Annotated in this window: 52 protein-coding genes and 1 pseudogene (1 of these 53 running past the window's edge); 25 read left to right on the plus strand and 28 right to left on the minus strand. The window is 63.2% G+C overall.

Features of this window, described 5'->3' with window-relative positions; all coding sequences use genetic code 11:
* Positions 1-824: 824 nt before the first annotated feature.
* Positions 825-2,414: a peptidase S10 gene (locus OZ411_RS05725; RefSeq protein WP_282527158.1), complete on the minus strand. Its 1,590-nt coding sequence runs from the start codon at positions 2,412-2,414 to the stop codon at positions 825-827.
* A gap of 362 nt (positions 2,415-2,776) precedes the next feature.
* Between OZ411_RS05725 and OZ411_RS05730 the strand changes: the two genes are divergently transcribed.
* From OZ411_RS05730 to OZ411_RS05750, 5 genes are all read left to right on the plus strand, one after another.
* Positions 2,777-3,445 carry a hypothetical protein gene (locus tag OZ411_RS05730; protein ID WP_282527159.1) on the plus strand — a complete coding sequence of 223 codons (669 nt, stop codon included), beginning with the start codon at positions 2,777-2,779 and terminating at the stop codon, positions 3,443-3,445.
* A 277-nt stretch (positions 3,446-3,722) separates the two neighbouring features.
* Complete coding sequence (locus OZ411_RS05735) at positions 3,723-5,858, plus strand: adenylate/guanylate cyclase domain-containing protein (RefSeq protein ID WP_282527262.1); 2,136 nt, start codon at positions 3,723-3,725, stop codon at positions 5,856-5,858.
* 276 nt (positions 5,859-6,134) lie between these two features.
* Entirely contained in the window at positions 6,135-6,914 is a 780-nt protein-coding gene (locus OZ411_RS05740; RefSeq protein ID WP_282527160.1) for an NAD kinase, read from the plus strand.
* Between the two features lie 111 nt (positions 6,915-7,025).
* Positions 7,026-7,571: a response regulator gene (locus OZ411_RS05745; protein WP_130582052.1), complete on the plus strand. Its 546-nt coding sequence runs from the start codon at positions 7,026-7,028 to the stop codon at positions 7,569-7,571.
* A 20-nt stretch (positions 7,572-7,591) separates the two neighbouring features.
* Positions 7,592-8,173, plus strand: coding sequence for an Hpt domain-containing protein (locus OZ411_RS05750; RefSeq protein WP_282527161.1), 582 nt, complete (start codon positions 7,592-7,594; stop codon positions 8,171-8,173).
* A gap of 240 nt (positions 8,174-8,413) precedes the next feature.
* Here the strand turns inward: OZ411_RS05750 and OZ411_RS05755 are convergent, their stop codons facing one another.
* The 10 genes from OZ411_RS05755 to folE form a co-directional block, all read right to left on the minus strand.
* Positions 8,414-9,589 (minus strand): DUF2336 domain-containing protein, encoded by a 1,176-nt coding sequence (locus OZ411_RS05755; RefSeq protein ID WP_130582050.1) that lies wholly within the window; start codon positions 9,587-9,589, stop codon positions 8,414-8,416.
* Between the two features lie 191 nt (positions 9,590-9,780).
* Complete coding sequence (locus OZ411_RS05760) at positions 9,781-10,773, minus strand: transglycosylase SLT domain-containing protein (protein ID WP_282527162.1); 993 nt, start codon at positions 10,771-10,773, stop codon at positions 9,781-9,783.
* A 132-nt stretch (positions 10,774-10,905) separates the two neighbouring features.
* On the minus strand, positions 10,906-11,697 hold the full coding sequence (locus tag OZ411_RS05765; RefSeq protein WP_282527163.1) for a c-type cytochrome: 792 nt from the start codon (positions 11,695-11,697) through the stop codon (positions 10,906-10,908).
* Positions 11,694-13,319 (minus strand): b(o/a)3-type cytochrome-c oxidase subunit 1, encoded by a 1,626-nt coding sequence (locus tag OZ411_RS05770; RefSeq protein ID WP_282527164.1) that lies wholly within the window; start codon positions 13,317-13,319, stop codon positions 11,694-11,696. The genes OZ411_RS05765 and OZ411_RS05770 overlap by 4 nt, the downstream gene beginning before the upstream one ends.
* On the minus strand, positions 13,309-13,887 hold the full coding sequence (locus OZ411_RS05775) for a cytochrome C oxidase subunit II (RefSeq protein WP_282527165.1): 579 nt from the start codon (positions 13,885-13,887) through the stop codon (positions 13,309-13,311). The genes OZ411_RS05770 and OZ411_RS05775 overlap by 11 nt, the downstream gene beginning before the upstream one ends.
* Positions 13,888-13,889: 2 nt before the next feature.
* Entirely contained in the window at positions 13,890-14,063 is a 174-nt protein-coding gene (locus tag OZ411_RS05780; protein WP_208827233.1) for a hypothetical protein, read from the minus strand.
* 26 nt (positions 14,064-14,089) lie between these two features.
* Positions 14,090-15,346 (minus strand): cytochrome c, encoded by a 1,257-nt coding sequence (locus OZ411_RS05785; RefSeq protein WP_130582045.1) that lies wholly within the window; start codon positions 15,344-15,346, stop codon positions 14,090-14,092.
* A 13-nt stretch (positions 15,347-15,359) separates the two neighbouring features.
* Positions 15,360-16,022: a c-type cytochrome gene (locus tag OZ411_RS05790; protein ID WP_282527263.1), complete on the minus strand. Its 663-nt coding sequence runs from the start codon at positions 16,020-16,022 to the stop codon at positions 15,360-15,362.
* A 157-nt stretch (positions 16,023-16,179) separates the two neighbouring features.
* A complete protein-coding gene (hisI, locus tag OZ411_RS05795) occupies positions 16,180-16,602 on the minus strand; it encodes a phosphoribosyl-AMP cyclohydrolase (protein WP_130582044.1) in 423 nt (140 codons plus the stop codon).
* Between the two features lie 28 nt (positions 16,603-16,630).
* Entirely contained in the window at positions 16,631-17,341 is a 711-nt protein-coding gene (gene folE, locus OZ411_RS05800) for a GTP cyclohydrolase I FolE (protein ID WP_130582043.1), read from the minus strand.
* Between the two features lie 341 nt (positions 17,342-17,682).
* Here folE and OZ411_RS05805 point away from each other — a divergent pair, with 341 nt between their 5' ends.
* Positions 17,683-18,129, plus strand: coding sequence for an iron-sulfur cluster assembly scaffold protein (locus tag OZ411_RS05805; protein WP_130582042.1), 447 nt, complete (start codon positions 17,683-17,685; stop codon positions 18,127-18,129).
* Between the two features lie 111 nt (positions 18,130-18,240).
* Here the strand turns inward: OZ411_RS05805 and OZ411_RS05810 are convergent, their stop codons facing one another.
* Entirely contained in the window at positions 18,241-19,173 is a 933-nt protein-coding gene (locus tag OZ411_RS05810) for a hypothetical protein (RefSeq protein ID WP_282527166.1), read from the minus strand.
* Between the two features lie 245 nt (positions 19,174-19,418).
* On the opposite strand from OZ411_RS05810, the gene yidD reads away from it, so the two are divergent.
* Both yidD and OZ411_RS05820 read left to right on the plus strand, forming a co-directional pair.
* Positions 19,419-19,763 (plus strand): membrane protein insertion efficiency factor YidD, encoded by a 345-nt coding sequence (gene yidD / locus OZ411_RS05815; RefSeq protein ID WP_130583139.1) that lies wholly within the window; start codon positions 19,419-19,421, stop codon positions 19,761-19,763.
* A 114-nt stretch (positions 19,764-19,877) separates the two neighbouring features.
* Positions 19,878-20,045, plus strand: coding sequence for a hypothetical protein (locus OZ411_RS05820; protein ID WP_165421467.1), 168 nt, complete (start codon positions 19,878-19,880; stop codon positions 20,043-20,045).
* 151 nt (positions 20,046-20,196) lie between these two features.
* On the opposite strand, the gene OZ411_RS05825 is transcribed toward OZ411_RS05820, so the two are convergent.
* The 3 genes from OZ411_RS05825 to OZ411_RS05835 all read right to left on the minus strand — a co-directional run bounded on the left by OZ411_RS05825 (position 20,197) and on the right by OZ411_RS05835 (position 24,694).
* Positions 20,197-21,963: an NAD(P)/FAD-dependent oxidoreductase gene (locus OZ411_RS05825; protein WP_282527167.1), complete on the minus strand. Its 1,767-nt coding sequence runs from the start codon at positions 21,961-21,963 to the stop codon at positions 20,197-20,199.
* A gap of 137 nt (positions 21,964-22,100) precedes the next feature.
* Positions 22,101-23,318 (minus strand): hypothetical protein, encoded by a 1,218-nt coding sequence (locus OZ411_RS05830; RefSeq protein ID WP_282527264.1) that lies wholly within the window; start codon positions 23,316-23,318, stop codon positions 22,101-22,103.
* Between the two features lie 2 nt (positions 23,319-23,320).
* Positions 23,321-24,694: an amino acid permease gene (locus OZ411_RS05835; RefSeq protein ID WP_282527168.1), complete on the minus strand. Its 1,374-nt coding sequence runs from the start codon at positions 24,692-24,694 to the stop codon at positions 23,321-23,323.
* Positions 24,695-25,048: 354 nt separating this feature from the next.
* Here OZ411_RS05835 and OZ411_RS05840 point away from each other — a divergent pair, with 354 nt between their 5' ends.
* On the plus strand, positions 25,049-26,284 hold the full coding sequence (locus OZ411_RS05840; protein ID WP_282527169.1) for an alpha/beta hydrolase: 1,236 nt from the start codon (positions 25,049-25,051) through the stop codon (positions 26,282-26,284).
* Between the two features lie 3 nt (positions 26,285-26,287).
* Here OZ411_RS05840 and OZ411_RS05845 read toward each other — a convergent pair whose 3' ends face one another.
* The gene (locus OZ411_RS05845; protein ID WP_282527170.1) at positions 26,288-27,457 is read right to left on the minus strand and encodes an MFS transporter; all 1,170 of its coding nucleotides are present in this window, start codon (positions 27,455-27,457) and stop codon (positions 26,288-26,290) included.
* Between the two features lie 266 nt (positions 27,458-27,723).
* Between OZ411_RS05845 and thrS the strand changes: the two genes are divergently transcribed.
* Together thrS and OZ411_RS05855 are read left to right on the plus strand one after the other, a co-directional pair.
* Positions 27,724-29,769: a threonine--tRNA ligase gene (thrS, locus tag OZ411_RS05850; protein WP_282527171.1), complete on the plus strand. Its 2,046-nt coding sequence runs from the start codon at positions 27,724-27,726 to the stop codon at positions 29,767-29,769.
* 149 nt (positions 29,770-29,918) lie between these two features.
* Complete coding sequence (locus OZ411_RS05855; RefSeq protein ID WP_130583431.1) at positions 29,919-30,482, plus strand: nitroreductase; 564 nt, start codon at positions 29,919-29,921, stop codon at positions 30,480-30,482.
* Positions 30,483-30,498: 16 nt separating this feature from the next.
* Here OZ411_RS05855 and OZ411_RS05860 read toward each other — a convergent pair whose 3' ends face one another.
* The 3 genes from OZ411_RS05860 to OZ411_RS05870 form a co-directional block, all read right to left on the minus strand.
* Entirely contained in the window at positions 30,499-31,725 is a 1,227-nt protein-coding gene (locus OZ411_RS05860) for a lipase family protein (protein ID WP_282527172.1), read from the minus strand.
* A gap of 66 nt (positions 31,726-31,791) precedes the next feature.
* Positions 31,792-34,260: an EAL domain-containing protein gene (locus OZ411_RS05865; protein ID WP_282527173.1), complete on the minus strand. Its 2,469-nt coding sequence runs from the start codon at positions 34,258-34,260 to the stop codon at positions 31,792-31,794.
* 289 nt (positions 34,261-34,549) lie between these two features.
* Positions 34,550-35,614, minus strand: coding sequence for a hypothetical protein (locus tag OZ411_RS05870; RefSeq protein ID WP_282527174.1), 1,065 nt, complete (start codon positions 35,612-35,614; stop codon positions 34,550-34,552).
* 211 nt (positions 35,615-35,825) lie between these two features.
* Between OZ411_RS05870 and OZ411_RS05875 the strand changes: the two genes are divergently transcribed.
* Positions 35,826-36,878, plus strand: a complete 1,053-nt coding sequence (locus tag OZ411_RS05875; RefSeq protein ID WP_282527175.1) for a patatin-like phospholipase family protein — start codon at positions 35,826-35,828, stop codon at positions 36,876-36,878.
* Positions 36,879-36,881: 3 nt separating this feature from the next.
* Here the strand turns inward: OZ411_RS05875 and OZ411_RS05880 are convergent, their stop codons facing one another.
* A complete protein-coding gene (locus OZ411_RS05880; protein ID WP_130582172.1) occupies positions 36,882-37,310 on the minus strand; it encodes a CBS domain-containing protein in 429 nt (142 codons plus the stop codon).
* A gap of 199 nt (positions 37,311-37,509) precedes the next feature.
* Positions 37,510-38,307 (minus strand): rhomboid family intramembrane serine protease, encoded by a 798-nt coding sequence (locus OZ411_RS05885; protein WP_282527176.1) that lies wholly within the window; start codon positions 38,305-38,307, stop codon positions 37,510-37,512.
* A 435-nt stretch (positions 38,308-38,742) separates the two neighbouring features.
* On the opposite strand from OZ411_RS05885, the gene OZ411_RS05890 reads away from it, so the two are divergent.
* Entirely contained in the window at positions 38,743-39,672 is a 930-nt protein-coding gene (locus OZ411_RS05890; RefSeq protein ID WP_282527177.1) for a class I SAM-dependent methyltransferase, read from the plus strand.
* Here the strand turns inward: OZ411_RS05890 and OZ411_RS05895 are convergent.
* A complete protein-coding gene (locus OZ411_RS05895) occupies positions 39,630-40,634 on the minus strand; it encodes an acyl-CoA desaturase (protein ID WP_282527178.1) in 1,005 nt (334 codons plus the stop codon). The genes OZ411_RS05890 and OZ411_RS05895 overlap by 43 nt on opposite strands.
* A gap of 763 nt (positions 40,635-41,397) precedes the next feature.
* On the opposite strand from OZ411_RS05895, the gene OZ411_RS05900 reads away from it, so the two are divergent.
* Both OZ411_RS05900 and OZ411_RS05905 read left to right on the plus strand, forming a co-directional pair.
* Positions 41,398-41,952 (plus strand): PAS domain-containing protein, encoded by a 555-nt coding sequence (locus OZ411_RS05900; protein ID WP_130582176.1) that lies wholly within the window; start codon positions 41,398-41,400, stop codon positions 41,950-41,952.
* A 63-nt stretch (positions 41,953-42,015) separates the two neighbouring features.
* Complete coding sequence (locus OZ411_RS05905) at positions 42,016-42,459, plus strand: cupin domain-containing protein (RefSeq protein ID WP_130582177.1); 444 nt, start codon at positions 42,016-42,018, stop codon at positions 42,457-42,459.
* A gap of 188 nt (positions 42,460-42,647) precedes the next feature.
* Here the strand turns inward: OZ411_RS05905 and OZ411_RS05910 are convergent, their stop codons facing one another.
* Positions 42,648-43,037 carry a hypothetical protein gene (locus OZ411_RS05910; protein WP_130582178.1) on the minus strand — a complete coding sequence of 130 codons (390 nt, stop codon included), beginning with the start codon at positions 43,035-43,037 and terminating at the stop codon, positions 42,648-42,650.
* Positions 43,038-43,294: 257 nt separating this feature from the next.
* On the opposite strand from OZ411_RS05910, the gene OZ411_RS05915 reads away from it, so the two are divergent.
* From OZ411_RS05915 to OZ411_RS05925, 3 genes and pseudogenes are all read left to right on the plus strand, one after another.
* A complete protein-coding gene (locus OZ411_RS05915) occupies positions 43,295-44,446 on the plus strand; it encodes a DJ-1/PfpI family protein (RefSeq protein WP_130582179.1) in 1,152 nt (383 codons plus the stop codon).
* Positions 44,447-44,552: 106 nt separating this feature from the next.
* Positions 44,553-46,896 (plus strand): annotated as a pseudogene (locus OZ411_RS05920) (Orn/Lys/Arg decarboxylase N-terminal domain-containing protein).
* 6 nt (positions 46,897-46,902) lie between these two features.
* Positions 46,903-47,460 carry a GNAT family N-acetyltransferase gene (locus OZ411_RS05925; RefSeq protein WP_282527179.1) on the plus strand — a complete coding sequence of 186 codons (558 nt, stop codon included), beginning with the start codon at positions 46,903-46,905 and terminating at the stop codon, positions 47,458-47,460.
* 45 nt (positions 47,461-47,505) lie between these two features.
* Here the strand turns inward: OZ411_RS05925 and OZ411_RS05930 are convergent, their stop codons facing one another.
* Positions 47,506-47,910, minus strand: a complete 405-nt coding sequence (locus OZ411_RS05930; protein WP_245476651.1) for a hypothetical protein — start codon at positions 47,908-47,910, stop codon at positions 47,506-47,508.
* Positions 47,911-47,921: 11 nt separating this feature from the next.
* Entirely contained in the window at positions 47,922-48,143 is a 222-nt protein-coding gene (locus OZ411_RS05935; RefSeq protein WP_130582182.1) for a hypothetical protein, read from the minus strand.
* A gap of 340 nt (positions 48,144-48,483) precedes the next feature.
* Here OZ411_RS05935 and OZ411_RS05940 point away from each other — a divergent pair, with 340 nt between their 5' ends.
* Positions 48,484-49,038: a DedA family protein gene (locus OZ411_RS05940; RefSeq protein WP_282527180.1), complete on the plus strand. Its 555-nt coding sequence runs from the start codon at positions 48,484-48,486 to the stop codon at positions 49,036-49,038.
* 815 nt (positions 49,039-49,853) lie between these two features.
* Here the strand turns inward: OZ411_RS05940 and OZ411_RS05945 are convergent.
* Together OZ411_RS05945 and OZ411_RS05950 are read right to left on the minus strand one after the other, a co-directional pair.
* Positions 49,854-50,135 carry a hypothetical protein gene (locus OZ411_RS05945; RefSeq protein WP_282527181.1) on the minus strand — a complete coding sequence of 94 codons (282 nt, stop codon included), beginning with the start codon at positions 50,133-50,135 and terminating at the stop codon, positions 49,854-49,856.
* 54 nt (positions 50,136-50,189) lie between these two features.
* Positions 50,190-50,588, minus strand: coding sequence for a hypothetical protein (locus tag OZ411_RS05950; protein WP_130584113.1), 399 nt, complete (start codon positions 50,586-50,588; stop codon positions 50,190-50,192).
* A 318-nt stretch (positions 50,589-50,906) separates the two neighbouring features.
* On the opposite strand from OZ411_RS05950, the gene OZ411_RS05955 reads away from it, so the two are divergent.
* The 6 genes from OZ411_RS05955 to OZ411_RS05980 all read left to right on the plus strand — a co-directional run bounded on the left by OZ411_RS05955 (position 50,907) and on the right by OZ411_RS05980 (position 57,071).
* Positions 50,907-51,860 (plus strand): tripartite tricarboxylate transporter substrate-binding protein, encoded by a 954-nt coding sequence (locus OZ411_RS05955; RefSeq protein WP_282527265.1) that lies wholly within the window; start codon positions 50,907-50,909, stop codon positions 51,858-51,860.
* Positions 51,861-52,003: 143 nt separating this feature from the next.
* Positions 52,004-53,299, plus strand: coding sequence for a protein kinase (locus tag OZ411_RS05960; protein ID WP_282527182.1), 1,296 nt, complete (start codon positions 52,004-52,006; stop codon positions 53,297-53,299).
* Entirely contained in the window at positions 53,296-54,429 is a 1,134-nt protein-coding gene (locus OZ411_RS05965) for a UvrD-helicase domain-containing protein (protein WP_282527183.1), read from the plus strand. Before OZ411_RS05960 ends, OZ411_RS05965 begins: the two co-directional genes overlap by 4 nt.
* A gap of 7 nt (positions 54,430-54,436) precedes the next feature.
* Positions 54,437-55,924, plus strand: coding sequence for a hypothetical protein (locus tag OZ411_RS05970; RefSeq protein WP_282527184.1), 1,488 nt, complete (start codon positions 54,437-54,439; stop codon positions 55,922-55,924).
* A gap of 209 nt (positions 55,925-56,133) precedes the next feature.
* Entirely contained in the window at positions 56,134-56,586 is a 453-nt protein-coding gene (locus OZ411_RS05975; RefSeq protein ID WP_130583524.1) for a hypothetical protein, read from the plus strand.
* A 161-nt stretch (positions 56,587-56,747) separates the two neighbouring features.
* Positions 56,748-57,071, plus strand: coding sequence for a hypothetical protein (locus OZ411_RS05980; RefSeq protein WP_282527185.1), 324 nt, complete (start codon positions 56,748-56,750; stop codon positions 57,069-57,071).
* Between the two features lie 215 nt (positions 57,072-57,286).
* On the opposite strand, the gene OZ411_RS05985 is transcribed toward OZ411_RS05980, so the two are convergent.
* Positions 57,287-57,671: the 3' portion of a hypothetical protein gene (locus tag OZ411_RS05985; protein ID WP_282527186.1), read on the minus strand. The gene runs 20 nt beyond the window's last position; the window shows 385 of its 405 coding nt (coding positions 21-405); its start codon lies off the right edge, out of view; it ends in the stop codon at positions 57,287-57,289.

Consider the following 57,671-nt stretch of genomic DNA (forward strand, 5'->3'; position numbering starts at 1 on the left):
CTGATGTTGCGTTCGTCTGTCGCAACAGCCGCGTCCACCGCATCTCACCGCAACGTTCGTGACGATCGCGAGCCGCCCCTCTCTTGGGTGAGACGTGCGGAGTTAAATCACTGATTTGCCCGACGGCGAAAGCGGAATGTTTTTTCCGCGAGGGATGGACAGACTTTTGCTGATTTGCCCGTCGGGTTGATTTGTCGCACCCAAAGCAACCACATCGTCTTTGCGAGCGCAGCGAAGCAATCCATAGCGCCGCGAGCGGAGGCATGGATTGCTTCGCGGAGCCCGTCATCGGGCGCGCGTTCGCGCGACCCGTTGGCTCGCAATGACGGGGTTGTCAGAGCTCGCGACTTCGTCGGGCCTCGGAATGACAGCGGGTGGTCAGCAACCCGCCAAAAATAAACGCCACCGAGCGCAATGAATATTGCTTGGTGGCGTTGATAGATACTGGGCCCTGAAATCCCCAGCACTGAATTGGTCAGCGCCGCATGTCATCAGGTTCAATCACGACTCTAGAAAACGTGAATTTTGCATCAGCTAAATGATACACGTCATACGACAGAAGCGCTGCCCGATCGCGCGAAACGGCAACCTCAAGTAAGCTGCAAAATGTTGTCACGTCCCTTGCGCGATGAAAGCACCAACCCTCATCCCGAGGAGCCGCGCAAGCGGCATCACGATGGCCGCGGGCGCGAGCGGGGCCTCATGGTTCTCAAGGCGATGCGAAGCATCGTCCGGAGACGCGCGAAGACGCGCTCCTCACCATGAGGGTCTTACAGGACGCGCGCTGTTTGAATGCGCAGGCAAAGAAGGTCAATCACTCTCGCCTACTTCATCACCGCTTCGACCTCGCCTCTGAATGCCTGGCGCGAGGTGTCGCGGGAATAGAACATGTGGCCGCCGGGATAGACGACGAGCTTGACACGGTCAGGGCTCGCAAAGGCCGGCAATTGGTCGAGCGCCATCGCCGAGCCGAAGTAAGGGGTCGCGAGATCGAACAGGCCGTGGCCGATCAGGAGCTTCAGCTTCGGATCGAGCGCGAGAATCTGCCGGAGCTGTGAGACCGACTCGGCCGGGTTTGTCCCGCGGCCGAAATCCCAGGAGCCGGCGACGCGGCCGTTGAGCAGATGATAGGATCCGTCCGGCCGCCAGTTCAGCCTGCCCCTGGTGAGGTCGACAACAGCACTCGTCAGCGGCGCAATCAGCGGATCGCCGGACGGATCGCCGAAGCGTGAAACGCTCGAATCCGGATTGGGATCGAAGCCTTCGACTGATGCGTCGTAGCGGCCGGTCACCTTGCCATTGCGGCGATCGAACTCCCTGCGGAATTCGGAGACATCGAAACGCCCCGCGAGGCGGCGGCTCACCGCCGGATCGATGTCGGTCAGGGCCGCCACCCTGTTGGCGAGCCGTGTCGTAGCCTCGCTGTCGGCTTGCCCCTTGACAAGGTCGACCAGGAAATCGCCGCGCGCATATTGTTCGACATCGGCGACGTCGCTGCGCGTCACCGGCCCCTTTCTCTGGCGCGCGACCGCCGCCATGGTCGGAAGGCTCGCGACATATTGCAGCAGGCTCGTGCCCTGGAATTCGCGGAAATCGAGCAGCGGCGAAAGCAGGATCAATCCCTTTACGCCGACGCCCTGCTCGGTCTGCAGATTATGCACGATCTTCGGCCCGCGGATGCCGCCATAGCTTTCGCCCACGACATATTTCGGCGACAGCAGCCGCTCATGCTTCTCGAGCCAGCGGCGGATCACCAGCGCGACCGCATTGACATCGCCGTCGACCGAGAAGAAGCGCTTGCGCACGTCGTCTCCGGTCGCGACAAAACGGCTATAGCCGGTGTCGACGGGATCGATGAAGACGAGGTCGGTGAAGTCGAGCCAGGTTTCCGCATTCGGCACCAGCTCGGGCGACGCCGACGACACCGCCCCCTCGCCGCCCAGCGCAGTCCGCCACGGTCCGGCGCTGCCGAGCTGCAGCCAGGCCGACGATGCGCCCGGCCCGCCGTTGAACAGGAAGGTGACCGGGCGATTCGCCCGATCGGTGCCGTCGAGCTGATAGGAGGTATAGGCGATATCGGCCTGCGGCTCGCCCTTTTGGTCGAACAGGCGGATCGAGCCGGCGGTAGCCGTGAACTCCAAGGTACGTCCGGGCAGCGCCAGCGTCTGCTTGGTCGTGGTATCAGGCGGCAAGCGGTGCTGCTCGGACGCCGAGGGTGGATTGGCTGCCGCACTGCGGTCTCCGCCGCCCTTCCGACCGGCCGGCGCCTCTGTCGTCGGCGAAGCCGACGGTGCTGACGGTTTGGGGGCGTCGCCCGCGTCCTGCGCCCACGCGCCGCTCACGACCGAAAATGCGAGCAGCGCGACCATCATCCGCGTGCGCGCAGTGCGCTCTGTTCTGACCCGGCTTGTCATGTCCCACTTCCCTGTAGCCCGGGCGGAGCGCAGCGCAACCCGGGACGTCTGCGTCAGCATTAAGAGCGGCCCCGGGTTACGCTTCGCTTCACCCGGGCTACGACGTGAAATTGCGGCCGCTTCCATCGTGCGTGCAGCTACACAACCCGAGGAATTGTGTGGAAATCACAATCGCGCCAGCCGGTTTGCATCGCGATGAATGCGACACGCCTGCGACAATACGCGCCGATCAGGTTGTCCGCGGCGACAATTGAGTGATATCCGTCACATCCACAAGGTTGCCAACCCAACTATTCGCTTCCGGAGAACCAAACCGGCGCCAGCGCGACTAACCAAATTCTACCGTTTGAGAGGTTCCCGAAATGAAACGAGCGATAGCTATTTGTGTCGGCCTGTTGGCGCTGGCTTCGCCGGCCGCGGCCGAGTCACCGGTGGCCGTCGTCGAGGACGTGCAAGGGAAGGTCACCGGCGCCGAGTTCATGGATTATGTGGCCCCGAAGACCGTGATCAAGATCGGCGAGAGTAGTTCGATCGTGCTGAGCTACATGACATCCTGCCGGCGCGAGACGATCTCGGGGATCGGCACGGTGATCGTCGGGACCGAGGAGAGCGTCGTGCATCTCGCCGACGTCAAGGCCGAGAAGACCGATTGCGATTCCAACCAGACGCACGCCACGACGCAGGCGACCAGCGCGGTCGCCGCCACCGTGTTGCGCAGCGTCGATGCCAGCAAGGCCGCATTGCCGCAGCCTCAACTCACCCTCTACGGCGCTTCGCCATTCGTGGAGGCAAGCGGACGCGGCACGCTGATCGTGCGGCGCCTGGACATCCCCGGCGAGCGTCAGCAGGTTGATCTCGGCGGCACCCAGCTCAAGGGCAGATTCTTCGATTTCGCCCGGGAGAGCGGTGTATTGGTCCCCGGCGGCCTCTACGTCGCCACCTTCAAGTCGTCGCAGATCGTGTTCCGCGTCGACCCGCAAGCCAAGCCCGGCCCCACGCCAATCGTCGGCCGCCTGCTGCGGATGAATTAGGGTGTGATGATTTCACGTGGGAACGATCGCCGGCACTTCTCCCTCTCCCCGTTCTTGCGGGGAGAGGGTCGGGGTGAGGGGCTGTCTCCACGCGCACGGTGACAGACGTGTTCGCGGAGGCTCCCCCTCACCCGAAATTCAAGCTGCGCTTGAATTTCGACCTCTCCCCGCAAGCGGGGCGAGGTGGAGTCGAGCCCGCCTCTCGATTTGAGAAAAGATCATCACCTCCTTGTCGGGATCAGCGACCTTGAGCATCGGGCGCACCGCGCGCGAGGTGATGACAATCGCCGCGATCGCGCTGGTCTGTGCCGCCATTTCTATCTCGCCCGCACTCAAGCCGATCCAGGGCCTGTCGCTCGACATCCTGACCGCGCTGCGCTGGAGGATCTTCCAGAGCGCGCCCGACCCTACGGCTTCGCCGGCGGTGGTCGTCGCGATCGACGAGGAAAGCTATCGCGCGGCGCCGTTCAAGGGATCGCCCACGCTGACCTGGACCGGCGAGATTGGCCGCGTGCTCGGCGCCATCATCGATGGCGGTGCCAAGGTCGTCGGCTTCGACCTGGTGATCCCGACCTCGATCGAGCTGTCGCAAATTCCGTTCAGCGACGGCGTGCTGGGCGAGAAGGTGCGCGGCTTCGATCGCGACTTCCTGCGCGCGCTCGCCTCCGCCTCGACGTCCGGCAAGGTCGTGCTCGGCGAAATCCTGCGCGGTGATCAGCCGATCCTCCCCTCTCCCGGCCAGCGCGTCGCCGTTCGCCAGCAGCAGAATATCCGCCCGCTCAACGTCCATACCGACAACGACGACACGGTGCGGCGGGTGCCGCTGACCTTTGTCGTCGGCGACGCAAGGATTTCCGGCATGGCGCTCGAACTGGCATCGCGGGCGCTTGGCGCGACGCCCGACAGCGACGCCAGTGGCAACGTGACGCTCGCCGGTTACCGGATTCCGAGCCCGGTGCCGAACACGATGACGCTGAACTTTGCCGGCGGCGCGGACGACATCCCGACCTTCTCCTTCGCCGACCTGCGCGCCTGCGCGGCCAAGGGTGAGAAGGATTATTTCCGGCGCTGGTTCGACGGCAAGGTCGTCCTGATCGGCACCGTGCTCGACATCGAAGACCGCCAGGCGACATCCAAACGATTTGCCACCGGAGGCGACGGGAAACACCCTGTGCCGCGCTGCGCGCCCGACGCCAGTCCGCCGGCCGCGCCGAGCATCGCGCGCAGCACGATCGCGGGCGTCTATATCCACGCCACTGCCGTCAACAACCTGATCACCCGCAACGCGGCGAGCGAGCCCGGCCGGCTACTGACGTTCCTGATCGCCTTTGTGTTTGCCGCGCTGGCCGCGACGGCGGCACGCCTATTCAGGCCATTCACCGCCGTCCTCTCCTTCGCAGCCGTGAGCGCGCTCGGGCTTGTCGCCGCCACCTTCGCCTTTACCCACGCGTTGGCGCTCCCGCTGGTCGAGCCGTTCGCCGCAGGCACGGCTGCGCTCGCGGCGATGGTCGGCCTTCGCTTCGCCGTCACCGATCGCGACCGCAGGCTGCTGCAGAAGAGCTTTGCGCTCTATCTCGCCCCTGATGTCATCAACCGCATGCTGTCGTCGAAGAAATTGCCGGAGCTCGGCGGCGAGGCGCGCGAGGTCACGGTGTTCTTCTCCGACCTCGCGGGCTTTTCCGCGATCGCGGAAAACATGCCGCCGGACCGGCTGATGTCGCTGATGAACGAATATCTTTCCGACATGACCGACGTCATCGAGGCCAATGGCGGTTACGTCGACAAATATATCGGCGATTCCATCGTCGCGGTGTTCGGCGCGCCCGCCGACGATCCTGACCATGCTGCGAACGCGGCACGCGCGGCGCTCGACTGTTGCGCACGCCTCGCCGAACTCAACGCCACCTCGCCGGTCTTCCGCGACCATCCGCTCGCGCAGCGCATCGGTATCAATTCCGGCGAGGCACTGGTCGGCAATTTCGGATCGCGGCGGCGCTTCAATTATTCTGTCATGAGCGATGCGGTGAACCTTGCCTCGCGGCTCGAAGGCGCCAACAAGTTCTACGGCACCACCATCATCGCCTCGGATGCGACGGTGGCGCTCGCAGGCAGCGGTTTTGCCTGGCGCGAGCTCGACGAAGTCCGCGTCAAGGGACGCAATCAAGCGCTGAAGATCTATGAACTGGTGGCGCGGTCAGATGCGCTGTCGAAAGCACAGCAGTCGCTGATCAAGACTTATGGCGAAGGACTCGCGCATTGGCGCGCCGGCGAATTCCACCTCGCCACGGAGGCTTTCAACCGCGCGGCCGCAACCGACAAGCCGGCCGCCCTGTTTCGCGAGCGCGCCGAGCAGATGGCCGCGCAGCCGCCGGGCGGGGACTGGGAGCCGATCCGCACGCTGCAGGAGAAGTGAAGTACCGTAGCCCGGGTGAAGCGCAGCGCAACCCCGGGGCCGCTCGTTAACGTGGATACAGATGTCCCGGGTTTACGCTTCGCTCCACCCGGGCTAAGCGGGCGCTCACCTCTCCAGCTTGCAGGGGGTCGGGCGGACCGACCATTACGGAATTGTGTCGGGCAGCCGCCGGACCTAGCCCTAAATGCCGGTCTTCTGATCTCGACAAGCGCGGCCAAGCTGTATAGACGGGCGCGGCGCGGAACCGCGCGCCATCAGAGCCGAGCTTGTCGTGCAATGACCCGTCCCGAGCGATACGAGAAGATCGCCTTCGTCGCCAGCAGTGGCACCGAGGCGCAGGCGGCGCTGGCACAACTGACCGCGCTCTACGGCAATTGCGATGCGGCGGACGCCGACGTCGTGGTCGCGCTCGGCGGCGACGGCTTGATGCTGCAGACGCTGCACGCCAACATGCGCTCGGGGAAACCGATCTATGGCATGCATCGCGGCACCGTCGGCTTCCTGATGAACGAATACTCGACCCACAATCTGCGCGAACGGCTGGCTGCGTCGCGGGAATCCCTGATCAGCCCGCTTTTGATGCGCGCCACCGACATCCACGGCGCGGTGCATCTGCATCACGCCATCAACGAGGTCGCGCTGTTCCGCCAGACCTACCAGGCCGCGCGCCTGCGCATCCTGATCGACGAGCACGAGCGGATGCCCGAACTGATCGCCGACGGCATCCTGGTCGCCACCCCGGCCGGCTCGACCGCCTATAACCTCTCGGTGCAGGGACCGATCGTCCCGATCAACGCCGCCCTGCTCGCGCTGACCCCGATCAGCGCCTTCCGCCCGCGGCGCTGGCGCGGCGCGCTGTTGCCGAATTCGGCATTCGTCGTGATCGAGGTGCTCGAGGAGGCCAAGCGCCCGGTGGCGGCGGTCGCCGACCATGACGAAGTGCGCGACGTCGGCCGCGTCGAGGTGCTGACCGACAAGACCATCTCGATACGCATGCTGTTCGATCCCGGCCACAGCCTGGAAGAGCGCATCCTGCGCGAGCAGTTCGGGTATTGATGCTGTCGTCCCGGCCTTGACCGGGACGACGAATATCCCCCGCGCAACCTTTCCTTAACCGCCACAGCGATATGGTTAACGGCGGGTAATGCCGTTTGGGCCGGGCGGGACATGTATCGCATCGATTTCAACAAGCTGCGGTTTCTGATCTGCGACGACAATCCGCACATGCGCCGCATCCTGCGGACGCTCTTGCATTCGTTCGGCGCGCGCGAAGTCTACGAGGCGGAAGACGGCGCCACCGCGCTCGAAATGTATACCCACTACGTTCCCGACATCGTCATCACCGACTGGTCGATGCCGATCTTCGACGGGCTCGAGCTCGCGCAGATGATCCGGCAGCCGGAATCCAACGCCAATCCCTATGCGCCGATCATCATGCTGACCGCGCATTCGGAGAAGCGCCGCGTGACGGTGGCGCGCGATGCCGGCGTCACCGAATTCCTGGCCAAGCCGATCTCGGCCAAGGGACTCTACCAGCGCATCCTCAATGTCGTTGCCAACCCCCGCCCCTTCATCAAGACCAAGACCTATTTCGGCCCGGACCGCCGCCGCAACACCAGCGCTACCTATATCGGGCCCGAGCGCCGCGTCGGCGGCGAGATGGAAGTGATGCAACAGCCGTCGCTGCTCGATAAGGCGCGTTCCAGCATCTAGCGGGAATCAAGGAGGTCGTCATGGCGAAAGAGAAACCGGGTACGCTGGAGATCAAGACCTTCGCCACGCACCATGTGATCACGCCACCCAACCCGCTGCGCAAGGTGCTGCGCCGCATCCCTCCCGACATCGATCACGACGATCCCGTCGCGCGCGCCGAGCAGGCGCTCGCGGATCTCTCCGGCGAATTCAAGCAGTGGATGACGATCGAGGCCGACCGGCTGTCGGCCGCGCACGCCATTGTGCTGCGCCACGGCTTCTCGCACGAAACGCGCGAAGAGCTGTTTCGCGCCGCCCATGACATCAAGGGCGACGCCGCGACCTTCGGCTTCCCCTCTGCCGGCGCCGCCGCCGAAAGCCTGTGCCGCATCATCGAGCACGCCCCCGATCTCGACGAGGTGCCGCCGGAGCTGATCACCCACCACATCAACGCGATCCAGGCGATCGTGCGCGAGCGCACCAAGCTCGACACCGCCGTGATGGCAAGCGCGCTAAGCAGGCAGCTCCGCGGTATCGCGGATGAATTCCTGCTCAAGGTCAACCGCGACCGCCCTGAACATCTCGAAGCCATCCTCGCGCCGAGCATCGCACCGGCGGAGTGATGACGGCGTACGGTGGGCAAAGCTCAGCGTGCCCACCATCGCGAGCGGAGTGTTGATGGTGGGCACGCTCCGCTTTGCCCACCCTACGCAGCTCGTCGCTATCCCCCGTCATTCCGGGATGCGCCGCCAGGCGCAGGCCCGGAATCCATTGGGCCGCATGCGCAGGCGGCGAAATGGATTCCGGGTTCGATGCTGTCGCATCGCCCGGAATGACGACGTGTGTTGCGGCGGCGGTTTTTCTTACGCAGCGATCAAATCGTGCTCGAGCGGTGCGAGCGCTTCTTCCGCGACCAGTTCTTCGCAGAAGACGCGCGCTTCCTCGCGCGCGGATTCGGTGGCGAAGCGGCGGAGCAGGATCAACAGCGGCTCGGCGGCCTGCCGATCGGTCTCGCAATGGGTCAGCACGCGCTCGACCATGCGGCGACGCAGCCTGACCGCGCCGTCGATGCTGTCGACATAGCCGGCCTCATGACTTGCCTCGAGCGCGGCACGGAAGGCGGCGAAGGTGGATTCCGGCAGGCCCGCGCGGATCAGCAGCGCGTCGAGACTGGCGGCGCCGCGGTCATGCAACAGCGCGGCGATGCGCGCCTGCGGCAGGCCGGAGAGTTCGGCGAGCGCTGCGTGGAACAGCTCGAGATTGCCCGAGAGCAGCGCGCGCAGGATCAATCCGGCGGTGAGTTGTCCGGTGGTGCGCAGATGCGCGACGAGCCCGCGCATCTCCTCGCCGCGAGAACGCGCCGCGATGTGGACGGTCGAACGCTCGCACGCTTCGCTGGCAATGCGCCCTGCCCGGTCGGCGGAGAGCCAGTTGCGGGCGACCACGAATTGCGCCAGCGTCTCCGACAGCTTTGCCACCAGCGCCATGCGGGTCGCGGCCGGCAGGCCTTCCAGCACCAGCATCGCCTCCCGGATCGCGGCGAGATGGCCGTGCCGCTCGACGATGCGGTCCCAGGAGAACGGTGCGAGTTCCGCATTCGCGTTCTCGATCAATTCGAGCGCTGCGGCGGCGCAGCCGACTTCGGCGATCGCCGCACCTACGGATGCGGGCAGATTGATCCGCCGCGCGATCGCGCATTGCATCTCGTTATTGCCTGTCGCGACAATGTCGACGAGGTCGGCATCGATCAGGAGCGGCGAATGTTCCAGCACCGGCAGCGCGATTCCGGGTTGGTCGACCGCGAGCGCCTGCACGATGGCCGCCGGCGCCTCGGCGCTGCGCGCGAACACCTCGGCCATCGCCTGCCGCACCAGCGGTGACGGATCGTCGAGCAGCATCAACAACGCGCCCTCGGCGGCGATGCGGTCGTCCTCGGAAAGGTCTGAAATCAACCAGGCCCGCGCCAGTGCCCGGGTGGCCTCGGCCCGCTCCCCTGCCGGAGCGGTCCTGATCCAATTAATGAACTGCCGAACGATCATGGTCCTTCCGGCTTACGCAACGAAACGGCACGGTGATGCAGTGCCAACGTAACAAAAGATAAACCATGACGCTTAACAAAGGGTTCACCATAACTCTTTGGGTTTATTGACGTTTCGTTAATGGAGAAAGGCTGCGCTTGCCCCAGCCACAGACCTCATCCTGAGGAGCGGCAGACGTGCGCGGCGTCGGATCAGCCCGAGAACGTGCCGTTGCGGTCGCTGAAGAGGTCGAGACGGCCGGGAGGCCGGACTTCGGGAGCCTGGCTCGAGAGCGAGGCGGTCGCGACCTGTGAGGGGCGGCCCCATAATTCCTGCACGGTGGGCGAAATCGGCTCGGCGCGGTCGCCGGCCTGGAACAGCGAGCGGAACATTGGATCGCCCGGAGTGGACGCCGTTTGCGTGGCGGACACTGGCGACACTGCGCGCGCATCCGGGAAGCTAGAGAGATAGGCGGCGTTGTCGATCGCGAGCGGCGTGGTGGGCGCGGCGCTCGCGATCTCGCCGCCGGCAGCAGTGAAAGCCGTGCGGGTTTCGCTGGAATTGGCGGCGCCGGCATAGCGCGCGCTCAGCACCGAATAGACTTCCGACACACTGCGGGCGCGTCCAGAACCGTCGTAGAAGATCGAACTGTTGGCGGCGGCCGCCTTCGGAAACATCTGCGCGGCACTGGCATTCGGATTGCCCTCCGCGCTCGAGATCAGTTTCGCTGCGCCGCCGACGCCCATGAAATGCGCCATGTAGAGCTCGGCATCGCTCGGACGACGGCCGATGCTGCCCGTGAGCTTGAAGCTGTTGGATTGCGTCAGCACGCCGGCCATCGCGGACGCGGCGTCCGGATCGTCGCGCAATCGCATGATCGCCGCCCGCGCCTGGGGGTCGCTGACCGAATAGCTGCCGTCGGAATTCTTCGTGATGGCGTCGGCATATTTCCCGTAGCCGAGCTGATCCCCCGCCTCCTTCACCGTGCCGAGCCAGGTCTGGTCGATGAATTGAAACAGCCCGCGCGCGGATGAGGTCGACGCGGAAGCCCGCGGGTTGAAGTTGGATTCCATCTTGGCGGTCGTGAGCAGGTATTGAAAGCTCGTGCCGGTGGTGGACGCGGCCTGCTTGATCGAGCCCGCGATCTTCGCGCGCGTCGGGTCGACACCTGCCGCAGCCCCGGCGTTGAATATATCGACCGCCATCGATTGATGCCCCGCTCCTCGCGAAACGCTCGCGTGGGCTTCATGAACGCCGGTAATCGGCGCAGCTCCCTCCGATACCCTGCGGCAATCATGGTTAATGGGAGGTTAAAGCGCCGGCGGCCGTAGCGGAGCTTACGGCTGCGCCTCGTAGTAGCGCGCGACCTGATCGATCTCTTCTGCGGTCATCTGGCGGGCGATATTGCGCATCTGCTCGCTGATGTCGTTGCGGCGCGTGCCCGATGCGAAGGCCTGCAACTGCGCCTTGATATAGACGGCGGACTGGCCGCCGAGCCAGGGGCTGCCGGCCTTGATGTCGATCTCGCCATGGCAGGAGCCGCAGGGCGGGATGTTGCGCATCGGCGCGCCCGTCACCACGATCGCAGGCGCCGGCAGGTTCGGATTGACCTGGCTGGAGGGCACGCGCGGCAGATAGGCGTAATAGAGGGCGACATCGCGCATGTCCTGGTCGGTCATATTGGCCGCGAACGGGCTCATGACGACGTTGACCCGCGCCCCGGTCTTGAAGTCGTTCAACTCCTTGTACGTCACCGCGGCGTACTGCCCGGCGAGGTTCGGCGAATTGGCGTCGCTCACGCCTTGCGGCCCGTGGCAGATCGCGCAGCGCTGCGCGAGCGTCGCGCCACGGCCGATTGAAACCTGGTCCTGCCGTGTCAGCATTTCCGGAGTGACCACGACATTCGACGTCTTGAACGCAGGCGGGACCGCCGCGGCTGGCCTCGGCAGGTTGGGCACGCCGGCTGCGCTGCAGATCGCGTCCCAGATGCCGGCAAGCTTCAGATTGGGCTGCAGCAGCGGCAGCCAGATCAATCCCACGATCGCGGACAGCACCGCGATGGCGGCGGTGACGCCGACGCTGATGCTGAACCAGGGATTGCGCGGCGAATAGAGCTCGTCCTCGCTCATCTGCTAGCTCCGACATAAACGGCAGGCACGCTGGTATTCTTCACGGCCATCAGTTGGCCGATCGGGTAGCCGTAATTGACGATCGTCAGCCCGATCATCAGCGCCAGCCACAATCCAAAGCTGTTGAGCGCAACCGGAATGCGCGCAGGCATGTGCAAGGGGATCGCGAAGCTATAGGAACCCGCCTCGCCTCTCGGCGCGAACTGGCCGCGGATCAGCACGATCAGGAACAGGATGCCTGACGTCAGCAGGATCAATCCGCCGAACGCCGAGATCACCACCGAGAAAGCCTGCGGCGCGATCGCGGGATTGGCATAGTCATAGAACGCCATGCGGCGGGGCATGCCGAGGATGCCGACATAGTGCCAGGGGAACGTGGTGACGATCATGCCGATGAACCACAGCCAGAGCTGGGTGCGCATCAACCCATGACTATCGAGCGTGCGGCCGGTCAAATGCGGCCACAGGTCATAGGCGATCGCGAAATACATGATGACGATGGCGCCGCCGAATATCAGATGAAAGTGGCCGGTGATCCATTGCGTGTTGTGGATGCTGGTATTGAGCTGATAGCTCATGTTGATGAGCCCGCCGGCGCCGCCGAAGCCAAGCATGACCAGCGACAGCGCGGTCGCGAGCATGATCGGATTCTTCCACGGCAGCGCGCCAATCCAGCCGAACGCGCCCCTGCCCCCGCGCAGCCGGCTCGCGATCTCGGCCGAGGCGCAGATCGTGAACACCGTGAGCAGCGTCGGCAGTGCGACGAGACCGGTGAACACCGATTGCATGAACTTGAAGCCGGCGCCGACCTGCGGATCGGCAAACAAATGATGCACTCCGATCGGCATCGCGACCACGACGAACATGATGAAGGCGACCCGCCCCATCGCGTCGCTGTAGAGCCGGCCGCCGATCGCGCGCGGGAAGATGGTGTAATAGGCGATGTAGGTCGGGATCAGCCAGAAATAGACGATGGCGTGCAATGTCCAGGAGAAGAATACGCGGGCCAATCCAGCGTCGATGGTGGTGGTGAGCCCAAGCGCGGTCGGAATGATCTGGAAAATGAGCTCGAGCGCGGCGCCAACTGCGGTCCAGCCCCAGAGAAGGGAGCCCGCGACATTGGCGAACATCGCGAGCGGCACCGGCTTGTCCCTGTTGTCGCGCTTCCAGACCGCGAGATTGATCGACATCAGCGCGACCCAGATCCATGAACCGACCACGACCAGGACCACGCCGATGTAATAGAAGGCATTGCCGATCATCGGCGGATAGAAGGTATAGAGCACCGACGCCAGTCCGAGCGAGACCGGGATCATCGCGACCACGCTGCCGATAGCGACCAGCGCGATACCGGCCCAGGCCCAGCGCCGCCCGACCAACGGCCGCTCCAGCGCTGCTTCGCTGATCGCGTAGCCAAAGCCCATCGCAACCAGGGTCGGGAAGACATAGCCCATCACCGTGCCGTGCGCGGTAACCGAGCGATAATAGAATTCCGGATTGAAGTGCCAGACGTTCAGCGGGCTGCGCTCGAACATCTGCCAGGCGCCGAGCACCAGCGCCGCGCCGAACACGATGAAGGCGAGCCAGAAATGCGCCAGGATCAGCCGCTTGTTAATCAACACAGGTGAGCCTCCGTTTGCTCGCCGCCATGTTGCGGAACGTAGTCTGGTCGACCACCTTGACCTTGCCCCACATGCCCTGATGACCGATGCCGCAGAATTCCTGGCAGGGCATCATGTGTTCGCCCGGCGCCTTGAAGCTGATCGGCAGATCCGAGACATAGCCCGGCACCAGCATGGTGTTGATGTTGGTGCCCTCGATCAGGAAGCCGTGCACGACGTCGGCGCTGGTGGCGCGGATGGTGATCGGCGTTTCCGCCGGCACCACGAGGCATTGCGGGGTGAAGGAATATTGCTGCCCGATCGCGCGCACCGTGACGGAGCCGTCGGCCTCCAGGGCGCTGCCGAGATTGCTTTCGACGAATTCGCCGGAAAGGTGCAAGGTCGTGGGATCGGCGGTCTCGACGCGGCCCTGCGGCATCGTTGTATGGTAGATGCCGAAGAAGGCGGCCAATCCGACGAGCACGCCGATGATCACGATCGACAGCGTTGCCCAGCGCCGCTCGATGCGCGCGGCAACCGCCTCGCCGAGACCATGCGCACCGTGACTAAGATCGGTCTCACTCGTCACGATCAGGCGCTCCGCGGCAGGAAGACGAAGAGATAGAAGGCGAACCATAAAGCGACGACGATTGCGGTCGCGATGCCCGCCACCGCAATGGCCCCGCCGGGACCTGCGCGCACGATCGCGTCGACCGCCTCGTCATCGGAATGCTGCGCCGGCCCTTGCGAAGATGAATCCGTCATGGCGCGCCCCTTCTCCAGATCATGCTCTACTTCAGCGTGGCCGTGCGCAATTCGTTGGCCTGGCGCGCCGACACCGGCGCGCCGCGATTGCCCCAGGATGTCCTGATGTAAGTGACGACGGCGGCGACCTCATCGTCGGAGAGGCGCTGCGCGAAGGGCGGCATGCCATAGGGCATCGGGTTGCCCGCGGTGCCCGGCGGATAGCCGCCATTGAGCACCATGCGGATGGCATTCACCGCCGAGGCCATCTGGATCGACTGATTGCCGGCGAGCGGCGGATAATGCGGCGGCATGCCGAGCCCGGTCGCGCCATGGCAGCTTGCGCAGTCGCGGTCATAGATCTGCTTGCCGAGCGAGAGCAGAAGGCTGCTCTCGGCCGACGGTATCGCCGGCGGCGGCTTGTCCGGCGAGCTGCCCTGCGCGAGGCCCTTCAGGTAGACCGCCATCGCGCGGATGTCCTCGTCGTTGAGGTATTGCAGGCTGTTGTAGACGACTTCCGCCATCGGCCCGTAGACCGCGCCGCGGGCGGAGACGCCGGTGCGCAGATAATCGACGATCTCCTGGATGCTCCAGTCGCCCAGCCCCGCTTCCTTGTTCGAGGTGAGCGACGGCGCGTACCAGTACTGCATCGGAATCAGGCCGCCCTCGAACGCCTGCGATTCCGAGCTGCCGCCGAGCGCGTTGATCGCGGTGTGGCACATGCCGCAATGTCCGAGGCCTTCGACCAGATAGGCGCCCCTGTTCCATTCCGCCGACTTCGTCGGGTCGGGCTTGAACTCGCCCTCGTTGAAGAACAGCGTGCGCCAGCCGATGATCAGCGAGCGGTTGTTGAAGGGAAAGGTCAATTCATGCGGCTTGTTGACCTGCTTCACCGGCGGGACCGAACGCAAAAAGGCGTAGATCGCATCGGAGTCCTCGCGCGTCACCTTGGTGTAGGAGCCGAACGGCATCGCGGGATAGACGAGGCCGCCGTCGGGGAAGCGGCCATCATGCATCATCCGGTAGAACTGGTCCGAGGTCCAGGTGCCGATGCCGGTCTGCGGATCGGGCGTGATGTTGGAGGTGTAGAGCGTGCCGAACGGCGTCTTCATCGGCAGGCCGCCGGCAAAGGTCTTGCCTTCGCGCGCGGTGTGGCAGGCGATGCAGTCGCCGGCGCGGGCGAGATATTCGCCCCGCTTGAGCAGCTCGGCATTGGCTGGCGGGTTCTGCTGCGCACTTGCCGGCGTTACGCCGGCGAAGCACAGCGCCAGAAGGAGAATCAGCTTGGTTGAGAGGCGTTGCATCGGCGAGCTCCCTTCAACGCGGCTCGCTGCCGCATGCAAGCGGCATCGGCAGGCTGCCTTGCGGCGCGAACGACGGATCTGCCGGCGCCGGACGCGATGAGAGATAAGCGGCGACCGCCTTGACGTCGTCCTCGGTGAGAAGGCTTGCGACAATCTGCATGCAGTCCGGGGCCGCCGCGGTGCGGGTGCCGTAGCGCCAGCCGCCGAGCTGGGCGCTGATATAGCTTGCGCGCAGGCCGAGCAGGCCGGGAATCGCGGGCTCCATGCCGCCAAAGCTCGGGCCGTGGCAGCTTGCGCAGGGCGGGATGCCGCGCTGCGCATCGCCGTTCTTCACGATCGATTCGCCGCGCGCGAGTATAGCGTCGCTGACGGTCGGGATCGCCGGCTCCGGGAATGGCGGCCGCAACGAGGCGAAATAGTCGGCCATCTTCTTCAGGTAGTCGTCGGGCAGGAATTCCAGGAGATAGTTCATCGGCGGATATTTGCGCCGGCCATCCCTGAAGGCGACGAGCTGATTATAAAGATAGCCTGCCGGCTTGCCGGCAAGACGCGGGAAATAGACGTCGCTTGTACCCTCGCCTTGCCCACCGTGACAGGACGCGCAGGCCAGCACGCGCGCCGCCATGGTGTCGGGCGCGCGCTCCGGCGTCTGCGCCCGCGCGGGAAGAAGAGGCAGCGCGAAAAAGACAAAACACAATCGGATTAGAGAAAAACGACGCGCCACCGTTTCGACTCCACCTCGACCACGGGTGGGAATTTTTGCACATCATGTTGACGGTGGCAACGCAGCTCACGCGCGCTGCGCCGCGTCATCTGCACAACGGAAATTGAGTCTATTTGCGATAGACTTTGTCGGGATCGAACAGGCGATCGGCATCAACGAATGACAGTGCTGTGTCACCGTCGTCATGCGTGACCGCGCGATAGAAGCAGGAGCGGCGGCCGGTATGGCAGGCCGCGCCGGTCTGCTCGACGCGGATCCAGATCGCGTCCTGGTCACAATCCGTTCGCATCTCGATCACACGCTGTGTCTGGCCGGAGCTTTCGCCCTTGCGCCAGAGCGCATTGCGCGAGCGGCTGAAATACCAGGCCTCGCCGGTCGCGATCGTCTTGCGCAGCGCTTCGTCGTTCATATGCGCGACCATCAGCACGTCGCCATTGGCGGCGTCCGTCGCGACGCAGGTCACGAGCCCGGACGCGTCGAATTTGGGCTGGAATGCCAGCCCTTCCTCGCGGTCGTGATCATGTGCTGACACGGGATAAGCCTCGCAATGTTGTGCGAGGTTACCGGGTCGGTCCTCGCACCAGGGACAGGAAACGCTGCTGCTCCGCCGGATTGTCGCGGAACATGCCGGTGAAGCGGCTGGTGAAGGTCGACGCGCCATGCTTGGCGACCCCGCGCACCGACATGCAGGTATGCTCGGCCTCGATCAGGACGGCAACGCCGCGGGGCTTGAGAATCTCGTCGATCGCAGCCGCGATCTGGGCGGTCAGATGCTCCTGGGTCTGCAGCCGGCGGGCAAAGATGTCGGTAAGCCGGGCAAGCTTGGACAGGCCCACCACCCGCTCGACCGGGGTATATGCAATATGTGCCTTGCCGTAGAACGGCATCATGTGGTGCTCGCACTGCGAGGTGAACTCGATGTCGCGAACCAGCACGAAATCGTCGTAGCCGGCGGTCTCGCCAAAGGTGCGGTCGAGCACCTCGGCCGGGCACTGGTGATAGCCCTGGTAAAGCTCGTCAAAGGCCTCGACGACGCGTCGCGGCGTGTCCAGGAGGCCCTCGCGATCCGGATCCTCGCCGATATAGCTCAGCAGCGTCAGAACCGCCTGCTCGGCTTCAGCCCGCGACGGGCGCGGCTGGTCGGCGCGGACGGCGGCGGCAAGGAATTCGGACGGATCGAGCTCGGCCGGCCGGGTTTCGACCACCCGAGTTTCAACCTTTTTGGGCTCGTTGCTCTTGGCAGGGCGGATCGATTTGATTGCAGCGTCCATTCGACGTCTCTCCGTTCGACCGGTCCCCTTTTCGGACCGGGTGTGTCACCGGGCAGACGAGGCGGCCTGATGCCGCCGGACGCCTGGAGTCCCCTGAGCATGATGCCATTTCGTCGAAATGTCATCCTGCTCCATATCTTGTTTGAGCATGATCTCTTCGGAAAACCGGTATCCACTTTTCCGGATCATGCTGTAACACCGGCAGCATAGCATTGGCTTCTGAACTGGCCCGCGCCGGTGGCATGGCCGGACTGTATTTCGGCCGATACCGCCCATATATAGGGCCATGAAACCTTGCCGCCAAGGGCGCCCCTGCCCCTCTGCCCACGAGCTTTATTCGCATGCTGAATGACATCTACAACAAGCGGATCATCGAACTGGCCGGGAATATTCCGCGTCTCGGACGCCTTCCCGACCCCGATGCCAGCGCCACCGCGCATTCGAAACTCTGCGGCTCGACCGTGAAGGTCGACCTCAAGATGGACGGCCCCGTCGTCACCGACTTCGCCCATGACGTCAAAGCCTGCGCGCTGGGGCAGGCCTCCTCCTCGATCATGGCAAGTCACGTGGTGGGCTCGACCGCCGATGAACTGCGCGACTTGCGCGAGACCGTGCGCAAGATGCTCAAGGAAAACGGCAAGCCCCCGGAAGACGGCAAATGGGCCGAGATCGCCCTGCTCGAGCCGGTGCGCGACTACAAGGCCCGCCACGCCTCCACCATGCTGACGTTTGATGCCGTGGTTGATGCGATCGGCCAGATCGAGGCGAAGGCCAAGCAGCCGGCGTAGGCCGCGCCCGTCCCCTCCCGTCATTGCGAGCGGAGCGAAGCAATCCGCGCCTCCACAAGTGGCGCTATGGATTGCTTCGCTCCGCTCGCAATGACGGGGAAAATGACAGCGTCACTTCGCCGGCTGGACCGGGGGCGGCGTGGCGGTGCTGCCGGCGGGAACCAGGGCTTCCGCGGTCTTGGTCGATGTCGACCTCGCGGGGTGTGCCGTCGTCTCGCCGTCAGCCATGCTCGTGGCGAAACGGTCCTGCGTCGCTTTCGACTTCGCCTCCGCGACCGGGACGGTGGCCGCATTGTCCTGCGGCGGCAACACGTCGGCGACCTGCTCGGTGGTGGTGAGATTGGTCAGCCGCAACTCGTCGCGCGACAGTTCGTGCAGTTCTTCCCAGGGGGGAACGCTCAGCGCCAGCGACAACAGGTCGCCTGCGCCGCCCATGTCGAAAGTGTACTTCGCGAGCCGGCCGATATCGCGCTCCACGATCATCATGTCCTGCGCGGTGTAGTTCGCGGCGCGCGCATCGTCGGCGCGGTCGCCCATCCAGATCTGGTGAACGCGGACATGCGCGTCTTCCGGCACGTAACGGGTCTTGCCGGACAACAGCAGGAACACGCACATCGACTCGCAATAGGCTTCCGGCCTGACGCTGGCGCGCTGGCCCTGCGACGTCTGGTTGATGACGGTCATACCGACAGTGGTCAATGCGCCCAGGCCGCGGAAGCGGCGGCCGAGCGTGATGGCGTCGTTGACTGATCCGCCGCTGGAATCGAGCACGATGGTGGCGCCGCCGAGCTGGCGGCCGCGGGCGAACTCATCGAAGTCGCGCGGGCTGTCGGCGGTGATGATGCCGACGGCGGATACCCAGCCCCTGCAATTGGGCTCGCAGGCCACCCAACTGAACCGCATCGGTGTCTTGCGTTGTTCCAGGCTGGCGCCGGCGCGGGCCGAATTGCCCAGCGTCGTGACCGAGCCAGGTAGTGTGATGCAAAAGGCGGCGGCGCCGAGGAGTGCCAGACCGCGAAGACGAAGCGACGTCACGAGCCTCAATTTGGTTCCTTCCCCCAAGCCCCATGGATGAGCGGTGGCAACGGCCCCATCGCAACGTGACAAGATGGTGTCATCGAAGCATTATCAAAACGGTAACCGTACTGACCTGTGCCGTCCATAGGACCTTCGCTGCAGCGCCGCCTGTGCGGTGCGATAGTTGCGAACTGTGGCGTAAATATCTGCGAGAACTGAGTTCCTTGCTTGGGAACCCCCGCAACACGACGTAAGTTTGCGGTATGACGCCCATGGAACATCGAACGTCACACCAATTTCAATGCACGGACTGTGCCAGCGCAGCCCGGCGGCTGCCGCGCAATCTCGGTCGCGCGCTGATCTGGATCTACCGGCATACGCTGTCGCCGCTGGTCGGCTACAACTGCCGGCATCTGCCGACCTGCTCGGTCTATGGCGACGAGGCGATCGAGCGCTTCGGGCTGTGGGCCGGTGGCTGGATGACGTTGGCGCGGCTATTGCGCTGCCATCCCTTCGGCACGTCGGGCATCGACAACGTGCCGGAACAGGCGCCGCCCGGCGCGCGCTGGTATCTGCCGTGGCGCTACGGCCGCTGGCGCGGTGTCAACTCACCGTAGAGGGATCGCCGTCGCCGCCGCGGTGCTTTCACGCCACGCATGCATCGCTGGCGTGCGGGAACTGTGGCGGCAGTGCGGCATTGACTCTTTGCGTCCGCGGGGAGGACACCAATAATGCGCTGGAAAATCAGCCGCCACGGTCATGACCCGCGCCAGATAGATTTGCTGGCGATCATCGCCCTGCTCATTTTGATCGTTTCCGCGTACCTCTATTTCACCCACAAGCCGAACACGCCTGACAACAGCGCCTTCATCGTGCCGAGCCAGAGCGTGCACTGGTGATGCGGTGTGGGTGAATTGGAGCATGATCCGGAAAAGTGGAAACCGGTTTTCCCTCGCGACAAACGCGAAGCGTTTGCGCGGAGATCATGCTCAAACAAAGAGATGAGATCGTGATTCGATTCCGTCTAATCGGATCATGATTTAGCGCGGCTCACGCAGCCTCGAGCGCCTTGGCAGCTTCGCCGTCGTACACGGGCGTCGCTATCCCGGCCTGTCGGGCTTTGATCTGCAGGGCCAGGATGCGAGAGTAAAATCGCGCGACTCCAACTCCACCGCTGTGAAACCACAACCCTTTCTGTTGCGTGGGCTTCCACATGTTCCGCAGCTCCCCCTGCCACGGGCCGGGATCGCGGCGCGTGCCTGAGCCAAAACCCCACAGCGGGCCGACCCTTTTTGCAGTCTCCGGCGTCAGGATGGGTTCGAACGAGCCGCGCTCGTAGCCGGTTGCGTAGAAGATGATATCAGCGGGAAGTTCGCTCCCGTCGCTGAGAACCACGCTTTCTTCGCGAAGCGCGGTGATGCCGACACCACTTCTCAGCTTTATGCTGCCGTTCGCGACCAGCTCTGATGCACCGACATCGATATAGTAGCCACCGGGATCGCGCAGGACCTGAGGAAACACGCCGCTCTCGTCCTCACCGAAGGTCAATCGAAAGCCGGCGCTCTCCAGTCGCCGGTAGAAGGCCGCGTCTTTCTCCTTCACGTGCTTCACCAGCTTCTGGTGCATGCCCACCACAATGCGCAAGGGGGTTGCGGCGAGCAACAAGTCCGCCAGATCGGTCGCTATACCCTGCGCCTTCGGCTCGCTGCCGTAGAGCCTGGCAAATCCTTCGAGCAACGTCTCCAACCTCATCACGATGGTCGGACTGCGCTGAATCATCGTGACATCAGCGCCATCAGCGAAGAGATCCGCAGCAATATCGTGCGCCGTGGTGCCTGATCCCACCACAACGCACCGGCAGTTCCTGTGATGAGGGTTGCTACGATACAAGCTTGCATGTTGTTGCGGTCCCTTGAACCGCTCCTTGCCGGGTACGTCCGGGATCTTCGGAGTCCCGAATAATCCGGTAGCGAGCACAAGCTGCTCCGGGTTGAGCTCGATCGCGCGGTCGCGGCGTTTGACCTGGAGGCGCCATTTCCCTCGCGCATCATCGTATTCGGCCCCTACGCATTCTGCCCCGGTCATCACGTCGAGTTGCATCACCGACTGATAGGCATCCAACCAGTCGGCGAAGTTCTCCTTCGAGGGATGCAGCGGCCAGTCCTCGGGGTAAGAGAATCCCGGCATCTGATCAAAATATGAGGGAGTGTGCAGCGACAACGCATCGTGGCGATTTCGCCAGGTATCGGACGGTCGTTCGCGGCGATCGATGATCAGCGTCGGGACACCGAGCTTTCGGAGCTGCACGCCCAATCCAAGCCCGCAATGTCCGGCTCCAACAATCACACAGTATGGCTGCGTCGTCGAAGCGGAAATATCGCCGAATCGCTTTTCCTGATGCGCATCTCCGCTATGGCTCATATGGTCAGAGCCCGGCGCTTCTTCGAGGCCTTTCAGCTCCGCCATCGACGTGAGCAATGTCCAGACCTTGCCCTCTCTCAAGCGAATGACTGCTTTGCAGCGAGCGACCTTCGTCTCGAACTCGACGATTCCTTCGACGATGCCATCTTCGAGACGCGCGGGTCTTGTTTGCCGCCATGCCGTGGGTGCCGCACGCGCAAGGCACGTATCCAACATCTGTCGGATTTCGCCATGACCTTCGACAGTGCGCACGTTCCAGGTGAATGCCAGCAGGTCACGCCAGAATGCGTCCGGATGGAACAGGATCAGCAGCGCATCAATGTCTTTCGCCGCTGCAGCGACGTTAAAGAAGCCCAGCCATTTGTTGAATCGGTCGTCGACATCGGCAGCGATCATATCAATCCCTCGGAACTTGAGTGACAGATCACGAACCTGACGAGGCGCGGCTACGAATGGATTACAGGACGCGCGGTCGATCCAGCCAGTGCGTTACGATCGCAACATTCACTTGATGTTGAAGCACGACCGGAGTTCTAGCGCCCAAACCAGAAGAAACCGCCGGGCTGCGAACTGAAGAATGGTGCCGGCTGCCGCGGTGCCCTGGGACGCGGCGGTGCCGGTTTGGGAGCTGGCGCATCCTGGGCCACCGCATCGGCGGTGCCGAAGCCGTCACCCGGCAATTGCACGGCAAGCAGCAGGTTGGTTTCATGCGTGCGCCAGCGATAGCCGATGCCGAAATCGATCGGCTGCGCGCGGTGGAACAGCTCGGCATAGGACTCCTGGTAGCGGCCCGGGAATTCGGCGATCGGGCCGGCATAGCGGCCGAACGGGAAGAAGCGCCAGCGACTCTGGTTGAAATAGACCAGCGGAATCCCGGAATCGTCCTGGATGATGGTGGCGCTGTTCTTGAGGATGAAGTCACGCACAACAGTGAAATTGCCGGCGTGCATGAGATAGGACGCGCTCTTGATCAGGCTGTTGCCGGGCGCAAGCGTCTCGCAGAATTTCAGGAAGCCGCTCGCCTTGACGCCGGAATTGGAGAGATCGGTCGAGAAGTAATAGAGCGTGCGCTCGACGCCATCATTGCCGGCGAAGGTGATGCGTGCGCCGCGCACCGCGCCCTTCCCTGCCCCTTCCGTGACGACGATGCCGTTCTCGTCGAGCACAACCGGCGCGACGGTGCGGATGGTCTTGCCCGAGCGCGCCAGGAATACATAGAGGATCGGCAAGGTGCCGCTGATCTCGCCCGCATGCAGGTCGACCTTCATCTTCTTGGTGATGAAGAAGGAGAAGCTCAGGACCGAAGACAGCGAGCGCTCGACATTGTAGAGCGCAGCACCGATGTCGCTGCGCGGCAGCCTTGTCAGATCGGGTACCGAGCCGGTCGGCTCGAGCGCGCTGAGCACATAGGTCGTCGCCTGGGAATAGAAGGCGTCGGCGTAGATGAAGTCGGGCCCGGAGAACATGTAGAACATGGTCGGCCGCGGCGCCGCGAGATTGGCCTCCGCCCAGGCGCGGATCTTCGACAACTGGCGCTGCTCGAGCTGCGCAAAGGCCTGGTCGAAGAATCGGGCGTGCTGTTGCCAGGCCGGGTCCCGGGTCAGCGGGACCAGTGGAGAATCTGCTGACGGCATCATCCCGGCAAGGAAGCGCGCGGTATCGTCCGCGGTCACGGTGTCGGCGGCACACGCCGGCAGCGCCGCGAGCATGATGGCGAAAGCGAGCGCGACAACTTTCAATGGCAGGAACATCCTCATTCGCGACCCGATGCTCCGGCGGCCGCCGGGCGCGCCGCCCCTTTGCGGAAAACGGCGTAGATCAAAAGGCCGGAAAGCATGATCAACGTACCGAGCGCCGACTGCAGCGGACGGTCGGTCAACAGATAGTACATCATGAAACCGGTCACGAGCAGGAAAACCGCAGGGGTGACCGGGTATCCCCAGGCGCGGTAAGGCCGCGGCAGGTCGGGACGGGTGATGCGCAGCTTGATCACGGCGAGCACCGTGAAGAACGAGCAGAACAGGAGCGCGAACTGGATGAAGTCGAGCACCGCCTCGAAGCTGCGCGTGAACAGCATCAACGTCGCCACCGCAAGCTGGAACAGGATCGCATAGGCCGGCGCGCCGCTGGTCGAGTGGCGCGCGAAGATCCGCAGTGCGGGGATGTCCTCGCCCATGGTCATCATCACGCGCGGGCCGATCCACATCATCGCGCTGATCGAGGAGATCAGCCCGACACAGATCATCGCGCCGACGATGCGGCCGCCGAGCTCGCCGAAGATATAGCTGCCGGAGATCCGGGCGACGTCGATCTGGCCGGCAAGCCGGTCGATCGGCGCGGTGTGCAGGAACACCGCGTTCAGGGCGACATAGAGCACGAGCACGATCAGCGTTCCGGACAGCATCGCACGCGGCAAATTGCGCTCCGGCAGGTGCATCTCGCCGATGATGTAGGTCGCCGCGTTCCAGCCGGAGAACGAATACATCACGAACACCAGGCTGATCGCGAACGGCGCGCTGACGATATGGGAAAGGTCGGCCGAAGTCGGCGCGAACGAGATCGGCTGCGGCGTCGCGATCAAGTATCCGGCGACCAGAAACGCGACGATCAGCACCACCTTCAGGATGGTCGAGACCAATTGGAAGGTCGAGGAGTGCCTGACTCCGGTAAGCTGGATGATCGACACCAGCCATACCACGCCGAGCGCCAGCACAAGCGGCGGCGCGTCGGGCAAGACCGACTTGCCGTATTCGCCGAACGCCATGGCGGCGAGCGCGACCGGCGCGGCGAAGCCCACGGTCGCCGACACCCAGCCGGCGACGAATCCGAACGCCGGGTGATAGGCGCGGCTCAGGAAATTGTACTCGCCGCTCGAGCGCGGAAACATCGCGCCGAGCTCGCCGTAGGAAAATACACCGCACAGCGCGACGATGCCGCCAACGGTCCACAGCAAGAGGATCGAGAAGCCTGACGGAATGTCCTTGACCTGGAAGCCGAGGCTGGTGAAAACGCCGACGCCCACCATGTCGGCGACCACGATGGCCGTGGCCACGAGGAGCGAAACGGTCGAACCGCTGCCGGGGAGCGAACCGGACCATGCCGCGCTGCCCGTGTGTGATGCCGCCATATCGGACCGTACCTTCAGCGCCACGCGCTTCGACGATTCCCATCGTGCAGGCGGAAAACGGCCAATTCAAGCAACGTTAACAAGCATCTAACTCTAGCCAAGATTTGGGTATCATAATACCCAATTGTTGCCTTCAAAGGGCCGGCCTTTGTGTAAACACGAGAGGCGACCCACAATCGCGACACGATTGGATGGTCTTCTTGCTACTTCCGGATGGGGAAATTTTCCGGAAGCTTAACGTCACCTAAACACCGGTGCGCTCAGATTCGGCGTTTGCCGGGAGTTCGGGGTAGCGGGTGGATGATCGGGGCAGCGAACCCAACATTCCAGAAGTGTGATCGCGCGGACCGGGCAATGTCCCCGACCGCGCGGTCGCGCTGGCCGAGGTCACCTTGGCGCTGGATCGCGACCGCCTCGCTGCTTCTACCGCTCGCGACCGTGCTGGCTCAATGCGGCAGAGCGCCGAGCGCCTCGGCGCTCGCGGCGAACACGCAAGCAATTGCGAGCGACACGTTTGTGGATCGCTTCCCAGCACCATCGTTCAAGGAACGCTTCCCGACCGAACAGGAGAGGTTCGTGCAGCGCCAGGCCGCCGCGCCGACGCCGGCATCCGAGCCGCAGCGTCCCGCGCCGGTCCGGACGGCCTCGCTGACACCCACGCTCAATCTGCCGAAGCCGAGCGAGCGCGAGGAACTGACCACGCTGGTCAGCATGAGATCCTCCGCCTTCCCCTATTTCGGCAACAACCCGCGCTCGGATGCGCCCTTCCTCAATGTCACGAACGGCAGCCGCAAGGGCCATCGCAGCTATTCGGGCCGCGTCTATTGGCAGGACGAGACCTACAATGACAGCCGCGTCCTGATGCACGTGCCTGAGAATTTCGACGTCGGTAAGCCGGGCGTGATCGTGGTGTTCTTCCACGGCAATGGCGCAACCCTCGAGCGCGACGTGCGCGACCGCCAATTGGTGCCGCAGCAGATCTCGGACTCCGGCGTCAACGCGGTGCTGCTGGCGCCGCAGATGGCGGTCGATGCCGCCGATTCCAGCGCCGGAAAATTCTGGCAGCCGGGCGGCTTCAAGCGTTTCCTCGACGAATCCACCTCCCACCTCGCCCGCCTCTACGGCGATCCTAAATCGGCAGCAGCCTTCGCCAACATGCCGGTCGTGATCGTCGGCTATAGCGGCGGCTTCCTGCCGACCGCCTGGAGCCTCGATGTTGGTGGCGCAACCGGCCGCGTGCGCGGCGTGGTGCTGCTGGATGCGGTCTATGGCGAACTCGACAAGTTCGCCTCCTGGATCGAGAATAACCGCAGCGGTTTCTTCGTGAGTTCGTACACCCGCTACACCAAGCGGCATGATCAGGAACTGATGACGATGCTCAGGAACAAGGGCATCCGCGTCCGCGAGAGCATGGACGGGCCGTTGCAGCCCGGTAGCGTCGCGTTCGTGCAGACCCCCGACGGCGTCACCCATCGCGATTACGTCACGCTGGCCTGGACCCAGCACCCGGTGAAAGAAGTGCTGGTGAAGATGGCGGGAACCGCACCGCTCGCGCGGATCGCAAGCGCTCCTCCATCGGCAGGCCGTTAGAGCTTACGCCGCCGCCGCCCGGCGGGGCTTTGTCAGCACGATGGTCGCAACCGCGAGCGCGAGGAAAGCCGCGCAGACGTAGCCTGCGCCGTGGAACCAGCCGTGCGCAAACAGCACGCTGCCGATCGCGGAACCAATCGCCTGCCCGATATAGAGCACGGAGGTGTTGAGTGATACCGACGCCGATGCAAGCGCCGGCGCCGCCGCAACCAGCCGCACCTGCTGCATCGAATTGGCGGAGGCAAAGCCGAGCCCCCAGATCGCAACCGAGCCGGCCATCAGTGCATAGACGCCCGCGCTCAGCGCCCATCCGGTCACGCCGGTCAGCATCAGCAAGGTGAACAGCACCGATGTCCGATACGGCCCCCAGGAGTCGACGATGCGGGTCGCGATCACGACGCCGATGAAGCCGCAGACACCGTAAAGGCCGAAGACAAGCCCGACGGCATTGCTCCCGGCTCCGGTCAATCCCGTAAGCAGCGGCCCCATGAAGGTGAAGACCACGAATTGGCCCGCCATCTGCAGCGTCGTGATCGCCAGGAGCACGAGCACCATCCGGTTGCGGCCGAGTTCGATCCAGGTCTTCAGATCGACGGGCGCCCCGAGCAATCCGCGCGGCAATCGCAACAACAGCAGCGCGCAGCTCACGCAGCCGACCAGCGCGATGCCGCCATAGGCGACGCGAAAGCCGTAATGGCTTGCGATGAAGGTGATCAGCGGCAATCCGACCGCAGCCGCGAGCGACCAGCCGAGGAAGATATAGGCGATGGCCGAGCCGCGCCGCTCGACCGGCACGATCAGCGCGCCGGTGCCGGCCGCCTGCGGTGTATAGAGCGCGCCGATCGCCAGCATGACGAGGCGAATGACCAGAAGGCTCACGTAATCAGGCGCCAGGGCAGAGGCGAGATTGGTGACCGTGAGCACCGCGAGCGTGACACCGAGCAAGGTGCGGCGATCGATGCGGCTGGTGAGCCATGCCGTGAGCGGCGAGCCGATGCACAAGACCATCGCACCGAAGGTAATCAGGAGCGCCGCGGCGTGGATCGAGACGTCCAGCGCGCCGGATAGTTCCGGAAGCATCCCCGCCGGCGCCAGCACGGAGCAGCCGGTGACGATATTTCCCAGCATCAGGGAGGTGGGCGCAAAGCGACGTGTGGCGGGCATCATTTTCATGCAAATGCATGTAAACCAGCCGGGCGAGGAAGGAAAGGGCCAGCGGGTGTTTCGATCAGATTGAATCGGCTGCGGGTTGGCTTCACCTCCCCCGCAAGCGGGGAAGGAGCGCAGCTTCATCGCGGTTGCATTTCAATCTGATCGGATCAGGCCGATTCCTCGCCGATTTCTTGATATTGCCGGATTGCGCCGGCCGAATCCCCTGCTATATCGCTGCTTTCCGCTTACCTGCGCTCGTTCGCAGGAGTGAGCCACAGGAGAATGACATGTCCGACGACCACAAGTCCGAGTCCGGATTCCAGTACAGCCTCAGCAACCTCAAACCCGCGCAGCCGGTGGACAAAGTCACCCTCACCTTCCCTGACGGGGCGAAACGCGAATTCCCCAGGAACATCACCGGGCTCGATATCGCCCAGGGCATCTCGCCCTCGCTGGCCAAGCGCACGGTGGCGATGGCGCTGGATGGCGTTCTGTATGACCTCAACGATCCCATCACCGAGGATGCCAAGATCGAGCTGGTCTCGCGCGACGACGCGCGTGCGCTGGAACTGATCCGGCATGATTGCGCCCATGTCCTGGCGGAAGCGGTGCAGTCGCTGTGGCCGGGCACGCAGGTCACGATCGGCCCCGTAATCGAGAACGGCTTCTACTACGATTTCTTCCGCAACGAGCCGTTCACCCCGGAAGATTTTGCCGGCATCGAGAAGAAGATGCGCGAGATCATCGCGCGCGACAAACCCTTCACCAAGGAAGTGTGGTCGCGCGAGAAGACCAAGGAGGTGTTCCGCGACAAGGGCGAGGCGTTCAAGGTCGAACTGGTCGACGCCATTCCCGGTGACGAGCCGATCAAGATCTACTTCCAGGGCGACTGGTTCGATCTCTGCCGCGGCCCACACATGACCTCGACCGGGAAGATCGGCAACGCGTTCAGATTGATGAAGGTCGCCGGCGCCTATTGGCGCGGCGATTCCAACAATCCGATGCTGACCCGCATCTACGGCACGGCATTCGCGACGCAGGACGATCTCGACGCCTACCTCAAGCAGATCGAAGAAGCCGAAAAGCGCGACCATCGCAAGCTCGGCCGCGAGCTCGACCTGTTCCACTTCCAGGAGGAAGGCCCGGGCGTGGTGTTCTGGCACCCGAAGGGCTGGACCATCTTCCAGCAGTTGATCGCCTATATGCGCCGCCGCCTCGCCGGCGACTACCAGGAGGTCAATGCGCCGCAGATCCTCGACAAGGCGTTGTGGGAGACCTCCGGCCATTGGGATTGGTACCGCGAGAACATGTTCGCGGCGCAGTCCGCCGGCGACGAGGCCGAGGACAAGCGCTGGTTCGCGCTGAAGCCGATGAACTGTCCGGGGCATGTGCAGATCTTCAAGCATGGTCTGAAGAGCTATCGCGACCTGCCGCTGCGGCTGGCCGAATTCGGCGTCGTGCACCGCTACGAACCGTCAGGCGCGATGCACGGGCTGATGCGCGTGCGCGGCTTCACGCAGGACGATGCGCATGTGTTCTGCACCGAGGAGCAGCTCGCGGACGAGTGCCTGAAGATCAACGACCTGATCCTCTCGACCTACGGCGATTTCGGCTTCGATGGCGAACTCACCGTCAAGCTCTCGACGAGGCCGGAAAAGCGCGTCGGCACCGACGCGATGTGGGACCATGCCGAACGCGTGATGGCGACCGTGCTGTCGGAGATCAAGGCCAAGGGCAGCAACCGCATCAAGACCGAGATCAATCCGGGCGAAGGTGCGTTCTACGGCCCGAAGTTCGAATATGTGCTGCGCGACGCCATTGGCCGCGACTGGCAGTGCGGCACGACGCAGGTCGACTTCAACCTGCCGGAGCGGTTCGGCGCGTTCTATATCGACCATGACGGATCGAAGAAGGCGCCGGTGATGGTGCACCGCGCGATCTGCGGTTCGATGGAGCGCTTCATCGGCATCCTGATCGAGCACTATGCCGGCAATTTCCCGCTCTGGCTGGCGCCGGTGCAGGTGGTCGTCACCACCATCACCTCCGAGGCCGACGAATATGCCAAGCAGGTGGTGGCCGCGGCGCGCCGCGCTGGCCTGCGGGTGGAGATCGACCTGCGCAACGAGAAGATCAACTACAAGGTCCGCGAGCATTCGCTGGCGAAGATCCCGGCGCTGCTCGTGGTCGGCAAGAAGGAAGCGGAGACCCATTCGGTTTCGGTCCGCCGGCTCGGCAGCGAGCGCCAGACGGTGATGCCGACGGATGAGGCGCTCGCCGCGCTGGTGGACGAGGCGACGCCGCCGGACATCAAGCGGGCGAAGTCGCTGTCCTGATGCTTTAATCCGTCTAAACTTGCTTCCGGTCGCGGGCATTCGACCCTATCTCGTGGGAAGAATGTCCGTGACCGGTTTGAGCGTGATCCTTTTCGGAAAACCGGTCTCTCACTTTTCCGGATCATGCTCCAGTTTAAGGGAAAGCCGTAGTGCCCGATGCCATTGAACTCCTGAAGACCCGCCGCTCGGTGAAGCCGCGCGAGATGACGGGGCCCGGCCCCTCGCCGGCCGAGCTCGAGACCATTTTGACGGTCGGCGCGCGCGTGCCGGACCACGGCAAGCTCGCGCCCTGGCGCTTCATCGTGTTCGAAGGCGAGGCGCGCAACCGCGCCGGCGACGTGATCGCGAGCGTGTTCGCCAAGAAGAACCCAGGCGCGCCGGCAGCCGATATCGAGGTCGAGAAGCGGCGGCTCACCGATGCGCCGCTGGTGATCGGCATCGTCAGCTTCACCAAGCCGCATCCGAAGGTGCCGCCGTGGGAGCAGGAGCTTTCCGCCGGCGCCAGCGCGATGAACATCCTCACCGCCGCGACCGCGCTCGGCTATGGCGCCTGCTGGCTGACCGGCTGGTTCGTCTTCGACCGCGACGTGCTCGATGGTTTTGGCTTGAAGCCCGACGAGAAGCTCGCAGGCCTGATCCATATCGGCAAGCCGACCAAGCCGAGCGAAGACCGCCCGCGGCCGGCGCTGTCGGATATCGTGACGCGGTTCTAGCGCTCCGCGCCACGCGTCAGAACGACTTGCGGGTGCAGCCCTTTGGCGGCGGCTCGCCTTGGAAGCGTGCCGCGGTCCATGCCATGAGCGGCGCCTCAAGCTTTGAGCCCGGCTGCACCATGCCGTGGTCCAGCCTCACGAAGGTCCAATATTCGAACCGTTGGCCGGCGGCGCAGCGCTCCTCGACATAGCCTGCGGTCGCCGCCGGCGGCACCACGTCATCCTCCGCTCCTTGCGCGATCACCACCGGCGCCGCGATCGGGTGGTCGGCGCTGTTCTGCGCGAGCCTTGCCGAAAGCGCCGGGTTGCTGCGTGTGGCCAATGTCGGCCCCTCGAACGTCGCGGTGAGAGCCGCCGCCCGCATTGGCTCCTCCGCTGGGAGGAACCCGCACAGGCCCGCGATCTCGCGCGCGGCCGCAAACGCCTCGGGACGAACCGCCTGCTCGAAGGCAATATCGGGATAGAAGCGGCTATAGGACAGCGCGACATACGGCCCGAGCCGCTTGTCGACCCCCTGGTTCATGGCAAGGATGTTCCGCAAGTCTGCGGCCGGCGCGATTGCCGCGACGCCTGCGATCTCGATCTCCGGCGCGTAGCGTGGAGCGATGATGCCGGTCCACAACGCCGAATGCCCGCCCTGCGAATGGCCCCAGACAACGGTGCGCGCATCGAGCGTCAGCTCGGGCATCTGCCGTGCGGCACGTACCGAGTCGAGCGCGGCGCGCCCCTCGCCTTCGCCGATGAGATAGGGATGCGGACCGCCCCTCTCGGCGAATGAGTAGTCGGTGGCGACGATCACCCACGCTGCCCGCACGATCCGATCGAGCGCGGGAATCCCCAAGGTCGGGGCCGATATCAGCGACGGCATGCATTTCTGCTGCAGGCCGGTCGTGCCGTGCTCCCAGGCGATCACAGGACGCGGACCCGCGGGCGGGTCGATCGGCGCGAACACGGTCGCGACGGCGGTTGCGCGCGTGGCGTCGTTCACCGTGGTCGTATAGAGGATGCGCCAGCCCCGCATGCCGGCCGGCAGCGTTACGTCCTGAAGGGGCTCGCTGCGCAGCAGCACGCCCGGCGTATCAGGCACCTGCGCCGGCGGATCATAGAACGCATCGGGCGCCCGCACCGTGACGCCGGCAAACATCTCTTGAGCGGAGCCTTCGAGCGGCGTGCCGACAACGCGCGCAAGCAGAAACGACAGCACAGCGAGCCAGATTGCACGACGTCCTGGAGCGATGGTCATGGCCCGCGCCCAATATCGCCGTGAGCCGACAAATTTGCGGCGGAGACGGCCGCGCCGCAAGCGGCGTCAGGCCGCCCTCGATGCGCGCCCGGCAAAGCCTGCCAACAGCGTTGCGATTTCGTCCGCCGGCCGCGCTGCGCTGAACAGGAAGCCCTGCACTTCGTTGCAGCCTTCGGCGCGCAGCCAGTCGAGCTGATCAACCGTCTCCACGCCCTCGGCGGTGGTGGTGATGTTCAGGCTGCGGCCGAGGCCGGAGATTGCGCGCACGATCGCCACGCAATCGGTGCGGCGCGCCAGATCCTTGACGAAGGAACGGTCGATCTTGATCTTGTCGAACGGAAAGCTGCGCAGATAGCTCAGGCTGGAATAGCCGGTGCCGAAATCGTCCATGGAGATGCTGACGCCGAGCTCGCGGAGCTGGTGCAGGATCGCGAGATTGGCTTCGGTCTCGGCCAGGAACACGGACTCCGTGATCTCGAGCTCGAGCCGTCGCGGCGACAGACCGGAATGCGCCAGCGCCGAGATCACCGCCTGCACCAGATTGCGGCTGCGGAACTGCACCGGCGACAGGTTGACGGCGACCTTGATGTCGCCGGGCCATTTCATCGCTTCCGAGCAGGCCTCGCGCAGCACCCATTCGCCAAGCTGGACGATCAGGCCGATGTCTTCGGCGACCGGCACGAACTCGGCCGGCGAGATCATGCCCTTCTCCGGATGGCGCCAGCGTAGCAGCGATTCGAACCCGCTGATCTTGTCGGAGGCGATGTCGACCAGCGGCTGGTAGTGCAGCTCGAATTCGCCATTGGCGAAGGCCTGGCGCAGGTCGCGCTCGAGATCCCGGCGCTTCTGCGCCTGGCGGTCCATCTCGTGCTCGAAGAAACGATGCACGCCGCCGCCGTCCGACTTGGCGCGATAGAGCGCCATGTCCGCGTTGCGCATCAATTCTTCCGAGCTGGTGCCGTCGCCCGGCGACAGCGCGATGCCGACGCTCGCGCCGACCACCACCTCGATGCCGTCGATGTCGTAGCGCACGCTCAGCGTCCCGATCAGGCGTTCGGCGAAGTCGCTAGCCTCGTTCGGCGTGACATCAGAGAGCACGATCGCGAATTCATCGCCGCCGAGCCGCGCGGCCAGATTGTCGCCGGTGATGTCGGCCGTGAGCCGCTCCGCAACCTGCTTCAGGAGCCGGTCGCCCATCGCGTGGCCGAAGGAGTCGTTGACGTTCTTGAACAGGTCGAGGTCGACGCACAGCACCGCGACGCGCTTGCCCCCCGGCTTGCTCCGCTGCAGCGCCTCGCGCAAGCGGTCCTGGAAGAAATCGCGGTTCGCCAGATTGGTCAGGCCGTCATGGTGGGCCATGTAGGCAATGCGGGCCTCGGCCTTACGCCGCTCGGTGATATCGACCAGGGCCACGAGGTAGCCGTCGCGGCCGTCGAACGAAACGCGGCGGCCGAAAGTCAGCACATGGATCTCGCTGCCGTCCGCCTTGATGTGCCGCCAGTCGCGGCTGGAATGGTAGACGTCGCCGATCTCCTGCAGCGCCTTGCTGTGGGAGGCCCATTCGTCCTCCGGCCAGATCTCGCGCAACTTCATGCTCAGGAATTTCTCGCGCGGATAGCCATAATGCTGGACCGCCGCGTCGTTGACGCCGAGGAATTCCATCGTGGCGGCGTCGAACACCCACATCGGCATCGGGTTGTTGTCGAACAGCAGGCGGAAGGAGACCTCGCGCCGCTTCAGCGCCGTGACATCGGACAAGGTCAGCGACAGCATGTCGCCGAACGCCGTGACGGCGAGCCGCAGGCAGCGGTCCTCGCTCTCGATCTCGAACTGGGTCCCGCTGGTCGTGCGGACAGTCTCGCGCAGGCGCTCAGTCACATCGGCCGCGCCGAGCAGGTTTCCGCCTGTGCTGAGCCTCTGCCACAACAGCTCGTGCTCGGGCCGCTTCAAAAGCTTCGCCGCACCCTGGTTGAGATAGATGATCTGGAAATCGAACGGTTCGCCGCGCGGATCGCGAATGGCGGCGAGCGACAGCACGCCTTCATCGGTCGCCGCGAAAATCGTATCGAGCAGATTGTACTGAGCGCCGCGCTCGTTGACGTAGGCGCCGATCAGTGTGCCGCCCCAGCGGGAGGAGGTCGGCAGCGCCAGCACGTCATAGGTGCGGACCAGGCCGTCGCGCACGCAATGCGCCGTGGCAAGATAGGGCCGGTCATTGAGAGCCGCGTTGGCGGCGGCTTCGCCGAGCGCGGTCGCGCAATCCGGCGGAAGCTCGTTCAGCGTCATGTCCCAGCGGTCGTCATTCAGCCATTGCTGGATGTAGCGGCCGGGTTGCGAAACGGCGAGCGCGCCGCCCCTTTCCTTGAGCAGGACGATGTGGTCGGCGAGCCTGCCGAGGCTGCCGAGCATCACGTCCTCATAGTGGGGCAACCTGTCGCCCGGACGCAATGCGGCTTGCCACTTGCGCTTGAGCACCGGGACGTCGCCGAACATTTCTGTGTTGAATTTTCCCGACGACTTCTTCGCCGCACTCATGACGCGCCCCGAACCACCAGATCATGGTCCGACGAAGATCGGATCACGACCTCACTTCACATTCGAGCATGATCGCAGCGCAAACGCTCCGCGTTTGTCGCGAGGGAAAACCGGCTTCCCCTGTCCGATTTCATGCTCCAGTCCCCGCCCGCATCCAAATCAGGCTCGCTTAAAGCAATGTAAAGATTGCACGGGCGACGGGACGCCGGCGCCATTATGACAGTTCAAAGTCAGATCTTGGTTAGTGCGCGTTAGAGACTATGACAGTCACTGAAAATTTTATTCATATCTAGCGCGCGATGACTTCGACCTCGCCGTCGACGCCGTTGACGACGTTGAAGGGCCGTTCGAACACCTTGCCCTCGTTCTTGGCGATGGCGCGGTATTCGCCTTCGGAGAGCACGACGCGGGGGAATGCACCGATCGATTCCTTGATGACGTCCCCGCCGGGCGTGATCACCGACCATGCGGTATTCGCCAGCGCCTCGCCGCCTTTCTCACTGACGAGCTTCAGCGTGATCACGGCCGCGCGATGGCTGACGGTGACATCGGTGAGCTTGCCGGCCTGGACGCGGATGTCGGAGCGCACCACCGAGTTGGCGTCGCCGTAATTGGAGATGATGTAATAGGTCCCCTCCGGCAATAGCGCGACGTCGCCGGCGGCGACGTTGGGGATCAGGGCATTGCGGTCCGATCCGTCGAACTGGCTGCCCTTGTAGATCGCAAACGAAATCTGGTTCGGCGGAATCTTGCTGGAGCCGACCCGGCCTTCGATCCGCAGGCCGCCCGCCGGCAGGACGAAGGACTGGCGATCGGTCTCCGACTTCAGGCTCACGGCGCGTACGGCGCTGACCAGGCCGAGCGCGACATGGACGACGTAATTGCCCGGCGGCAACACGATGTTGGGCGTGGCGCCGCGGTCCTCACGGACCAGCTTGAAGGTACCGTTGTCGTCCGGCTTGTCGGCAAAGACCCGCCATACCAGGCCATTGTTGATGACCGGCAGATCCTTGCCATAGCGGGCGGTCAGCGCGAGCACCGCCTGGTTCGCAGTCTGCGCCCCCGGCGGCGGCCCGGCCGGCGGGGCCGTGGCGGTCGAGGGCTGCATGATCGTCGGCTGGGTCAGTGGGGCCGGCAGGCTCGGTGCCGATCCCGAACCGGAAGGCGGCGCCAGGTTGATCGCGGGCCCGGCATCGGGAACCGCGGCCGGCGGTACCGGGGGCGGCCGCTCACCAAACCATTGCGCCGAAACGGCGCTCGGAACCGCCAAAACCAGGGCTATGGCAAGCCAAATCACCGGGAGAAGCAGCACGCCCCGCCCGCATCGTCCGATGCGATCGCCCCAAACAGTCATGGAACGATGCTTTTCAACGAAAACACGGCAAATTCAAGCCTCCATCGCCCTACGGGTTGCGGTTATGGAACCCAGACCCCCACGTGGCGGTCGCGCTCAAGTCACAATCCCTCCCTACGCGCTATGCTGCTAGGGCATAAACCATGCATGCGAACGATTCTGGCGGCGCCTCGTCGCGGAGCCTAATCTCGCGGCGGCAGGAGAAGTCAGAGTGTTGGATAGCTGGATGGGCCGGAGCCAGAAGAGCGCCGATGGCTTCGACAAGCTAGGCCTTGGCGCCCAGCGGCGGCCCGTGATCGGGCTGGCACTGGGTGGCGGCGCCGCACGCGGTTTTGCCCATATCGGGATCGTCAAGACGCTGATCGCCCACGGCATCGTTCCGAATGTCGTGGTCGGCACGTCGATCGGCGCCGTGGTCGGCGGCGCCTACGCGGCCGGCCATCTCGATACGCTGGAGGCGTGGGCGCGCAGCCTGCAGCCCCGCAACATCTTCGGCTATCTCGATATCCGCCTGAACGGCTCGGGCCTGATCGGCGGTAGCAAGCTTGCCGCCGAACTGGAATCCGCGATCGGCCAGACCCAGATCGAGGATCTATTGGTGAAGTTTGCGAGCGTCGCGACCGAGGTGCGCACGGGCCATGAGATCTGGCTGACCCACGGCCGCGTCGTCGATGCGATGCGCGCCTCCTACGCGCTGCCCGGCATCTTCGCACCCGTGCTGGTCGGCGACCGCTGGCTGGTCGACGGTGCGCTGGTCAATCCGGTGCCGGTATCGGCGGCGCGCGCGTTCGGCGCGGAGATCGTGATCGCCGCCAATCTTTCAAGCGACGTGTTTAACCATTCCACGACGATCTATTCGCACGGCCAGCCGACCGAGGTCACCGTCGTGCCCGAAGTCGTTCCGGATCCCGTCCCGCCGAAGCGCCGCTTTGGCAAGTTTTTCTCGGCCGAGCGCACCATGAAGCGCGAATTCTTCGGCAGCAGCACGCGGCCGGGCATCTCGACCGTGATGGTGGACGCCTTCAACATCATGCAGGACCGCATCACGCGCGCGCGGCTCGCCGGCGATCCGCCGGACCTCTTGATCTCGCCGCGGGTCGGCAAGATCGGCTGGTTCGATTTCCATCGCGCCGATGAGCTGATCGCGCATGGCGTGCGTGCCGCCGAGCGTGCGATCGAGTCGATCCAGGAAGCAATCGACATCCTGGTGCCGCCGGCGACGACGACCGCCTCCGGCGCAGTCCCCGACGAGACCAAGGAATAGATTTCAGGCCGTCTTGATGTAGTCGCGCAGCGCTTCCTGCTCGGCTTCGTATTCCTGGACCCGGCGCTTGACGATGTCGCCGATCGAGATCAAGCCGACCACGCGGCCGTCCTCGAGCACGGGCAGATGGCGGAATTTTCCGAGCGTCATCATTTCCATGATGCCGGCAACGGTGTCGGACGGGCGGCAACTGACGACCTTCTGCGTCATCACCGCGCTGACGGGCTCATCGAGCGCGCCGGCGCCGCGCTCGCCAAGCACGCGAACAATGTCGCGCTCCGACAAGATGCCTTCGATGCCGCCTTCCTTCATGACCAGCACGGCGCCGATCTTGCGCTCACCGAGCGTCTTGATCGCATCGGTCAAGGTAACGTCCGGCGGGACGCTCGTGATCTGATGACCCTTGGAATCGAGAATGGAACGTACCGTCATTGCCGCCTCCTGAATCCCTGCCGCGCCCCGACCAGGAGGCGCGACATCGTTCGCGAGTCTTCAATCAACAGTTCCGCGCAGTTTTCGTTTCCGGCGCGGTGGGCAACAAGCGCGGCCATCATGCAGCGCAAGAGGCGGCAGCTTGCGTCACAGCTTTCAACCAATGATGGATGAAATCGCCCTAAGCCGCAAGCGGGGATCAGACCCGGTCGGGTCCGTCGGGCGACAACGCATCTGCAGCATGACGGCGTTCCCACGGCACCGGATCGAACAGCGAGAACAGCACGAGCCCTGCCAGAAACCCGCCGATATGCGCCTGCCAGGCAACGCTGGCGCCGTCGGCTCCGATCGCGATCGAGCCGATCCCGAAGATGAGATTGACGCCGAACCAGACCGCGAGAAAGGCGAGCACGCGAGCATCGCGCAGCGCGCGCGACAGGGACAGCGCCGGCACCTTTGCCGCCGCCTCCGCGTCGCCGCGGCTGAAGGAGAGGAAGCTGCCCTTCACGAAGGCAAAGCGGATCGCGGCCGCCATGGTGCCCGAGACGGACGCGGATGCACCGATCATCGGCGCGATCGCATGCTCATGCGTCAGGAGATGCGCGAGCGCGCCGACGGCCGCCGTGACCGCCATGAACAGATAGAAGCGCAACGCGCCGAACCGCCGCGCCAGCGCGCTGCCGAACGGCAACAGCCAGAGCACGTTGAAAATGATATGGGTGAGATTGGCGTGCAGCAGCGAATAGGTGACGAAGGTCCAGACCTTGGCGCCCTCGCCGCCGGGGAAGGTGATGTTGAGCAGCGTGGAATCGTAGCGCTTCGGAATGAAACCGAAGACGTCGATGGTCCAGTTTTCCCACTCCGGCGGCAGCAGCACGCGCAAGTGGATGACCGCGATCAGCGCGATGTAGGCGGTCAGCGCCGCGGGCAAGGTGAGGATCGGCTCGTGCGGACGATCCGGCGGCGCATCATGCGGAGGTTCAAACTGCGATTCCAAGGGACGGGCAACCTTAGCGCGGCGCGGATAGGCGATCAGCCCAGATAGGCGGCTTTGGCCGCATTGTGCAAGTGCACAAGCGGCAAGGAAAAAGAATAAGGGCGCGCCCTGAGAATGCTAGCCTATCCCTGAAATCATTTGACGATTCTGGAAAACCGGCCGTCTTGGCCCCGTTGAAATCCATTGAACGGACCGCATCTGGAAAGCCGAAACGGCTGAAATTCATAAAGACTATTGCGACGGGCGCCCCTTCGACATCGGCTGGGCAAAAAATTGTGTCCGAGGGGCCAAGGAGCCGATCGCTGCCTTCGCACAATGACCGTTTGGCTTCACCAGCGCTCATACCGCGCGCGATGGCCAAGCGGTTGCGGTTGGGGTATGAGCCGACCATAGTCTGGGGTACTCTCGTGAATGCCCTGATTTCCTGGAGTTGTGATGGCCAGCACTCGCGTAACCGACACCATTCTCGAAACGCCCGCGGCGGCAATCCCCAATCTGGGGGCGTCGAAAGCCGAGATTCAGGCCCACTACGACCGCGAGCCGCGACTTTACGAGCGGTTCCTCGGGCCCAATCTTGCGTATTCGGCTGGCATTTGGAACGAGCCCGGAAATCGCGACACGCTCGAGGCGGCGCAACTGCGCAAGCTCGATTGGCACATCGATATGTCTGGCACGGACAGCGCGCAGCGTGTGCTTGACGTCGGGTTCGGCTGGGGCAGCCTCGTCAAGCGGCTGATGGTGCGCAGACCAGACATCGACTATGTCGGCCTGACGCTTGCCGACAACCAGGCCCAGTACGTGCGGAGCTACGCCCCGCGGAACTTCGTGACCGAGATTTCGGCCTGGCAGGACTATCAGTCGAATCGCCCGTTCGACGCGATCGTGAGCCTCGAGGCGATGGAACACTTCACCGGCAAGACCGCGGATCGTCAGCAGCGTATCGAGGCCTACCGTCTGTTCTTCGAGTTCTGCGCTCGCACGCTCAGGGTCGGTGGCCGGGCTTCGATCCAGGTCAACGGTTGGGGCAACATCGAGCTCGGCAGCGAGGCCCGCCACATCAGCCAAAGCGGAATCGACGGTTTTTGGCTCGAAGGCAACTTGCCTCACGCCAGTGAGATGCTGCTCGCCAGCGAACGCTGGTTTGACCTCGTGCATCTCGAAGGAAAACCGCGCGATTACATCTACACGCTGCGAGCCTGGTTAAGGAATCTGCGGAACCAGGAGGCCGATCTGGTTGCGCTGGTAGGGCGCGAGATGGTGAGTGACTACATGCATAATCTCAAAACGTGCCTGGACGCCTATCTCGCCGGCGCCCTTACGCTCTATCGCTTGGTGCTCGAGCGCAAGGGATCGGTCGTCCGCTGAGCGGCCCGTGATGCAACAAGGTGCGGGGCAGGCACCCGCACCTTTGACGCCCAGCCCATGGCCTCGAAACCGCGCAGCACCCAATAGCCGGGGTCGATCTCGCCCCGGAAGAGCGCGAAGCTTGCCGACCACGGAAAGGCGTGATGATTGTTGTGCAGCCCCTCGCCGTTCATGGTGAGAGTGTTGACCAGCGCGCTGTTGCGGCTGTCCTCGCGTGTTTCAAAGCGCCGTCGGCCAAAGCGATGCGCGATCGAGTTCACCGCCCAGGTGCAATTGAGCTGCCAGAGCGTGCGCAGCGGACCGCCCGCGAAGAAGCCGGCCCAGAATCCATCCGCCGTCCCGTACCAAGCGAGACCGACGAAGCCGGGTATGATCCAACTGGCGGCGACCCACAGCCAATACCAACGATCAACCCAGCGAACGACCGGATCGCGGCGCAGATCGCGCACGTAGTCGACGTAGACGCAATAGACGTCGGACATCACCCATCCAACATGGCCCTGGAAGAAGCCTCGGATGGCGCCGACAATCCCGGCTCCGCGCGGGCGCGGCGAATGCGGATCGCCGGGCCGGTCGCTGTATCGGTGATGCTTGCGATGGATCGAGACCCACCCCAAGATCTGGCCCTGCATGGTCATCGCGCCAAGAATCCCGAGCGCTGCGGCGAGCGGCGCACGCGCGACAAAGGCGCGATGGCAGAACAAGCGATGGTAGCCGAGCGTGATGCCGAGGCCGGTGACGAAGGTCACGGACAGCAACAGCAAAGGCTCGAACCAGGTAATGCCGTGGACGGAGAACCACCATACGCCGGCGACGCTGCCCATCACCACCAAGACAAGACTGAAGATCGAGAGGACCTGCAGCAGCTCGATGCGCAGAACGGGACCCCTGGCCGTGCGGCCAATGACAATCGTCGGCGGCCACCGGCGCTCAGCGGCAGGATATATCTCCGGTGTGTCCATCGTGTGAGTGTTCGCATGAAGCGCGCTCGGTGTCACCCCGCTTTCCGCCGGCCGGTGTCGCGCTGTGCTCGCGACGACCTGTCGCAGGTTCCGGGTTTGCGCTACAGCTTCTTAGAATAACTTCAACTTGACGCTTGGCACTTCAAGCCGCGAATCACTCAACTCGGTGGGCCCTGGTCCGGAAGTGAGGATCAAACGCGGACAGTGCCTGCATCGGATTCGGAACAGGCCCTTCGTTGCCAGGGTTGTGTGGAGACACTCACGTTCCCCAACAGTGTCTTGCACCTGCTCCCCTGAGGCGCCGCACCGACGGCGCCTCCAAGGTGGAATACGGACCCAGGGTCGAGGCCAAGCCAGGGAAAAATCAAGCAGATAACGCCTCCTAAAGGCATTGAGGGCGGGCCCTGAGAAGGCCCGCCCTCTGCTGCTGTCGGGTCTTGTCGCGCCCAAGGGGAACGGGAGCACATCCCCACCCCTCCCCGCGCGATGACCTGATTGTTCGACGCCACCTGTGTACGGACCCGCCGGCCCCTGGAGAACGGCCGGCAAGAACGGGAATGAGCGGACAGTAGAGGGGCATGCGGGCCGCGCCAAGCTCATAGTTAATTTAACGTTAACACCGCAAAGCCGCCGGAAAGCCTGCGAAAACATGGCCGCGGCATGGACGCTGCAAAAGTTCCCCTGCACTACTGAGAATGAATGCGCTTGCGCAAAACCGGGACAGATGTGTCCCGGCGCGGCAAGCGCGAGGCAAGGTTCTTGAATGAAGCATCCGGGAAGCCGCGAATTCTTCGCTTACTGGGACAAGACGCGTGGCAACGCGCGCGCGCCCGATCGCTGCGACCTCGATCCCGAGGCCGTTCGCGAGCGGCTCGGCGACATTTTCGTGCTGTCCTACGGGCATGAAGCGGGCTTTCCCTTTCGCGTCGCCGGCACGCGCGTCTGCGCCCTGCTCGGCCGCGACCTCAAGGACAAGAGCTTTGCGGCGCTGTTCACCGGTGAGAGCCGCCGCCAGATCGAAGACATCGTCGCCTTTGTCGCCGAGGAGATGCTGCCCGCCGTCGCCGGCGTCACGGCTTCGAGCCAGGCGGGCACGCCGGCGCATCTCGAATTGCTGCTGCTCCCCTTCAACAACCGCGCGCATGTGCCGGTGAGCCTCACCGGCCTGCTCGCACCGTTCGAGAGCGTCGCGACCGCGCTCTCCGATTTCAAACTAACCTCGTGGCGCTATCTGCATCCGCCGGAAAGATTTGTGCCGCGTGCGCTGCGAAAGCTCGCGATCGCGCGCGGATTCATGGTCTATGAGGGACTGCGGTAACCGCTGACGCCGCTGCGCGATCCGGCTATCATCCCTTTGGTTCAACGAAACCGGAGGAACGCCATGGACGCTGCGACGCCGCAGGCGCATCAGACCGCCGATACGCATTCCCATCTCGTGCGCCCGCAGGAAATGGAGTGGCAAAAGACCCGCTTCCCCGGCTGCGAGGCCAAGACGCTGCTGTTCGACCGCAACACCGGATTGATGACAGCCTTGATGCGCTTTGCGCCTGGTACGGTGCTGCCCGACCACGAGCACGTCAATATCGAGCAGACCTATGTCCTCGAAGGTTCGCTCGTCGACAAGGAAGGCCCGGCGCAGGGCATTGCCGCGAACGCAGGCGAGTTCATCTGGCGCGAAGCCGGCAGCCGCCACGTCGCCTGGTGCCCCGAAGGCGGATTGATCCTCGCGATCTTCCAGGTGCCGAACCAGTTCTTCGAGGCCGACGGCCGCGTCGTCGACGCGGCTGGTGCGGACTGGGACGAGGCGTGGGGACACACGAAATAACGGCCCGCCGACTTCTTTGCGCCCCCGCGGGAGGCAGGCGTGCAAGCCAGCTAGAGCATGATCCGGAAAAGCGGATACCGGTTTTCCCTCGCGACAAACGCGAAGCGTTTGCGCGGAGATCATGCTCAAACAAAAGGCGGATCATGCTGCGCTGATCCGCCTCTCGCGTTATCTCGAGCTCAACCTCATCAGGGTTGCACAAGATGCCAGGCGCCGTTGAGGAAGCCGTCGCCGGTGATATCGCCGGGCTTCTGGTCCTTGGCGAAAGTGTAAAGCGGCTTGCCCTTGTAGGCCCACTGCTTGGAGCCATCGTCACGGGTGATGATGGTGTAGCCCTCGCCCGCCTTGTCGCTCGCCTCAGCCTTCAGGACCGGCCAGTTCGTTGCGCACGGGCCATTGCAGGCAGACTTGCCATCGGCGTCCTTGTCAAAGGTATAGAGGCTCATGCCCTTCGCGTCCGTCAGCACAGTTCCCTTCGTCGTGGAGCCGGTCTTGGTCGGCGGTGCGGCGAGCGCCGTGGAGACCGTCGCCAGGGAAATGGCGGTGGCGAGTGCGAAACCAATCGATGCGATCTTCATGATAGCTCCTGTAAGGAAATAGCTTGCATGAGTAGGACATGCTGCGGCGCGTTCTATTCCGCCGGAGAGCACGAAGAATTTTTTCGCAATGTTTGCCTGACGCGGGGAATAATTCGGCAAGTGGCTTTCGACCGAAGCTCACCGATCCAGCCCTGTCCCCGTGTCGGTTTTTGCCGGATCTGCGTCATTTCGCGCCGCGGCGTGAGAAGATAGGTTGCGCAGCGAGTGCGAGGTGAATTCGTAGAGCGACGCAGGCAATGAACTGGCGGCTTCTCGCGTGGGGCGGTCTTGCCGCTGCCGCGCTTTTCTTGATCATTGGTGGCGGCTGGCTTCTGACGCTGCCCTCGCGAGCTGCGCTTGGAAACATGCCGCCGATCGCAAGCCAGGAGGCTGACGCCACCATCGCGGCGTTGAAGCCGCCGAAGCGGCAGCGGCCGCTGATCGCGATTGTCGGCATCAACGATCAGACCGAGACCACCGACTATCTGATGCCCTATGGCATCCTCAAACGCGCCGATGTCGCCGACGTGGTGACGCTTGCGACGGGACCCGGACCGGTGACGCTGTTTCCGGTGCTGAAAGTCGAGCCGGATGCCACCATCGCGGCGTTCGATGCGCAACATCCCGATGGCGCCGACTATGTCATCGTCCCCGCCATGAGCCGTGACGACGATCCGGTCGTCGTGCAATGGATCAGGCAGCAGGCGCAAAAAGGCGCCGTCGTCATCGGCGTCTGCGTCGGCACCATGGTGGTCGCCAGCACCGGATTGCTCGACGGCAAGCGGGCGACCACGCATTGGTACTCGCTGAAAGACCTGCGCGAGAAGCATCCGGCGATCCACTACATCAGGGATCGCAGGATCGTGGTCGACCAGGGCGTTGCGACCACAACGGGGATCACGGCTTCGATGCCGATGTCGCTCACGCTGATCGAAGCGATCGCCGGCCGCGAGAAGGCGCAAGCCGTCGCCCGCGACATCGGCCTGCCCCATTGGGATGCCCGCCACGACAGCGGCGCGTTCCAGTTCACGCGGCCGTTCGCGCTCACGGCGATCGGGAACACGCTTGCCTTCTGGAACAAAGAGCAGCTCGGCATCGCGCTGGCGCCCGGCATCGACGAAGTGTCGCTCGCGCTTGCAGCCGACGCCTGGTCGCGGACCTATCGTTCGCGCACCGTGACCTTTGCCGCGACGGCGGAGGCACAGCCGAGCCGCAACGGCCTGCGCATCCTGCCCGATCAGGTCGCGACGCAGTGGCCCGCCGAGCGATTGCTGCAACCGGTCGGGTCACTGCCGCCGGCACAGGCGCTGGACCAGACGCTGCAGCGGATCGAGGCACGCTACGGCGGGCGAACGGCCGATTTCGTCGCCATGCAGCTCGAATATCCGAGGCAAGGCCCACCGAATTGAAGCGGCATCGGCCCGCCCGGCCATCATTTTTCCCTCACTGGGTCCACCGTCATCTGCCTGTCACGAAATGTGCCGACTTCTCGCTCGGACCATTCCGAGGACACCGATGGACTATTTCCGACGCTTCACCTTCCTGTTCGCGGCGCCCGTATTCGATCCGGAGGATCTCGAGGGCATCCGCTTCAACCAGATCATCGACGAGATCCAGCGCTCCGGCTTCGAGGTCGTGCGCGCCCGCAAGCTCGAGGATGCCGAGATCGCGGTGCAGACCGACGCGGCGATCGGCTGCATGGTGGTCGACTGGGGCAAGAAGGGGCTGGAGGGCAAGACCGCGTCGCTGATCAATTTGATGCGGCGGCGCGGGCTCGACTTCCCGATCATCCTCTTGATCCGCCGCAAGCGGTTCGAGGACCTGCCGGTCGAGGTGCTCGACTTCATCGACGGCTATGTGTTCCTGTCGGAGGAAACGCCGCCGTTCATCGCCAAGAATTTGATCAGCCGGCTGAAGCAATATGCCGAGACGCTGAAGACGCCGTTCTTCGGCGCGCTGGTCGACTATGCCGAGGAAGGCAACCAGCTCTGGACCTGCCCCGGCCACAATGGCGGCGTGTTCTACAGCCGCAGCCCGATCGGACGCGTGTTCGTCGAGCATCTCGGCGAAGCCGTGTTCCGCGACGACCTCGACAATTCCGTGCTCGACCTCGGCGACCTGCTGACTCACGAGGGGCCGGCGCTGCGGGCGCAGAAGGAAGCCGCCAGGATCTTCGGCGCGGAGAAGACCCGGCACCTCCACGTCCAACAAGGTCGCGCTCGGCTCGCTGGTCACAGACGGCGACCTCGTGCTGTTCGACCGCAACAACCACAAGGCCGCCCACCACGGCGCGCTGCTGCTCGGCGGCGGCATCCCGGTCTATGTGCCGACCGTTCGCAACGCCTGGGGCCTGATCGGGCCGATGCGCTGGGACGCGCTGGACGAGGCCGCATTGCGCGAGCGCATCCGCAACCATCCGCTGGTCAAGGACAAGGATGCCTGGAAGAGGCCCCGCCCCTTCCGCGTCGCCGTGGTCGAGCAATGCACCTATGACGGCACCATCCACAGCGCGGAGATGATCCTCAAGCGCATCGGCCATCTCTGCGACTACATCCTGTTCGACGAAGCCTGGGCCGGCTTCATGAAGTTCCATCCGATCTATGCTGGCCGCTTCGCAATGGGCCTCGCCGACCTCGGCCCGGAGGCGCCCGGCATCATTGCGACGCAATCGACACACAAGCAGCTCGCGAGCTTCTCGCAGGCCTCCCAGATCCACGTCCGCGACCGCCACATCAAGGGCCAGAAGCGCCGGGTCGAGCATCGGCGTTTCAATGAAAGCTTCATGCAGCACGCCTCGACCTCGCCATTCTATCCGCTGTTCGCCTCGCTCGATGTCGGCGCGCAAATGATGAAGGGCCGCTCCGGCGAGGTGTTGTGGGACGACACGATCCGGCTCGGCATCGAGCTGCGCAAGAAGATCCGCGCCACCCGCCGCGAGTTCGAGGAGAACGAAGCCCGCCCCGAGCGGCGCTGGTTCTTCGAGCCGTTCGTGCCGGACCGCGTGATGATTCCGGATGTCGCGCGTGAAGGCGGGGCGCACAATGTCGCCTGGGAAACCATCTCCACCGACCAGCTCGCGACCAACCCGGCGTTCTGGCAGCTCCAGCCCGGCGATAGCTGGCATGGCTTCCCCGAGATGACGGCGGACTTTGCCATGACCGATCCGAACAAGCTGACGCTGCTCACGCCCGGATTCGATCACGCCACCGGCGCCTATGCCGACCACGGCATTCCCGCGCCGGTGGTGGCGCAATATCTGCGGGAGAACCGGATCGTCGCCGAGAAGAACGACCTCAACTCCCTGCTCTTCCTGCTCACGCCCGGCGTGGAGGCGAGCAAGGCGGGGACGCTGATCTCGGGGCTCGTCGCCTTCAAGAAATTGCATGACGACAATGCGCTGCTCGAGGACGTCATCCCCGAATTCTTCCGCCGCAGGCCCGCCCGCTATGCCGGCGTGCGCCTGCGCGACCTCTGCGGCGACATGCACCGCTTCTTCCGCGCAGCCGATGTGAGCGCGCTGCAGCGCAAGCAGTTCCTGCCCGAGCACCTGCCCGAGATTGCGATGTCGCCACGCGAAGCATCACGCTACCTCGTGCGCAACGACGTCGACTATCTCCCGATCGGCGAGGTCTCGGGCCGCATTGCCGCAACGCCGTTCGTGGTCTACCCGCCCGGCATCGCCACCATCGTGCCGGGTGAACGGTTGTCGGAACAGACCCGGCCGATGATCGACTACTTGAAGATGTTCGAGGCATCCTTCAACGCGTTCCCGGGCTTCGAGGTCGAGATCCAGGGCGTCTACAAGGAGATCGACGAGGCGGGGCGCGTGCGCCTGTTCACCTACGTGATTTCCGAGTGACGGCCGATGAACGAAGAGCGGATCATCGTCAGGCCGTCGCGCGAGGCCGATGTCGAGGCCATGCTGTCGATCTACCGCCGCCACATCCGGCGCGGCGTCGACGACAGCGTCGAGGACAGCGGGGTGCCGGAGCCGGACGATTTCCGCGACCGGCGCAAGAATTTCCGCAACCATCGCCTGCCTCATTTTGTTGCGACCCGTGACGGCGAGGTGGTCGGCTATGCGTATGTGGTGCTGTTCCGGAAGCGGCCGGCCTATCGCTATGCGGTAAAGCATTCGATCTATGTCCGTCACGACCAGGTCGGCCGCGGCATCGGGCGCCTCCTGCTCGGCGAACTGATCGACGCGTGCGCGGCGGCCGGCTTTCGCCAGATGATCGGCTATATCGACAGCGACAACGCGGCCTCGCTGGCGCTGCACGAGCGTTTCGGCTTTGCCCGCGTCGGGCTCTTGCCCGGCGTCGCCTATCGCTTCGGCCGCTGGGCCGACACCGCGATGGTGCAACGCTCGCTCGGCCCCGGCACCACCGCGCCGCCGCCACCAGCCCCATTGTCGCGACGGTAAGAGCCGCGACGGTAAGAGCCGCGACGCTAAGCAGCGACAGCCCGGCTATGTCGGCCGCCAGCGGACCGGGAAGCTTCGCGCCACAGCAAGCGCCGAGCGCTCGTTGGCCTCGAGCGCGATTTTTTGCGCCAGCATGACGTCGCCGGCCACCAGCGTGTCCCGGGGCACAAAACACCAACCCGCATGCAGCCGGCCGAGCTCGTCCAATTCATAGATGTTCATGCCGGTGCCGTGGCGGATCCGGTAGCGTCTGCCAGAGTGGCAGCCGACCACGTCGAAATAGCCGCTCGTCTCATACTGCACGAGCTGCTCGGGCGTCAGCCATTCCTTCAGCAGCGCCAGACCGCGCGACTGGCTGTCATCCAGTACGCAATATTCGACGAACCGCCGCCAGGCCGCGCGCGAGAGCCGCGCGGCCTCGGCGAACGCCCGCGACAGCCTGCCGGACATGATGGACCGGCCTAGCCGCCGACAAGTCGCGGATAGAACAGCGTCTCTTCGGCGTTCGGATCGAAGGAACGGACCACGGTCGGCTGCCCCGACACGTCCCGCACCGCAGCGGTGTAACCGCTCTTCATCAATGCGTCGAAGCGCAATTGCGCTTCGCGCAAGGCCTTCTCGTCGGCGGGATTGAAATTGTGCCGGCTGTCGCCAGTGTGATCCATCACGATTTGCGTCGCCATCCCCGCACTCCCTTGCTGGATGAAACTGCAAAACTAATGAGAGATTAGGGCGAAAGTTCCGGCTGCGCCAGCGCAAAGTCGTGAAGGCTGGCCTGCATCTTTCGCTTTCGCACGTCGGCATGATAGCCTCAATTTTAGCCACCGTCGAACCTGATGTTGCGCACCGCCTTATAGTGGTGACGGATTTGTGGCTTGATGAACGGCGACACTTCGGGATGCGCCGCCTTGATCGGCTCTCCAGCGCCTCGACGCAGCGCTCGGTGTCGGGCGTGCGCAATTCGCCGGAAAATCCCGGGCTGAGTGGTGGTATCGGCGAAGGCGGATCGGAAGCGGCGGTACGATGTCCCTCGAAGAATCCGCCCGGCATGTCGTCGAGTTCGTCAGGGATCACCGCGCGTGGGCGGCGCCGATCGTGTTTGCGCTTGCCTTCGCGGAATCGCTCGCCTTCCTCTCGCTCGTGGTGCCGGCCTGGGCTGTGCTGGTCGGCATCGGGATGATGATGAGGTCCGGCGGCATCGCCTTCCTGCCGATGCTCGCCGCCGGCGCGCTGGGTGCTGCATTCGGCGACTGGCTGTCCTACTGGATCGGCAGCAAGTTCGATCATGCGATCGCCAGGATGTGGCCGTTCTCGCGGCATCCCAATCTCCTGGTGCACGGCGAGGCCTTCCTCAAGAAATGGGGCGTGCTCGCGATCTTCATCGGCCGCTTCTCCGGCCCCTTGCGCGCCTCGGTGCCGATCGTCGCCGGAATGCTGCGGATGCCGCAGCAGCCGTTCCAGATCGCGAATTTCGTCTCGGCGTTTGTCTGGGTCGCGGTGCTGCTGCAGCTCGGCGACATCGGCGGGATCGCGTGGGCGTGGCTGTGGGAGCATGTGCTGCAGCGGGTTTGGCGGTGAGCGGCGCGCGAGCAAGCGCTTGCGCTTGAGACCGTAGGGTGGGCAAAGGCGCACTTGCGCCGTGCCCACCATCCGGTCCCGTGCTCGCGATGATGGGCACGCTTCCGCCTTCGCTCGTTGAGCTACGGCGGACAAGTCGCTTTGCCCACCCTACAGCTTGCACCGCTGTCGTCCCCGCGCAGGCGGGGACCCATAACCACAGGGAGTTGTTGTGGTGCGAGCAAGCGGTTGCAGTGAAGCACATACAAAGGCCCGTGGTTATGGGTCCTGGCCTTCGCCAGGACGACGGCGTCATTGCGAGCGGAGCGAAGCAATCCACCTCTCCACAAGCGGCGCTATGGATTGCTTCGCTACGCTCGCAATGACGGGGTTGGCTTCTCATTCATGTGTCAGACAGCGTGGGGATGTGAGTTTGCGTTCTCGCGGCGCTTTGCGTCCGAGCTTTGCGTCTCGTTTCACCCTCTTCGATATCAGAGGGCGCAGGGAAAGCCGGGTGCTGGTTGCACCCGTGGGTCCCGTGCAAAAAAAGCACGGGGGTAGGACCACAGGTTCAACCGAAGCATTCCGGCTTTCCCTGCGCGATGGTGTTACGGCTTATTTCGTGCTCTCCCCGGTGACCGGGCTTTCTTGCCACCGTCGTCCGCGGCAGCTCTTGCTGCTCGCGTACTTAGCGCCAGCGTCGGGGCGCCAGGACCACACGACTTCGCCGTCCGCTGATGTCACGCTCGTCAGTCGCAACGTCAGCGTCCACCGCATCTCACCGCAACGTTCGTGACGATCGCGATCCGCCCCTCATCTGGGTGAGACGCGCGGAGTTAAATCACTGATTTGCCCGACGGCGAAAGCGGAATATTTTTCGCAACAGGGATGGACAGACTTTCGACTGATTTGCCCGACGGGCACTTTTTGCATGGCTCGAGAAAATTGCTGACGTGTTTGGAACGTCGCCGCTGCAGCCGCAGTTGAAGGTCAACGCGCTGGGCAGGCCTGAAGCGCGATGAGAAGATGATGCGGTTCAGCTTCTGACGGCCGACCGGAAATATCGCGATCGGCCAGAGCATTTCCCGCTCGTGACCCCGAACGGACATCAGGCTCACGCCCAGAGCCGCTCCCCCTGCCGAACTCGCATAGCGCGCAGAGCCGATCGGACTTCACATCGCGCAGCGAACATAGGGCATTTCCACCGGCACCGGCTGCTTGGAGCTGAGGGTGATCTTATTTTCTCCGGAGATTTTCACGTCGAACTCTACGTCCGAAACCGCGACCCCGTCCGAGCACGACGCAATCATTCGCACATTCGATCCGTCATCGTGCAACGACTTGACAGTGCATTTCTCAAATGTGCCGGTTATCTGCCTTCCCTGCACGATTATGCCGCCCGCGTGGAGATCAGCATCTGGCTTGAAAGCAAGCCTGTTATTCTCTTTGGTAAACACGTCACCGCAGGCCGAGGCGTCGATCGTCCAAGCTCCGTTCAAATCCGCAGCCTGGGTCGCGGCCGATAGCGTGACGAGAAGGACTGACAGCACCAACCGATTGAAGGTTCTCATGGAAACTCTCCGATTCAATGGTCAACAGGTACCGTTCGATCGAACGTGGAATTGTCGCCAAATCGGTCTCTTCGACGCGGACGGGCCTGGCACCCCGACGTGGCTCTTCGGATCGCCTTTGCGCAGCATCCGAGTGCGACGACTTGGCGGACCTTTCGTTGATCTAAGTCAATAGGTTCTGCGGAGCACTTGTCTCCTCCGGGCAGCCCGCCGTACCGCGCGACATCTTTCGCTTTTGTGCGGCAGCGCAAAACGTGTAGAGATGCGCGACCAAAGAAGAACAAGCTCAAAGGGAGGCACGAGTTGAAACGACTGGCCATGATTGCCGCTGTGCTCGCGATGGTAAGCTCAGTGGCCTCCGCGCAGACCTATCCGGCCCGACCCATCACCCTGCTGGTGCCGTTTGCGGCTGGCGGGCCGACCGACACGGTGGCGCGGATGACGGCGCAATCGATGTCGAAACTCCTGGGCCAGACCATCGTCGTCGAGAACGCCACCGGCGCCGGCGGCACGATCGCGACCGCGCGCGCCGCCCGCGCCGAGCCCGACGGCTATACGCTGCTGGTCCATCACATCGGCATCTCGACGGCGGCAACGCTATACCGCAAGCTGCCCTACGACACCAAGACGGCGTTCGCGCCGATCGGCCTCGTCACCAACGCGCCGATGACCATCATCGCCCGGCCCGACCTGCCGCCGAACAATCTCGCCGAGTTGATCACCTACATCAAGACGAACGGCGACAAGATGACCTTCGGCAACGCGGGCCTGGGCGCCGCCTCGCATCTCTGCGGCATGCTGTTCATGACCGCGATCGACAAGCAGGTGCTCACCGTGCCCTACAAGGGCAACGCCCCCGTGATGAACGACCTGATCGCAAAACAGATCGACCTCACCTGCGACCAGACCACCAACACCACAGGCCCAATCGCCTCCAAGCTCGTGAAGAGCTACGCCATCACCACCAAATCCCGCCTCGCCTCCATGCCCGACCTGCCCACCGCCGACGAAGCCGGCCTGAAGGGCTTTGAAGTCGGCGCCTGGCACGGCCTCTACGCGCCTAAGGGCACGCCCGACGAGATCGTGCGAAAACTATCCAAGACCCTGCAGGAAGCCCTGCGCGACCCCGACCTCGTGAAGCGCTTCAACGAGATCAACACCGAGCCGGTGGCGCAGGACGAAGCCACGCCCGAAGCGCTGAAGGTGAAGCTGGTGAGCGAGGTGGATCGGTGGAAGCCGATCATCGAGGCGGCGGGGCAGTTCGCGGATTGAGGTAACGTAGGGTGGGTTAGCGAAGCGTAACCCACCAATCCTCTCACTAACGCGCGGCGGATTCGCCACTGCATTTGCTTGTTCACAGAAATAGTGCCCAAATCTATTGGCTCTACTCCTGGTTGCCCATTATACATCAACTCATGGATTTGACACTCACGCAACAGATCGCAGCACAACTGTGCCGCGATCTGAATTGGCAAGGCCTAGAATTCATTGACGCAGGCAACTCGGGGGCCGTGTTTAGCATCAACCATCCAAAGCATGGTCCCGTCGCGCTGAAAATTTACGACCCGGCCTATTTTAAGGGGGACAACGCCCTAATCGAGGAAAATCGGATAAGGCTGCAGGAACAACTTCGATCCCACGGCAATCCACACTTGATTGATGTTTTGGAAGTGGGCCACGTCGCCGAAGCTAACACTTGGTACCTGCTTATGGAGTTATGCTCCTGGCCCAACCTAGAAAAGTGCCTCCCATTGATCCGAGACGATCATGTCGAAGAACTGCTAGGGCAACTAGTCGATGCGGTGCAATTTTTGCAGGGCAAAGGCCTCGTTCATCGAGACATCAAGCCCGCGAACATCGCAGTTAATGCAACCTTCTCCCATCTAAAGCTTCTGGATTTGGGAGTGCTAAGGCGAATTGAGCACACGGAAGGCAACGGCACCGATCAGATTGAGACAAGGAGATTCGTCGCAACCGCTCAGTACAGCCCACCCGAATACCTCACGCGCGACGAACTCCCGGGTGCCGAAGGATTTGAAGCCCTCAACATATACCAAGTGGGCGCTGTATTGCACGATCTGATTATGAAAACATCGATCTTTCGCGAAGAGGCAGCCACTTCAAATAAGTACATCCTCTATAAGGCAATCACGTCGAAACAACCCTTGATCGTCAATCCCAATCTACCCCCGAGACTAATTTCGCTCTGCAAGGCCGCGCTCTCGAAGGATCCCAAGGATCGCATCCGACGCGCATCGCTTGCACAGCTCGCGACACGTAGCGACAGCACAGAGGACATAAGGAAGAGGCTGACTATTTCCCGCGCGAAGATTGAGAATCGTAGCGCGCCTTCTGTCATGATTTGGCAAACGCATGTTCGCAATTGGTTGCGAGATGCGGCAATGAAGGAGAAGACGACATTAGGGCCGCACAAACTTAAAGCCAAGAATTGCAAGAATGGCCTAGCATGGACGTTGTCCTTCTCGTTAAGTGACAGCGAACTGCTTGTCGCTCTGGCACCATCCCTCGACAATTCTCACCTCGTTCTTTCGCTATCAGCCGGCCTGCCGGAAGAACTCACGATACCGGTGTTAGAAATTTTTGAAACCGGACCACAGATTGAAACGGTGGAGGTAATACAACAGCTCTCGAGCAATATTTTGTATTTGCTAGACCTTTGTTCTGTGATGGATGCAGGCAAGATATCATGAACGAGACATGGTGGCTAAATCCAAGCCAGCTAGACGACTCCCAGAAGGCGATTCTACTCGAGAAACCGGAGACTCAGCTGCTCATTGTCGGCCCCCCCGGTTCGGGCAAGACCAATCTCTTAGTACTTCGTGCCAACTACGTAAGGTCAGTTGCGCCCAGAATTTTGCTGCTTACCTTCACTCGCACTCTGAGCGAGTTCTTAAAATCGGGACCAAACATTGGTCGAGGCGATCAAATTCGAAGCGACGAAATTAAGACTTTCATGGCCTGGGCGCGACAGATCATACGCGATAATGGAGCTGACATTCCTGAATCGACGAGCGATTTCGAGGCCCATCGAATTGCAATCGCAGAAACCGTTCTGGAGGTTATCAGCACTCAGAACCTCGGCAAGTTATACGACGTGATCTTCGTAGACGAGGTTCAGGATTTTCTAGAACTCGAACTTCAGATCATCCGCAGATTGGCGCACCGCATAAATGCCGCGGGTGACTCACGACAACGAATATTTAAACCCCGCGAGGGACTGCCCACGACTACGGGAATGGTCGATCGTCTAGTGACACTGGAACAGCACTATCGGATTGGGATCAAAATTTGCGATTTCGCCGATCAAATACTGCCACCTAAAGCGGGCGACGCCCCTCTTTCAGAGGGATGCAATTACGATGAGGAGGCCCGCCCTTCGTCAGTATTTCCAATCTATTCGGTCGATCAGGAAGCACAGTTCGATGAATGTATCGACCAAATCAAAGAGCAAAGGCGTTACATAACGGACGAACCCATCGGGGTCTTGACAATCAACTCGGATACTCGCGATCAGTTTTGGGATCGGCTGATGCAACGGGGGGAGTTGGCGGGCATTTGTATTCGACAGCGCCAGGAAGAGTATCAGCCCTTTGGTCCGGACAGCGCTGTGCGCATAATGACAGTAGCCTCTGCCAAGGGATCAGAGTTTCGGGCTGTTCATCTCTTGGAAGCTGAGAACTATAGACCCAGCTCGCGGGAGCTTGCATTTACTGCAGTAACAAGAGCGAAAACAGAGGTTATCCTTCACCACACAAAGTCAATGCATGGGCATATGAATCCTCCGAGCGGGAAGCTGCCAACAATAGACGACGTTTTTTGAGGTCCTTATGTCCACGATCATTCACTCAAAGGTCTTAACGAGGGAGGGACTGACTAGCGGATTTGTGAACGCTGGGCGAACCGACCTTCAGGAGACGCGCGTATCCGATTTGGCGGAGCTACGGGTCCCGGAGCGCGGCGCGATCGTGGGTAAATGGCGAAGGGACGCCGATCCTTTCCCAGACATTTTGGTCGTAAGGGACAGGGATCTTTCTGATACACACGCTTGGCTGGCCGCATTCTTTTCGTCGCTTTCTCCAATTTCACAGTGGTGCCGAATTATGCCGCAATCCGACCTTGCGAACCTCGCAGCTTCGAGCGAGAGACCGGCGCTCGACGGGCGGATGGGTGGCTGGATCGGGGCCATTCTTGCCGAATGCAGCGTGCAAGGCGGTCAGAACGTCAACCTAAAGGAACTCTCGGGTATAGCCGCGCTCACAAGCTCAACCTTCGCAGCCGCGCGTGGCATAGCTGTCTGGGGGGATCGATGCGATCTAAAGGAAATTGGAATACGACACGATCACCTGAGTGCAAAGCTCCGAGACGGACACCGCCCACTCTCTGCTACGCAGCTTTTGCCAATCTGGCTTACGCTAAATGGCTACGTCGACGCTCTTGACAAGAATCCAGATAGACGGCGAGCCCTCGCTCCGTTCGTGGCCCTGTTCGATCGGATCCTACGGCAAAGCAGCATAAGTGCCGATGGTATCGCGGACGTGGTAGCCACCGCGGCAGATCACTTCCGCATTCCCCAGATTGCGGACTGCTCACGCGGACCTCAGTCCGACCGCGTTCGTGCTCTTGACCAACTGATTCAAGACGTAGCGAGAGACAGCAATACGTTCTCGAACGATGCGCTGGTTGGATTTGCTGCCAGCTTAATTGACCCTGGAATGGCTATATTGCCCGAGCTGTTGCGCAAATACTCGGGACGGTTTCCTTTGGCACCGATCTGGCTTGGAGCATTTGCAGGATGTTGGTCCTCCAGCCGAACGCTCACGGATCACGGCGGCCTAGGCCGGCTGATCGCAAAGGCGCTCCTGTCAGAAAGCGATTTGAGCGAGAAGCCCCAGTGCGACATCTCCTACGACGAAATTTCTCGATGGCTGGATGGCGTGACGCCTTCCAAGCTTCCTCTGCGTGGAATGGCTTCGCGATCCTTGAATATAGAAATTTCCTTGGGAGTCACTTGCCCATTTGCAGTTGGCCGAAGCGACACCGCTAAATCAGAAACAAGCACAGCACCACAACGAAGGGAGGAGCAATCCCAAGCATTTGTGGAATCTCAAAGAGCAAGAGGATCCAGTAGCTCAGCACAAGTAGCCTTTCTGGCACGTTCGTTAGACGTCCTTACCAGACGTGTAGATGGCCTAGAACGATACGTCGCGTCCGAAGTGGAGTTGAAACGGAAGATTGCTTCTGAGAACCAACAGCATGACCTATTGAGCAGACTGCAGCGGCCGGACGAAGTTTCTAAGCCTTCCAAGAAAAAATAGGCTGCTTCGAGCGAGCGAGAGGATTCGGGGCGCACCTCGTAGGGCGGATCAGCCGAAGGCGTAATCCGCCGCTTTGTGGTACGTGAACGGCGGATTACGCTGCGCTAACTAATCCGCCCTACGGACTGCCCTTTCCTCCCCCCGCCAATCCGCGGACTACGCGGAGGCTAGCTTCACTCACCACCTATCCACTCCCCCTTGGTCTGAACATGTCCGCTCAATCTGAGAACAATCGGCCGAAGTCGAACTGGGCGCAAATCGCATCCGCGGTCATTGCTGGCTTCGCCTTCGTTATCGTCGTTGCTCAAGTCTACTTCATCAGCAAGAACTTCAAAGAAGTAGCGGCCCGCCAAGTCTACATGTCATACAGCGAATCTGCGTTGCGGCACCCGGAGTACGCTGAGCCTGATCTGTTGGAGATCAAGGCAGACCGAAAGAAACTCGCCCAATACAAAAATTACGTCGCACATCTGCTGTTTGCGTACGACGAGATGCTGGAAGCATACGACAAGCCGGAATGGCGAAAAAGCTTTGATGAAGAGATCAAGTACCATCGCCAATACATCTGCGAAGACATGCCCCCCACTCTCGATGAAATTTACTTTGAGAATATGCGAAAGCTTCTCAGAGAGATTCGGGCTAAGTGTCCCGCCAAGAACTAAGACCTTCCTGCGAAGCGGCGTCGCGGCTCGTAGCGCGGATCAGCCGAAGGCGTGATCCGCCGCTTGGTGGTACCTGAATGGCGGATTACGCGGAGCCTGTCATCGGGCCGCGCGAAGCGCGGACCCGGTGGCTAATCCGCCCTACGCGTTGAGGTGTGGCTGTGACACGCGAGACCATATTCCGTGAAGCCTTGCACTCCGTAAAACCTGACTTGGTTGTGGACCTTTACCTTTATCCGGTCGAGGCAGGTGGCAGGACGGGGCCGGTCCGTCTTGGCTGGGGCTGCGCGTGCACCAAGGACAGAAGTGTTGATGAGGGCTGGGATGGCTATCCGCTGCTCGAACGCGCCATGATGCCGGGCGAACGGAGGCGTCTGGGTTTCGTGTTCTTGTGTCGCGAAGAGGCGGCTCAAGCGCTCGGATCAACGGATCGCTTTTATCTCTGGGAGGGGCGGTGGATCGGCGAGGCGGCTGTCGTTCGATAGAGCACGTAGGGCGGATTGGCCGAAGGGGTAATCCGCCGCCTTGTGGTACGTGAACGGCGGATTACGCGGAGCCTGTCATCGGGCCGCGCGAAGCGCGGACCCGGTGGCCAATCCGCCGTACACGCTGCCGATCGGCGACGTGGAAGGTCATCGCCGGCTTGCGGGCGGACGGCGCAGTTCATCAAGCTTTGTCATTTAACCCTGAGGCCGTGAACTTAGCACCAGCGGCATCGTCCCCAGCGTGCGCAGCAGCCGCCGCACCCTCCGCAGCCACCACAGCCACGCCAACCTCCGCAGCCACGGCAGGCGCGGCAGCCGCGGCAGCCGCGGCAACCTCGGCAGCCGCGAACGACAACGGCGGCGAGCTGCACGCCGCCAGCAGCGTTTTCCTTATCGAAGAGATAGAACGTGGCGAGACTGACGTCGGCCATTTCCTCGTCACCAAGGACCAGGCGCTGATTGGGCGAGATGTTGTCAAGCTGCGGGATATCGGCGGTGGGTATCGCGGACGCGGACGCGCTCCCCGCCAGTGAAAGACCCAGTCCCGCCGTACCGAATGCCGTTACGGCGGCGGCTTTGGTTGTGCGCGCCTGCTTCGCA

It is taken from the genome of Bradyrhizobium sp. Arg237L (assembly GCF_029990105.1).
GTDB lineage: Bacteria > Pseudomonadota > Alphaproteobacteria > Rhizobiales > Xanthobacteraceae > Bradyrhizobium.

Excerpts from the sequence above, each read along its gene's own strand:
- OZ411_RS05725 (WP_282527158.1), bottom strand. The coding sequence starts at position 2,414 with ATGACAAGCCGGGTCAGAACAGAGCGCACTGCGCGCACGCGGATGATG.
- OZ411_RS05730 (WP_282527159.1), top strand. The coding sequence starts at position 2,777 with ATGAAACGAGCGATAGCTATTTGTGTCGGCCTGTTGGCGCTGGCTTCG.
- OZ411_RS05735 (WP_282527262.1), top strand. The coding sequence starts at position 3,723 with ATGACAATCGCCGCGATCGCGCTGGTCTGTGCCGCCATTTCTATCTCG.
- OZ411_RS05740 (WP_282527160.1), top strand. The coding sequence starts at position 6,135 with ATGACCCGTCCCGAGCGATACGAGAAGATCGCCTTCGTCGCCAGCAGT.
- OZ411_RS05745 (WP_130582052.1), top strand. The coding sequence starts at position 7,026 with ATGTATCGCATCGATTTCAACAAGCTGCGGTTTCTGATCTGCGACGAC.
- OZ411_RS05750 (WP_282527161.1), top strand. The coding sequence starts at position 7,592 with ATGGCGAAAGAGAAACCGGGTACGCTGGAGATCAAGACCTTCGCCACG.
- OZ411_RS05755 (WP_130582050.1), bottom strand. The coding sequence starts at position 9,589 with ATGATCGTTCGGCAGTTCATTAATTGGATCAGGACCGCTCCGGCAGGG.
- OZ411_RS05760 (WP_282527162.1), bottom strand. The coding sequence starts at position 10,773 with ATGGCGGTCGATATATTCAACGCCGGGGCTGCGGCAGGTGTCGACCCG.
- OZ411_RS05765 (WP_282527163.1), bottom strand. The coding sequence starts at position 11,697 with ATGAGCGAGGACGAGCTCTATTCGCCGCGCAATCCCTGGTTCAGCATC.
- OZ411_RS05780 (WP_208827233.1), bottom strand. The coding sequence starts at position 14,063 with ATGACGGATTCATCTTCGCAAGGGCCGGCGCAGCATTCCGATGACGAG.
- OZ411_RS05785 (WP_130582045.1), bottom strand. The coding sequence starts at position 15,346 with ATGCAACGCCTCTCAACCAAGCTGATTCTCCTTCTGGCGCTGTGCTTC.
- folE (WP_130582043.1), bottom strand. The coding sequence starts at position 17,341 with ATGGACGCTGCAATCAAATCGATCCGCCCTGCCAAGAGCAACGAGCCC.
- OZ411_RS05805 (WP_130582042.1), top strand. The coding sequence starts at position 17,683 with ATGCTGAATGACATCTACAACAAGCGGATCATCGAACTGGCCGGGAAT.
- yidD (WP_130583139.1), top strand. The coding sequence starts at position 19,419 with ATGGAACATCGAACGTCACACCAATTTCAATGCACGGACTGTGCCAGC.
- OZ411_RS05820 (WP_165421467.1), top strand. The coding sequence starts at position 19,878 with ATGCGCTGGAAAATCAGCCGCCACGGTCATGACCCGCGCCAGATAGAT.
- OZ411_RS05825 (WP_282527167.1), bottom strand. The coding sequence starts at position 21,963 with ATGATCGCTGCCGATGTCGACGACCGATTCAACAAATGGCTGGGCTTC.
- OZ411_RS05830 (WP_282527264.1), bottom strand. The coding sequence starts at position 23,318 with ATGTTCCTGCCATTGAAAGTTGTCGCGCTCGCTTTCGCCATCATGCTC.
- OZ411_RS05835 (WP_282527168.1), bottom strand. The coding sequence starts at position 24,694 with ATGGCGGCATCACACACGGGCAGCGCGGCATGGTCCGGTTCGCTCCCC.
- OZ411_RS05840 (WP_282527169.1), top strand. The coding sequence starts at position 25,049 with ATGTCCCCGACCGCGCGGTCGCGCTGGCCGAGGTCACCTTGGCGCTGG.
- OZ411_RS05845 (WP_282527170.1), bottom strand. The coding sequence starts at position 27,457 with ATGAAAATGATGCCCGCCACACGTCGCTTTGCGCCCACCTCCCTGATG.
- thrS (WP_282527171.1), top strand. The coding sequence starts at position 27,724 with ATGTCCGACGACCACAAGTCCGAGTCCGGATTCCAGTACAGCCTCAGC.
- OZ411_RS05860 (WP_282527172.1), bottom strand. The coding sequence starts at position 31,725 with ATGACCATCGCTCCAGGACGTCGTGCAATCTGGCTCGCTGTGCTGTCG.
- OZ411_RS05865 (WP_282527173.1), bottom strand. The coding sequence starts at position 34,260 with ATGAGTGCGGCGAAGAAGTCGTCGGGAAAATTCAACACAGAAATGTTC.
- OZ411_RS05870 (WP_282527174.1), bottom strand. The coding sequence starts at position 35,614 with ATGACTGTTTGGGGCGATCGCATCGGACGATGCGGGCGGGGCGTGCTG.
- OZ411_RS05880 (WP_130582172.1), bottom strand. The coding sequence starts at position 37,310 with ATGACGGTACGTTCCATTCTCGATTCCAAGGGTCATCAGATCACGAGC.
- OZ411_RS05890 (WP_282527177.1), top strand. The coding sequence starts at position 38,743 with ATGGCCAGCACTCGCGTAACCGACACCATTCTCGAAACGCCCGCGGCG.
- OZ411_RS05895 (WP_282527178.1), bottom strand. The coding sequence starts at position 40,634 with ATGGACACACCGGAGATATATCCTGCCGCTGAGCGCCGGTGGCCGCCG.
- OZ411_RS05900 (WP_130582176.1), top strand. The coding sequence starts at position 41,398 with ATGAAGCATCCGGGAAGCCGCGAATTCTTCGCTTACTGGGACAAGACG.
- OZ411_RS05905 (WP_130582177.1), top strand. The coding sequence starts at position 42,016 with ATGGACGCTGCGACGCCGCAGGCGCATCAGACCGCCGATACGCATTCC.
- OZ411_RS05910 (WP_130582178.1), bottom strand. The coding sequence starts at position 43,037 with ATGAAGATCGCATCGATTGGTTTCGCACTCGCCACCGCCATTTCCCTG.
- OZ411_RS05915 (WP_130582179.1), top strand. The coding sequence starts at position 43,295 with ATGAACTGGCGGCTTCTCGCGTGGGGCGGTCTTGCCGCTGCCGCGCTT.
- OZ411_RS05925 (WP_282527179.1), top strand. The coding sequence starts at position 46,903 with ATGAACGAAGAGCGGATCATCGTCAGGCCGTCGCGCGAGGCCGATGTC.
- OZ411_RS05930 (WP_245476651.1), bottom strand. The coding sequence starts at position 47,910 with ATGTCCGGCAGGCTGTCGCGGGCGTTCGCCGAGGCCGCGCGGCTCTCG.
- OZ411_RS05935 (WP_130582182.1), bottom strand. The coding sequence starts at position 48,143 with ATGGCGACGCAAATCGTGATGGATCACACTGGCGACAGCCGGCACAAT.
- OZ411_RS05940 (WP_282527180.1), top strand. The coding sequence starts at position 48,484 with ATGTCCCTCGAAGAATCCGCCCGGCATGTCGTCGAGTTCGTCAGGGAT.
- OZ411_RS05950 (WP_130584113.1), bottom strand. The coding sequence starts at position 50,588 with ATGAGAACCTTCAATCGGTTGGTGCTGTCAGTCCTTCTCGTCACGCTA.
- OZ411_RS05955 (WP_282527265.1), top strand. The coding sequence starts at position 50,907 with ATGATTGCCGCTGTGCTCGCGATGGTAAGCTCAGTGGCCTCCGCGCAG.
- OZ411_RS05960 (WP_282527182.1), top strand. The coding sequence starts at position 52,004 with ATGGATTTGACACTCACGCAACAGATCGCAGCACAACTGTGCCGCGAT.
- OZ411_RS05965 (WP_282527183.1), top strand. The coding sequence starts at position 53,296 with ATGAACGAGACATGGTGGCTAAATCCAAGCCAGCTAGACGACTCCCAG.
- OZ411_RS05970 (WP_282527184.1), top strand. The coding sequence starts at position 54,437 with ATGTCCACGATCATTCACTCAAAGGTCTTAACGAGGGAGGGACTGACT.
- OZ411_RS05975 (WP_130583524.1), top strand. The coding sequence starts at position 56,134 with ATGTCCGCTCAATCTGAGAACAATCGGCCGAAGTCGAACTGGGCGCAA.